The organism is Sphingomonas sp. LR59 (genome assembly GCF_036855945.1).
In the GTDB taxonomy this organism is placed as follows: Bacteria; Pseudomonadota; Alphaproteobacteria; order Sphingomonadales; family Sphingomonadaceae; genus Sphingomonas.
The window spans coordinates 3,328,324-3,385,994 of the sequence record NZ_JASPFL010000001.1 but is presented as its reverse complement, the minus strand read 5'-3'; the positions used below and the strand labels follow the sequence as shown (position 1 = coordinate 3,385,994).

Annotated in this window: 40 protein-coding genes, 3 tRNA genes and 7 pseudogenes (2 of these 50 only partly in view); 19 read left to right on the top strand and 31 right to left on the bottom strand. The window is 65.7% G+C overall.

Annotation, left to right across the window (positions count from 1 at the left end):
* A protein-coding gene (gene gluQRS, locus QP164_RS15820) for a tRNA glutamyl-Q(34) synthetase GluQRS (protein ID WP_333923746.1) crosses the window boundary here: on the bottom strand, nucleotides 1–28 show its 5' portion. 827 nt of this gene lie to the left of the window's left edge; 28 of the gene's 855 nt are visible here — the first part of the coding sequence; it begins with the start codon at nucleotides 26–28; the stop codon falls past the left edge of the window.
* 92 nt (nucleotides 29–120) lie between these two features.
* On the opposite strand from gluQRS, the pseudogene QP164_RS15815 reads away from it, so the two are divergent.
* The 3 genes and pseudogenes from QP164_RS15815 (at nucleotide 121) to ppc (ending at nucleotide 4,069) form a co-directional block, all read left to right on the top strand.
* Nucleotides 121–685, top strand: a pseudogene (locus tag QP164_RS15815) (HNH endonuclease).
* A 174-nt stretch (nucleotides 686–859) separates the two neighbouring features.
* Nucleotides 860–1,084: a hypothetical protein gene (locus tag QP164_RS15810; protein ID WP_333923745.1), complete on the top strand. Its 225-nt coding sequence runs from the start codon at nucleotides 860–862 to the stop codon at nucleotides 1,082–1,084.
* Between the two features lie 310 nt (nucleotides 1,085–1,394).
* Nucleotides 1,395–4,069 (top strand): annotated as a pseudogene (ppc, locus tag QP164_RS19900) (phosphoenolpyruvate carboxylase).
* Between the two features lie 151 nt (nucleotides 4,070–4,220).
* On the opposite strand, the pseudogene QP164_RS15795 reads toward ppc, so the two are convergent.
* Nucleotides 4,221–4,642: pseudogene (locus QP164_RS15795) on the bottom strand (acyl-CoA thioesterase).
* The gene (locus QP164_RS15790; protein ID WP_333924288.1) at nucleotides 4,639–6,678 is read right to left on the bottom strand and encodes a S9 family peptidase; all 2,040 of its coding nucleotides are present in this window, start codon (nucleotides 6,676–6,678) and stop codon (nucleotides 4,639–4,641) included. The pseudogene QP164_RS15795 and the gene QP164_RS15790 overlap by 4 nt, the downstream one beginning before the upstream one ends.
* A gap of 641 nt (nucleotides 6,679–7,319) precedes the next feature.
* On the opposite strand from QP164_RS15790, the gene QP164_RS15785 reads away from it, so the two are divergent.
* From QP164_RS15785 to clpB, 3 genes are all read left to right on the top strand, one after another.
* The gene (locus QP164_RS15785; RefSeq protein WP_333923744.1) at nucleotides 7,320–9,128 is read left to right on the top strand and encodes an aminopeptidase P family protein; all 1,809 of its coding nucleotides are present in this window, start codon (nucleotides 7,320–7,322) and stop codon (nucleotides 9,126–9,128) included.
* A gap of 219 nt (nucleotides 9,129–9,347) precedes the next feature.
* Nucleotides 9,348–9,422: transfer RNA gene (locus QP164_RS15780), tRNA-Thr, on the top strand.
* Nucleotides 9,423–9,739: 317 nt separating this feature from the next.
* Entirely contained in the window at nucleotides 9,740–12,319 is a 2,580-nt protein-coding gene (clpB, locus tag QP164_RS15775; protein ID WP_333923743.1) for an ATP-dependent chaperone ClpB, read from the top strand.
* A 36-nt stretch (nucleotides 12,320–12,355) separates the two neighbouring features.
* On the opposite strand, the gene QP164_RS15770 is transcribed toward clpB, so the two are convergent.
* Nucleotides 12,356–13,546, bottom strand: coding sequence for an aspartyl/asparaginyl beta-hydroxylase domain-containing protein (locus QP164_RS15770; protein ID WP_333923742.1), 1,191 nt, complete (start codon nucleotides 13,544–13,546; stop codon nucleotides 12,356–12,358).
* 194 nt (nucleotides 13,547–13,740) lie between these two features.
* On the opposite strand from QP164_RS15770, the gene QP164_RS15765 reads away from it, so the two are divergent.
* On the top strand, nucleotides 13,741–14,811 hold the full coding sequence (locus QP164_RS15765; protein ID WP_333923741.1) for a hypothetical protein: 1,071 nt from the start codon (nucleotides 13,741–13,743) through the stop codon (nucleotides 14,809–14,811).
* Between the two features lie 47 nt (nucleotides 14,812–14,858).
* Here the strand turns inward: QP164_RS15765 and QP164_RS15760 are convergent, their stop codons facing one another.
* The gene (locus QP164_RS15760) at nucleotides 14,859–15,125 is read right to left on the bottom strand and encodes a hypothetical protein (protein WP_277984100.1); all 267 of its coding nucleotides are present in this window, start codon (nucleotides 15,123–15,125) and stop codon (nucleotides 14,859–14,861) included.
* Between the two features lie 78 nt (nucleotides 15,126–15,203).
* Between QP164_RS15760 and QP164_RS15755 the strand changes: the two genes are divergently transcribed.
* A complete protein-coding gene (locus QP164_RS15755; RefSeq protein ID WP_333923740.1) occupies nucleotides 15,204–16,850 on the top strand; it encodes a tetratricopeptide repeat-containing sulfotransferase family protein in 1,647 nt (548 codons plus the stop codon).
* Between the two features lie 87 nt (nucleotides 16,851–16,937).
* Here the strand turns inward: QP164_RS15755 and QP164_RS15750 are convergent, their stop codons facing one another.
* On the bottom strand, nucleotides 16,938–20,144 hold the full coding sequence (locus tag QP164_RS15750; RefSeq protein WP_333923739.1) for a TonB-dependent receptor domain-containing protein: 3,207 nt from the start codon (nucleotides 20,142–20,144) through the stop codon (nucleotides 16,938–16,940).
* A gap of 223 nt (nucleotides 20,145–20,367) precedes the next feature.
* Here QP164_RS15750 and QP164_RS15745 point away from each other — a divergent pair, with 223 nt between their 5' ends.
* A complete protein-coding gene (locus QP164_RS15745) occupies nucleotides 20,368–20,898 on the top strand; it encodes a hypothetical protein (RefSeq protein WP_333923738.1) in 531 nt (176 codons plus the stop codon).
* Here the strand turns inward: QP164_RS15745 and QP164_RS15740 are convergent.
* Together QP164_RS15740 and QP164_RS15735 are read right to left on the bottom strand one after the other, a co-directional pair.
* Nucleotides 20,844–21,446, bottom strand: coding sequence for a hypothetical protein (locus QP164_RS15740; protein ID WP_333923737.1), 603 nt, complete (start codon nucleotides 21,444–21,446; stop codon nucleotides 20,844–20,846). The genes QP164_RS15745 and QP164_RS15740 overlap by 55 nt on opposite strands.
* Nucleotides 21,443–21,907 (bottom strand): hypothetical protein, encoded by a 465-nt coding sequence (locus QP164_RS15735; protein WP_333923736.1) that lies wholly within the window; start codon nucleotides 21,905–21,907, stop codon nucleotides 21,443–21,445. The genes QP164_RS15740 and QP164_RS15735 overlap by 4 nt, the downstream gene beginning before the upstream one ends.
* A 49-nt stretch (nucleotides 21,908–21,956) precedes the next feature.
* Between QP164_RS15735 and QP164_RS15730 the strand changes: the two are divergent.
* Nucleotides 21,957–22,790: pseudogene (locus QP164_RS15730) on the top strand (TauD/TfdA family dioxygenase); the annotation flags it as partial.
* A 127-nt stretch (nucleotides 22,791–22,917) separates the two neighbouring features.
* Here the strand turns inward: QP164_RS15730 and QP164_RS15725 are convergent.
* The 3 genes from QP164_RS15725 to xseA are packed head-to-tail and all read right to left on the bottom strand — an operon-like array spanning nucleotide 22,918 to nucleotide 25,402.
* Nucleotides 22,918–23,766, bottom strand: coding sequence for a M23 family metallopeptidase (locus tag QP164_RS15725; RefSeq protein ID WP_333923735.1), 849 nt, complete (start codon nucleotides 23,764–23,766; stop codon nucleotides 22,918–22,920).
* Nucleotides 23,763–23,963 (bottom strand): DUF2093 domain-containing protein, encoded by a 201-nt coding sequence (locus QP164_RS15720; RefSeq protein WP_277984093.1) that lies wholly within the window; start codon nucleotides 23,961–23,963, stop codon nucleotides 23,763–23,765. Before QP164_RS15720 ends, QP164_RS15725 begins: the two co-directional genes overlap by 4 nt.
* Nucleotides 23,964–23,977: 14 nt before the next feature.
* Complete coding sequence (gene xseA / locus QP164_RS15715) at nucleotides 23,978–25,402, bottom strand: exodeoxyribonuclease VII large subunit (protein ID WP_333923734.1); 1,425 nt, start codon at nucleotides 25,400–25,402, stop codon at nucleotides 23,978–23,980.
* Between xseA and purD the strand changes: the two are divergent.
* From purD to QP164_RS15700, 3 genes and pseudogenes are all read left to right on the top strand, one after another.
* Nucleotides 25,401–26,665 (top strand): annotated as a pseudogene (gene purD / locus QP164_RS15710) (phosphoribosylamine--glycine ligase). The gene xseA and the pseudogene purD overlap by 2 nt on opposite strands.
* 192 nt (nucleotides 26,666–26,857) lie before the next feature.
* Complete coding sequence (locus QP164_RS15705) at nucleotides 26,858–27,652, top strand: hypothetical protein (RefSeq protein ID WP_277984090.1); 795 nt, start codon at nucleotides 26,858–26,860, stop codon at nucleotides 27,650–27,652.
* Between the two features lie 175 nt (nucleotides 27,653–27,827).
* Complete coding sequence (locus QP164_RS15700) at nucleotides 27,828–28,976, top strand: MlaA family lipoprotein (protein WP_333923733.1); 1,149 nt, start codon at nucleotides 27,828–27,830, stop codon at nucleotides 28,974–28,976.
* 500 nt (nucleotides 28,977–29,476) lie between these two features.
* On the opposite strand, the gene QP164_RS15695 is transcribed toward QP164_RS15700, so the two are convergent.
* The gene (locus tag QP164_RS15695) at nucleotides 29,477–30,832 is read right to left on the bottom strand and encodes a hemolysin family protein (RefSeq protein WP_333924287.1); all 1,356 of its coding nucleotides are present in this window, start codon (nucleotides 30,830–30,832) and stop codon (nucleotides 29,477–29,479) included.
* 127 nt (nucleotides 30,833–30,959) lie between these two features.
* Between QP164_RS15695 and QP164_RS15690 the strand changes: the two genes are divergently transcribed.
* A complete protein-coding gene (locus QP164_RS15690; RefSeq protein WP_333923732.1) occupies nucleotides 30,960–31,634 on the top strand; it encodes an OmpA family protein in 675 nt (224 codons plus the stop codon).
* Nucleotides 31,635–31,681: 47 nt separating this feature from the next.
* Here the strand turns inward: QP164_RS15690 and QP164_RS15685 are convergent, their stop codons facing one another.
* The 7 genes from QP164_RS15685 to QP164_RS15655 all read right to left on the bottom strand — a co-directional run bounded on the left by QP164_RS15685 (nucleotide 31,682) and on the right by QP164_RS15655 (nucleotide 41,513).
* Complete coding sequence (locus tag QP164_RS15685) at nucleotides 31,682–32,029, bottom strand: tRNA-binding protein (RefSeq protein ID WP_333923731.1); 348 nt, start codon at nucleotides 32,027–32,029, stop codon at nucleotides 31,682–31,684.
* A complete protein-coding gene (locus QP164_RS15680) occupies nucleotides 32,016–32,690 on the bottom strand; it encodes a glutathione S-transferase family protein (protein WP_056054264.1) in 675 nt (224 codons plus the stop codon). The genes QP164_RS15685 and QP164_RS15680 overlap by 14 nt, the downstream gene beginning before the upstream one ends.
* Nucleotides 32,691–32,973: 283 nt before the next feature.
* Nucleotides 32,974–37,506, bottom strand: coding sequence for a glutamate synthase large subunit (gltB, locus tag QP164_RS15675; protein WP_435368385.1), 4,533 nt, complete (start codon nucleotides 37,504–37,506; stop codon nucleotides 32,974–32,976).
* Nucleotides 37,507–37,517: 11 nt separating this feature from the next.
* Entirely contained in the window at nucleotides 37,518–38,099 is a 582-nt protein-coding gene (locus tag QP164_RS15670) for a DUF2059 domain-containing protein (protein WP_333923730.1), read from the bottom strand.
* Nucleotides 38,096–39,538 (bottom strand): NAD(P)-dependent oxidoreductase, encoded by a 1,443-nt coding sequence (locus QP164_RS15665; RefSeq protein ID WP_333923729.1) that lies wholly within the window; start codon nucleotides 39,536–39,538, stop codon nucleotides 38,096–38,098. The genes QP164_RS15670 and QP164_RS15665 overlap by 4 nt, the downstream gene beginning before the upstream one ends.
* 151 nt (nucleotides 39,539–39,689) lie before the next feature.
* The gene (locus tag QP164_RS15660; RefSeq protein WP_056054252.1) at nucleotides 39,690–40,499 is read right to left on the bottom strand and encodes an undecaprenyl-diphosphate phosphatase; all 810 of its coding nucleotides are present in this window, start codon (nucleotides 40,497–40,499) and stop codon (nucleotides 39,690–39,692) included.
* Nucleotides 40,500–40,559: 60 nt separating this feature from the next.
* Nucleotides 40,560–41,513 carry a complex I NDUFA9 subunit family protein gene (locus tag QP164_RS15655; protein ID WP_333923728.1) on the bottom strand — a complete coding sequence of 318 codons (954 nt, stop codon included), beginning with the start codon at nucleotides 41,511–41,513 and terminating at the stop codon, nucleotides 40,560–40,562.
* Between the two features lie 113 nt (nucleotides 41,514–41,626).
* On the opposite strand from QP164_RS15655, the gene QP164_RS15650 reads away from it, so the two are divergent.
* Nucleotides 41,627–41,713: transfer RNA gene (locus tag QP164_RS15650), tRNA-Leu, on the top strand.
* A gap of 346 nt (nucleotides 41,714–42,059) precedes the next feature.
* Here QP164_RS15650 and QP164_RS15645 read toward each other — a convergent pair.
* Nucleotides 42,060–42,816: pseudogene (locus tag QP164_RS15645) on the bottom strand (DUF1134 domain-containing protein).
* Nucleotides 42,817–43,054: 238 nt separating this feature from the next.
* On the opposite strand from QP164_RS15645, the gene QP164_RS15640 reads away from it, so the two are divergent.
* Nucleotides 43,055–43,147: transfer RNA gene (locus QP164_RS15640), tRNA-Ser, on the top strand.
* A gap of 82 nt (nucleotides 43,148–43,229) precedes the next feature.
* Here QP164_RS15640 and QP164_RS15635 read toward each other — a convergent pair.
* The 5 genes and pseudogenes from QP164_RS15635 to QP164_RS15615 form a co-directional block, all read right to left on the bottom strand.
* A complete protein-coding gene (locus QP164_RS15635; protein WP_443027452.1) occupies nucleotides 43,230–44,237 on the bottom strand; it encodes a 5-(carboxyamino)imidazole ribonucleotide synthase in 1,008 nt (335 codons plus the stop codon).
* 84 nt (nucleotides 44,238–44,321) lie between these two features.
* Nucleotides 44,322–44,798, bottom strand: coding sequence for a 5-(carboxyamino)imidazole ribonucleotide mutase (gene purE / locus QP164_RS15630; protein ID WP_333923727.1), 477 nt, complete (start codon nucleotides 44,796–44,798; stop codon nucleotides 44,322–44,324).
* A 217-nt stretch (nucleotides 44,799–45,015) separates the two neighbouring features.
* The gene (gene gpmA, locus QP164_RS15625) at nucleotides 45,016–45,702 is read right to left on the bottom strand and encodes a 2,3-diphosphoglycerate-dependent phosphoglycerate mutase (RefSeq protein WP_333923726.1); all 687 of its coding nucleotides are present in this window, start codon (nucleotides 45,700–45,702) and stop codon (nucleotides 45,016–45,018) included.
* A gap of 123 nt (nucleotides 45,703–45,825) precedes the next feature.
* Nucleotides 45,826–46,960 (bottom strand): annotated as a pseudogene (locus QP164_RS15620) (M14 family metallopeptidase).
* 11 nt (nucleotides 46,961–46,971) lie between these two features.
* Nucleotides 46,972–47,586, bottom strand: coding sequence for a DUF4136 domain-containing protein (locus QP164_RS15615; protein ID WP_277984080.1), 615 nt, complete (start codon nucleotides 47,584–47,586; stop codon nucleotides 46,972–46,974).
* 157 nt (nucleotides 47,587–47,743) lie between these two features.
* Here QP164_RS15615 and ykgO point away from each other — a divergent pair, with 157 nt between their 5' ends.
* Both ykgO and QP164_RS15605 read left to right on the top strand, forming a co-directional pair.
* Entirely contained in the window at nucleotides 47,744–47,869 is a 126-nt protein-coding gene (ykgO, locus tag QP164_RS15610; protein WP_003046794.1) for a type B 50S ribosomal protein L36, read from the top strand.
* Between the two features lie 4 nt (nucleotides 47,870–47,873).
* Nucleotides 47,874–48,500, top strand: coding sequence for an HAD-IA family hydrolase (locus tag QP164_RS15605; protein WP_333924285.1), 627 nt, complete (start codon nucleotides 47,874–47,876; stop codon nucleotides 48,498–48,500).
* A gap of 83 nt (nucleotides 48,501–48,583) precedes the next feature.
* Here the strand turns inward: QP164_RS15605 and QP164_RS15600 are convergent, their stop codons facing one another.
* Nucleotides 48,584–49,183: a L,D-transpeptidase family protein gene (locus tag QP164_RS15600; RefSeq protein WP_333923725.1), complete on the bottom strand. Its 600-nt coding sequence runs from the start codon at nucleotides 49,181–49,183 to the stop codon at nucleotides 48,584–48,586.
* Nucleotides 49,184–49,388: 205 nt separating this feature from the next.
* On the opposite strand from QP164_RS15600, the gene QP164_RS15595 reads away from it, so the two are divergent.
* Nucleotides 49,389–50,090: a murein L,D-transpeptidase catalytic domain family protein gene (locus QP164_RS15595; RefSeq protein WP_132735072.1), complete on the top strand. Its 702-nt coding sequence runs from the start codon at nucleotides 49,389–49,391 to the stop codon at nucleotides 50,088–50,090.
* Nucleotides 50,091–50,375: 285 nt separating this feature from the next.
* Here the strand turns inward: QP164_RS15595 and QP164_RS15590 are convergent, their stop codons facing one another.
* From QP164_RS15590 to QP164_RS15570, 5 genes are all read right to left on the bottom strand, one after another.
* Nucleotides 50,376–51,512 carry a glycosyltransferase family 2 protein gene (locus QP164_RS15590; RefSeq protein WP_333923724.1) on the bottom strand — a complete coding sequence of 379 codons (1,137 nt, stop codon included), beginning with the start codon at nucleotides 51,510–51,512 and terminating at the stop codon, nucleotides 50,376–50,378.
* Nucleotides 51,509–54,043, bottom strand: a complete 2,535-nt coding sequence (locus tag QP164_RS15585) for a DegT/DnrJ/EryC1/StrS family aminotransferase (RefSeq protein ID WP_333924284.1) — start codon at nucleotides 54,041–54,043, stop codon at nucleotides 51,509–51,511. Before QP164_RS15585 ends, QP164_RS15590 begins: the two co-directional genes overlap by 4 nt.
* 129 nt (nucleotides 54,044–54,172) lie before the next feature.
* Nucleotides 54,173–56,086, bottom strand: a complete 1,914-nt coding sequence (locus QP164_RS15580) for a CocE/NonD family hydrolase (protein WP_333923723.1) — start codon at nucleotides 56,084–56,086, stop codon at nucleotides 54,173–54,175.
* A gap of 361 nt (nucleotides 56,087–56,447) precedes the next feature.
* Nucleotides 56,448–56,747: a hypothetical protein gene (locus QP164_RS15575; protein WP_056052504.1), complete on the bottom strand. Its 300-nt coding sequence runs from the start codon at nucleotides 56,745–56,747 to the stop codon at nucleotides 56,448–56,450.
* Nucleotides 56,748–56,792: 45 nt separating this feature from the next.
* Nucleotides 56,793–57,671 carry the 3' portion of a M16 family metallopeptidase gene (locus tag QP164_RS15570; RefSeq protein ID WP_333924283.1) on the bottom strand. Its footprint extends 1,947 nt past the window's final position, so the window shows 879 of its 2,826 coding nt (coding positions 1,948–2,826); its start codon lies beyond the right edge, outside the window; it ends in the stop codon at nucleotides 56,793–56,795.

Genomic DNA, 57,671 nt, shown 5'->3' with positions numbered 1-57,671 from the left:
TCGGCGCGAACCGCGTCACGACACTCACCGCGCTTGACCGACCGCTACGCGCCGTGCTGTCATGCTGCCGTCATCGCTATCGTCCATAGGGCGCTCTGCGAAGCCTGAGTGGGAGGAGCCGTGTTTCACCCCGATCTGATGCGTCATCCGGATGGTTGTCCGGCGCTCGTGCTCAATGCCGATTATACGCCGCTTTCCTACTATCCGCTCAGCGTCTGGCCGTGGCAAACCGCGGTCAAGGCTGTCTTCCTCGATCGTGTCGACATCGTCGCCACCTATGAACGCGAAGTGCGCAGCGCCAATTTCGCGCTGAAGCTGCCCTCGGTGATCGCGCTCAAGCAGTTCGTCCGACCGTCGCAATTTCCCGCCTTCACCCGCTTCAACCTGTTCCTGCGCGACAAGTTCACCTGCCAGTATTGCGGCAAGCTGCGCGATCTCACCTTCGACCATGTCGTGCCGCGTGCGCAAGGCGGTCGTACCACGTGGGAGAACGTCGTCACCGCCTGCTCGCCCTGCAACCTCAAGAAGGGCGGCCGCACCCCCAAACAGGCAGCGATGCCGCTGCACATCGAGGCGATCCGGCCGACCAACTGGCACTTGCAGGAACATGGCCGCAGCTTCCCCCAACTACCTGCACGACACATGGCACGACTGGCTCTATTGGGACGTTGAACTGGAAGCGTAACGGCTTTCAAGACGACGGGAGATACTATGCAGGTGAAACTGGTGGCGGCGCTTGCCGCGACGGGACTTTTGTGTCCGCGTGCGGCAACAAGGACGAGCAGCGCGCGCAGGCCGATGCCAACGCGGTAGGCTTCGTGCCCCCTCGGTAACGTCGCGCCTAGATTTCGGCGCCAGCATGGAACGCCGTTTCCGCACGCTAGACCGCAACGCCGACGACCGCATAACCAAGGACGAACTCCCCGCACCGAACGCGCGCATCAAGGCGTTCGACCGCAACAAGGACGGCGTCATCACCGCGATCGAGTGGAGCGAAGGCACGCTAGCCTGGTTCGACAGGATGGACCTCAACCGAGACGGCACCGTCACCTCGGAAGAACGCGCGGAGTCGCGGAAGCGCTGAACGCCGGGCGGCATCCCTTGCGCCATCCTCAAATCCGGTCCCGCCCCGCCCGACACACATCCGTCACTCCAGCCCCAAATCCGTCACCCCAGCGAAAGCTGGGGTATCCCTCGTGATGCGCGGAACCCGCCACACGAGGAGATCCCAGCTTTTGCTGGGATGACGGAATAGGGAATGGCAGCATAAGACTCGCGCTCGGGATATCCAGGGACAATAATATTACACCACGCCCTCGCCCCGCATTCGATTTCACCTCTATCATACCCCATTCCCGGTTGACCTGAACCCTGCCGCAGCGCAGCAAGGCGCCATGGCTAGCCTCCCCGCAATCGCGAACAACTCCGACATCCGCTTCCTCGGCAAACTGCTCGGCGACGTCATCCGCGCCTATGGCGGCGAGCGGCTGTTCGCGGCCACCGAGACGATCCGCAAGGCCTCCGTCGAGCGCCACCGCGATGCCTCCGAAGGCAAGCCCGGCGACGATCGCGCGGTCGATCTCAGCCTCGAAAAGCTCAGCCTCGACGAGACGCTCGATTTCGTCCGCGGCTTCATGCTGTTCTCGATGCTCGCCAACCTCGCCGAAGACCGCCAGGGCATCGCCGCGGAAGACGGCGCCGATCTCGCCTCCGCGATCGCCCAGCTCGAATCCGAAGGCATCGACCGAACTCAAATCCGGAGCCTGCTCGATCACGCGCTGATCGCCCCCGTGCTCACCGCGCACCCGACCGAAGTGCGGCGCAAAAGCATGATCGACCACCGCAACCGCATCGCCGAGCTGATGGCGTTGCGCGATCTCGGCCGCGACACCACGCCCGACGGCGACAGCGTCGACGACGCGATCCTCCGCCAGATCGCGCTGCTCTGGCAAACCCGCGTCCTGCGCCGCGACCGCCTCTACGTCACCGACGAGGTCGACACCGCGCTCAGCTATCTGCGCGACGTGTTCCTCCCCGCGCTTCCCGCGCTCTACCAGCGCTGGGACCGCGCGCTCGGCGAACGCACGCCCAGTTTCCTGCGCCCCGGCAGCTGGATCGGCGGTGACCGCGACGGTAACCCCTATGTCACCGCGGACTCGCTCAAGACCGCGCTGTCGAAGGCGAGCGAGGCTGTGCTCGGTTATTATTGCGACGCGGTGCACGCACTCGGCGCCGAGCTCTCGATCTCGACCGAACACGCCCCCGCCGACGCCGCGGTGCAGGCGCTCGCCGACGCCAGCGGCGACGATGCCGCCAGCCGCAGCGACGAGCCCTATCGCCGCGCGCTCTCCGGCATCTACGCCCGCCTGTCCGCGACGCACGACGCGCTCACCGGCAAGCACGCCCCCGCCCCGGCCGTCTCGCTGGCGAGCCCTATGCCAACCCCGCCGACTTCCGCGCCGACCTCGTCACGCTCGCGCACGGCCTCGGCATCGCGCTCAAGACCGGCGGCGCGCTCGGCCGGCTGATCCGCGGCGTCGAGACGTTCGGCTTCCACCTCGCCACCTTGGACCTTCGCCAGAACAGCGCCGTCCACGAACGCGTCGTCGCCGAACTGCTCAAGGTCGCCGGCGTCGAGGACGATTACCTCGCGCTCGACGAAGACGCCCGCGTCGCGCTGCTCCGCCGCGAACTCGCCAACGCCCGCCCCCTCACCTCGCGCTTCGCCGAATATTCCGACGAAACCGCCGGCGAACTCGCGATCGTCCAGGCAGCCGCCGACGCGCACGCCGCCTACGGCCCCGCGTGCATCACCAACTACATCGTCTCGATGGCGCAGTCGGTCAGCGACCTGCTCGAGGTGAACCTCCTGCTCAAGGAAGTCGGCCTCTACCGCCCCGGCGCAACCCCCACGGCAGCGATCATGGCCGTCCCGCTGTTCGAGACGATCGGCGATCTCGAAGCCGCCCCCGCCGTCATGACCGCGTGGTTCGCGCTCCCCGAGATCGCGACGATCTCCAAGGCGCGCGGCCATCAGGAAGTGATGATCGGCTATTCCGACAGCAACAAGGACGGCGGCTACCTCACCTCCACCTGGCAGCTGTCGAAAGCCTCGACCGCACTCAAACCCGTCTTCGCCGCGGCAGGCGTCGGCATGCAGCTGTTCCACGGCCGCGGCGGCGCGGTCGGGCGGGGCGGCGGCTCGGCGTTCCGCGCGATCCGCGCACAGCCCTCGGGCACCGTCCAGGGCCGCATCCGCATCACCGAGCAAGGCGAAGTCATCGCCGCCAAATACGGCACGCGCGACGCCGCGATGACCAATCTCGAGGCGATCGCGTCGGCCACGCTGCTCGCAAGCCTCGAACCCGAACGCCTCTCCAACGCCGACAACGCCAGCTTCTCCGCGGCGATGGACACGCTCAGCGACACCGCGTTCCACAGCTACCGCGACTTGGTTTATGGCACGGAGGGCTTCCGCACCTTCTTCCGCCAGATGACGCCGATCGCCGAGATCGCCGGGCTCAAGATCGGCAGCCGCCCCGCCAGCCGCACCAAGTCCGACCGGATCGAGGATCTCCGCGCGATCCCCTGGGTGTTCAGCTGGGCGCAGGCGCGCGTCATGCTCCCCGGCTGGTACGGGGTCGGCCGTGCGATCGCCGATTTCGAGGACAAGGCGCTGCTGAAGGACATGGCGCAAGGCTGGCCGCTCTTCGCCTCCGCGCTGGCGAACCTCGAGATGGTGCTCGCCAAGTCCGACATCGGCATCGCCGAGCGCTATGCCGGGCTCGTCGAGGACGACAAGCTCCGCGAGATCTTCACCACGATCCGCGACGGCTGGCACCAGACCCACGACGGCCTGCTCGCGGTAACAGGCCAGTCCCGCCTGCTAGAAAAGCACCCCGCCCTAGACGCCTCGATCCGCCTCCGCCTGCCCTATATCGAGCCGCTTAACCTCCTCCAGATCGAACTGATCAAACGCCGCCGCGCCGGCGAGGACGACCCGCGGATAGGCGAAGGCATCCTCCTATCCATCAACGCCATCGCCACCGCCCTGCGCAACAGCGGCTAATCCTCCCCGGAACGGGGAGGGGGACCAGCGAAGCTGGTGGAGGGGGCGTGCGACAAAAGTACCAGCCGTGAGACACGCCTTACCCGATAGCAGCGCCCGGTATCGCTCCGAAACAGCCGTAACGCTTGCGGCGCTCCCCTCCACCACGCCGCTACGCGTCGCGGTCCCCCTCCCCGTTCCGGGGAGGATAAAACGGCGCCGCCACATCCTCGCGCACCCGCATCAACCGCCCGGTCCCCCGATCCAGCAAAGCCCAGGTCGTCACCGCCTGCAGCTTCACCTTCCCATCACCCCCAACAAACCGCACATGCCGGTCAAACCGAGCCCCTTCGGCGCCCCCTCGACCCAAGTCTCGCCCGTCACGGTCTCCCCAGCGACGACACTCCCGCGGTAATCGATCTCATGCCGCGTCACGACCCACACATACGCCAGCTTATGTTCGGCCGGCGCCACAGCCACCCAGTGCGCAGTCGCGATGGCCTGGATCCACTGCACCCAGACCGCATTGTTCACATGCCCAAGCTCGTCGATATCCGCGTCCTGCGCCGTGATCGAGAGCGTGAACCGGCTCACCCCGCCACGCCCAGCTGCCACAGCACGAACGCATGCTCCTCCGCGCCCTCGCGGAGCGATTCGAACCGCCCCGACTTGCCGCCATGCCCCGCGCCCATGTTGGTCTTGAGGAGCAACACATTGTCGTCGGTCTTCATCAACCGCAGCTTCGCCGCCCACTTCGCCGGCTCCCAATAGGTCACGCGCGGATCGTTCAACCCGCCGCTGATGAACATCGGCGGATAAGCCTGCGCCTTCACGTTGTCGTACGGCGAATACGACCGGATCAGCTTGAACGCAGCCTCGTCCTCGATCGGGTTCCCCCACTCCGGCCACTCGCCCGGCGTCAGCGGCAAGCTCTCGTCGAGCATCGTGTTCAGCACGTCTACGAACGGCACGTCCGCGATCACCGCGCCCCAGAGTTCGGGATCGGAGTTGACCACCGCCCCCATCAGTTCGCCACCCGCAGACCGCCCGGCAATCGCGATCTTCCCTGCCGACGTCCACTGCGCGTCGACCAGCGCCTTGGCCACATCGACGAAATCGTTGAACGTGTTCGCGCGCTTCTCCAGCTTGCCATCGAGATACCATTGCTGGCCCAGGTCATCGCCACCACGGATATGCGCGATCGCATAGGCGAACCCGCGATCGAGCAAGCTCATCCGCCCCGTCGAGAAGCCCGGCGGGATCGCATAGCCGTACGCCCCATATGCATAAAGGAACAACGGCGCCGACCCGTCGCGCACGAACCCGGCCGGATAGACGATCGACACCGGAATCTCCGTCCCGTCCCGCGCGACGATCTTGAGCCGCTCGGTCGCATATTTCGCGGCGTCATAGCCGCTCGGGATCTCCTGCACCTTGAGCATCGTCCGCTCACCGGTATCGACGTCATAGTCGTACACCGTCCCCGGCGTGACCATCGACTCATACCCAAGCCGCAATACGGTCATGTCGTATTCGGGATTGTCCCCCAGCCCGGCGACATAGCTCGCCTCGGGAAAATCGATCCGCTTGCCCTCGGTCGGCGTCTCGTATCGATGGATCGCAATCTGATCGAGCCCGTCCTCGCGCCCATCGACCACGAAGAAGTCCTGATAACACTCCACGCCGGTCATATAGAAATGCGGCGAGGCCGGGATCAGCTCGCTCCACGCATCCGGCTCCTCGACCAGCGCGGTACAAAGCCGGAAATTCGGATCGACGTCGTTGGTGTGGATGAACAGCGTCCCATCATGCTCGTCCACGTCATATTCGCGGCCCACCTTCCGCGCCGAAACGAGGATCGGCACCGCCAGAGGCTCATGCGCCGGCAGCAGATACAGTTCGCTCGTCACATGATCGCTGGTCGCAATCACGATCCACTTGCGCGAACTCGTCTCGCCGACCCCGACGCGGAAGCCCTCGTCTTCCTCGTGGAACAGCACGACGTCCTCGGAGATCGGCGTCCCCAACCGGTGGAACCGCGCATTGTCCGTCCGCCACTGCTCGTTCGCCAGCCCGTACAAAAAGCCCGCATCGTCCGCGGTCCAAACGATCTCGCTGAGCATCCCCGGAATCACGTCGGGCAGATGCTCGCCGGTATCCAGGTCCTTGACCCGAACCTCGAACCGCTCGCTGCCGTTGTCGTCGATCGCATAGGCGAGATACCGCCCGTCATTGCTGACCGAGAACGCCCCAAGCCGGAAATACTCGTGCCCCTCCGCCAGCGCCGGCTCGTCGAGCAACAGCTCGTCGTCACCGCCCGCAACAGGCTGCCGCCACCATTTCTTGTACTGCCCGCCGGTCTCGTACGCGGTCCAGTAGAGCCAATCGCCATCCTTCTGCGGCACCGAGGATTCATCCTCCTTGATGCGCGCCTTCATCTCTTCGTAGATCGTGTCGACCAGCGCGGTATGCGGCGCCATCTGCTCTTCGAAATACACATTCTCGGCAGCGAGATACGCGAGCACGTCGGCGTCATCGACTTCCGGATAGTTCGGGTCCTTCAGCCACGCATAGGGATCCTCGATCGTCACGCCATGCGTGGTGAAGCTGTGCGAGCGCTGTTCGGCGATGGGGGCGTGGTCATCCCGGTGTGTTAGCCGTGCCCGGTGTGGAAGCCAAACGCCGTGGCATCGGAGAGAACCGATCCCCACCCCACCCCACCACCCCGGCGAAGGCCGGGGCCCAACTGGAAAGGTCGAAGTAACGGCGCAAAGTCCTCCGTTACCATCGCCCCCCAATTGGGCCCCGGCCTCCGCCGGGGTGGTGCGATTGGTGCGAGCGACCGTGCACCAAACGTGTTTCCCCGCGAAGGCGGGGACCCAGTCTGGGCTCCCGCCTTCGCGGGAGAACAAGAACCGGAAACGTACGATAGCAGCTAAGAACACCACCCCGGCGAAGGCCGGGGCCCAGTTGGAAAGGTCGAAGTAACGACGCGCTGCGCTTAGTTAGCGACATCCCCCAACTGGGCCCCGGCCTCCGCCGGGGAGGTGACGAAAGTTCGCCGTAGACACAGCAACGATGTTGAGCCCCGCCCGCACCCGCTGTCCTACACATCTGCATTCTGTCACAACGCCCGGCATGAACCATGACCGCCAATCCGCGCCCATACCCATACCGTCGCGCCCGTCCCCCACGCCCACCAGGGGCAAGTATTGAAACCTCGCCAGCGTCTGCACTTTCTATACTTCACTTTTGACGAGAGACCGAACCGATGACTTCGACCGCCCGCATAGCCGACCGCCTCGCGGCCCTCCGCGCCCAGCTAACCACCGATAATCTCGACGGTTTCGTCATCCCGCTCACCGATGAACACATGAGCGAATATGTCGGCGGCTATGCGCAGCGCCTCGGCTGGCTCACCGGCTTCGGCGGCTCGGCCGGCACCGCGGTCGTCCTCGCCGACCGCGCGGCGATCTTCACCGACGGCCGCTACACGATCCAGGTCCGCGAACAGGTCGACGGCGCGCAGTGGGACTACGCCGACGTCCCCCAGACCAGCCCCGCCGCCTGGCTCGCTAAGCACGCCCCAGAAGGCGGCCGGATCGGCTACGACCCGTGGCTCCACACCGGAATTTGGGTCGCGGAAGCCTCCACAGCCCTCGCCGACCGCAACGCGACGCTGGTAGCGGTCGACACCAACCCCATCGACGCGATCTGGACCGACCGCCCCGCCCCCTCCCCCGCCAAGCTGACCGTCCAGCCCGACCAGTTCACCGGCGCCTCCTCCGCCGAAAAGCGTGCCAAGATCGCCGACTGGCTCTCCGAACAGAACGCGGACGCGGTCGTCCTCACCGCACTCGACTCCATCGCCTGGGCGCTCAACATCCGCGGCGACGACGTCGACCACACCCCCGTAGCGCTATCCTACGCGATCGTCGGCGCGGACGGCACCACCGACCTGTTCGTCGCCCCAGACAAGCTCGACGACACCGTCCGTCAACATCTCGGCAACGCGGTCCGCCTCCACGACCGCGCCGCCTTCGCCGCGACCCTCGCCACCTATGCCGGCAAGCGCGTCGCCGCCGACCCTGAGCGAGCAGTCGCGGCGATCACGCAGGCACTCCAGGCCGGCGGCGCCAAGATCCTCCCCCTGCGCGACCCAGTCGTCCTCGCAAAAGCCATCAAGAACCCGGTCGAGATCGCCGGCCACCGCGCCGCCTCCGCCCGCGACGGCGCCGCACTCGCGCGCTTCCTCCGCTGGGTCGAGAGCGAATGCGTGAAAGGCGGCCAGACCGAACTCAGCGCCGCCGCCAGGCTGCTCGCCTTCCGCGAACAGACCGGCGTCCTGAAGGACACCTCGTTCGACACGATCTCCGCCACCGGCCCGCACGGTGCGATCCCGCACTACCACGTCACGGAAGAATCGAGCGCCCCGATCGAACCCGGCCAGCTCTATTTGATCGATTCCGGCGGCCAATATGCGGACGGCACCACCGACGTCACCCGCGTCATGCCGATCGGCGAACCGACCGAAGAGATGCGCGACCGTTTCACGCGTGTCCTCAAGGGGCATATCGGCATCGCCACCGCGGTTTTCCCCGACGGCACGATGGGCGGCCAGATCGACGCCTTCGCCCGCCGTCCGCTCTGGGAAGCCGGCCTCGATTTCGGCCACGGCACCGGCCACGGTGTCGGTGCGTATCTCGCGGTCCACGAAGGCCCGCAGCGGATCGCCTCGCCAAACTACCCCGGCGGCGCGGCGATGGAGCCGCTGCGCGCCGGCATGATGCTCTCCAACGAGCCCGGCTATTACAAGGCCGGCGAATACGGCATCCGCATCGAGAACCTCATCCTGATGGAACCGCGCGAGATCCCCGGCGCCGACCGCGCAATGCTCGGTTTCGAAACGCTCACCTTCTGCCCGATCGAGCGCACACTGATCGAGCCAGCGCTGCTGACCGCGGCAGAGCGCCAATGGGTCGACGACTATCACGCGCAGGTGCTGGCGGTCCTGACCCCCGAAATGACCGACGCGGAGGATCGCGCCTGGCTCGCCGGAAAATGCGCAGCCCTTACTTGACCGGCTCGTCACCAGTCGCGGGCGCGGCGCTTACCGCACGCGCCTGCGCCTTCCGCCGTCGCAGGTTTTCCCGCAAGGCGGCGGCCATGCGCTCCGCCTTTTCGGCCGCCTTTCTATCCCGGTCATCCATAAATCCGCCCTACATCGCCGCACGATAGCTTGACAACCGCGCCGCCCTCGTCTCTTAGCCCCACTCCGCCGGCAGCGATGCCGACGAGTGCTGCCGTAGCTCAGTGGTAGAGCGCATCCTTGGTAAGGCTGAGGTCGTGAGTTCAATCCTCACCGGCAGCACCAGTTTTTTGACTTCGCTCCCGCAGCGGGCGCTCGACGAGCACCCTGCGGAGAGAACCGTCACCTTGCCACCTCATGCTCGTAAGCTCGGCATTTGGAGCCCGCCACCGGCAGAAATGCCGCTCGCGCGAGCGTTTTTAGCGTTCCTGGCTTACCCCGACCTTGTCGCCACGTAAGCACGGCACGCCTCCAGGGTAGGCCGCTCCGGTTTTATGTATCGGTTCTGATGGCACGTGCTAGCATCTCCCGAAAGCTCTTGTGTTGCTCAAATGCAACACCATCTTTTGGCCAGATACCGAACCATCCCACAGGAATTCGTCATGAACATCGACAAATTCACCGACCGCGCGAAGGGCTTCCTGCAATCCGCGCAGACCGTCGCGATCCGCATGAACCATCAGCGGATCGCGCCCGAACATCTGTTGAAGGCACTGCTGGAGGACGAGCAGGGCATGGCCGCAGGGCTGATTGCGGCCGCGGGCGGCGACGCCAAGCGCGCGACCTCGGAAACCGATCTCGCGCTGGCCAAAATTCCCGTCGTGTCCGGCTCGGGCGCGCAGACCACGCCGGGGATCGACAACGACGCGGTGCGCGTGCTCGACCAGGCCGAGCAGATCGCGAGCAAGGCGGGCGACAGTTTCGTTACCGTCGAGCGGCTGCTGGTTGCGCTCGCGCTCTCGCTCAACACCGCCGCGGGCAAGGCGTTGAAGGCCGGCGGCGTGACGCCCGAGGGGCTCAACACCGCGATCAACGCCGTCCGCCAGGGCCGTACCGCCGACACCGCGGGCGCCGAGGACCGCTATGATGCGCTTAAGAAATTCGCGCGCGACCTGACGCAGGCGGCGCGCGACGGCAAGCTCGACCCCGTCATCGGTCGCGACGAGGAGATCCGCCGCACCATCCAGATCCTCGCCCGCCGGACTAAGAACAACCCTGCGCTGATCGGCGAACCCGGCGTCGGCAAGACCGCGATCGCGGAAGGGCTGGCCCTTCGCATCGCCAATGGCGACGTGCCCGATACGCTGAAAGATCGCCGGCTGATGTCACTCGACATGGGCTCGCTGATCGCGGGTGCGAAATATCGCGGCGAGTTCGAGGAGCGGCTGAAAGGCGTGCTCGACGAGGTGAAGGCCGCCGAGGGCGACGTCATCCTGTTCATCGACGAGATGCACCAGCTGATCGGCGCGGGTAAATCCGAGGGCGCGATGGACGCGGGCAACCTGCTCAAGCCGGCCCTCGCGCGCGGCGAGTTGCACTGCGTCGGCGCGACCACGCTCGACGAGTACCGCAAATATGTCGAGAAGGACCCGGCGTTGCAGCGGCGGTTCCAGCCCGTCATGGTCGGCGAACCGACCGTCGAGGACACGATCTCGATCCTGCGCGGGCTGAAGGAGAAGTACGAGCTCCACCACGGCGTGCGGATCACCGACGGCGCGATCGTCGCCGCCTCGACGCTGTCGAACCGCTACATCACCGACCGCTTCCTCCCCGACAAGGCGATCGACCTGATGGACGAGGCCGCGTCGCGGATCCGCATGGAAGTCGAATCGAAGCCCGAAGCGCTCGAGAATCTCGACCGGCGGATCATTCAGCTCAAGATCGAACGCGAGGCGTTGAAGCGCGAGACCGATGACGCGTCGGTCGACCGCCTCGACACGCTGGAAGGCGAACTCGTCAATCTGGAGGAGCAATCCGCCGAACTGACGACGCGCTGGAAGGGCGAGAAGGACAAAATTAATGCCGAGGCGCGCCTGAAGGAACAGCTCGATGCCGCGCGGCTCGAGCTGGAACAGGCGCAGCGGTCTGGCGATCTCGCGAAAGCGGGCGAGCTTTCGTACGGCACGATTCCAGGCTTGCAGCGCCAGCTCGACGAGGCGGCGGGGGCGACCAAGGGTGCGATGTTGCGCGAGGAGGTGACCGCGGACGATATCGCCGGCGTCGTCAGCCGCTGGACCGGTATCCCGGTCGAGCGGATGCTGCAGGGAGAGCGCGACAAGCTGCTCGCGATGGAGGCGACGATCGGCAAGCGCGTGATCGGCCAAGCGCATGCGGTGAAAGCCGTGTCGACCGCGGTCCGGCGTGCGCGTGCGGGGTTGCAGGATCCGAACCGGCCGCTCGGCTCGTTCCTGTTTCTCGGACCGACCGGCGTCGGCAAGACCGAGCTGACCAAGGCGCTGGCAGAGTTCCTGTTCGACGATCCCAGCGCGATGGTCCGCATCGACATGAGCGAGTTCATGGAGAAGCACGCGGTCGCGCGGCTGATTGGTGCGCCTCCCGGCTATGTCGGGTATGAGGAGGGCGGCGTGCTGACCGAGGCGGTGCGCAGGCGTCCGTACCAGGTCATTCTGTTCGACGAGGTCGAGAAGGCGCATGGCGACGTGTTCAACGTGCTGTTGCAGGTGCTCGACGACGGGCGGCTGACCGACGGCCAAGGGCGCACGGTGGATTTCAGCAATACGCTGATCATCCTGACGTCGAACCTCGGCAGCCAGTATCTAGCGAACATGGCGGAGGGCGACGACGTGTCGTCGGTCGAGCCGCAGGTGATGGAGATCGTCCGGTCGCATTTCCGGCCGGAATTCCTCAACCGGCTCGACGAGGTGATCCTGTTCCACCGCCTCGGCCAGTCGCACATGGCACCGATCGTCGACATCCAGGTATCCCGCGTCGACAAACTGCTCGCCGACCGCAAGATCGTCCTCGACCTGACGGATGCCGCGAGAGCATGGCTCGGACGCGTCGGCTATGATCCGGTGTACGGCGCACGGCCGTTGAAGCGTGCGGTGCAGCGCTATCTCCAAGACCCGCTCGCCGACATGATCCTGCGCGGCGAGGTGAAGGACGGCTCGACCGTCAAGGTCGACGAAGGCGACGGCAAGCTGGTGCTCCAGATCGCCTAAGCGGGGCGAGAGCGGCGTTACCAACGCCGCTCTCGCTCAGTCGCCGATCTGCGCGCGAAGATCATAGCCGTTCGCGTCTGCTACAGGGAAGAACGCGCGCAGGACGTCGCGCTCCACCTCGGTGAGATACGGGTTCCAGACATCGAAGATTAGGATCGCACGCAGTTGATCGGAACGGTTCCACGCCTCGTGTTCGATCGTGTCGTCAAACGCCCACGCCTCGCCGACCCGCCATTCGCGCGTCTCACCGCCGACCCGGAACCCGCATTTGTCGGGTACGATCAGCGGCAGATGGATGATCGCGCGAACGTTGCTGACGCCGGTATGCGCGGGAAGGCGCGTGCCGGGTCGCAGCAGTGAAAAGAAAACGGAGGGTGCGCGGGCGGGCAAGTCGGCGAGCGGCAGTGCCTCGATCGCAGCGGCGGTCTGCGGACAGCGCGCGCAGGCGGCATCGTCACGAACGCCGTTTTTCCACAGGTGGAACGCACCCCAGTCGAGCCGGTTGTCGAGCGCCGACCATTTGTTCTCGGGCGTGCCTGGCTGCATCACTACATAAGGCTGGATGCCGGGTGAATCCGCCGCCAGTAGCGCCTCCATTTCGGTACGGATGATGTCGGTCTGCGCTTCGATCTGCGCGAGCCACGGAAAATGCGCGCGATCAAAGAACTCATCGGCGGGTAGGAACGGGACGTGCAGGCCGGAACAGATGTTCGTGTATATCCGCCGCCGCCCGATCAACGCGTCGATGCACCTGTCGACACGCCGCCGGTCGCCGGGTGCAATGCCGTCGCGCAACCGGGCAAGGCCAGTGTCGACCGCCTCGGCAAACGCCGCCTGCTGTCGCGCGACGAAGGCATGCGCGTGTGCCAGCATCGTATCGATCGCGGGCGTGCGGTCTTCGAGCAGCACCGACATCGCCAGGACCCCGCTCCAGCGTTCGGTGGCACGATCGTCTTCACCGCGTCGCTCGAACAATTCGGCAAGCCGTACCAACGCCATGAAATGCCGCTGGTCGATCGCCAGCGCGCCTTCCAACGCGGCTTGCTCGCCGTCGTCGTTGCCACTCTCGCGCATCGCCGTAGCCAGATTGATGTGCAGTTCGGGCGCAACCGGATCGGCGGCGATCGCCCGCCGGAACAAGGCGGCAGCTTCGATCGGTGCAGCACGCGCCAAAGCCTGTCGTCCCAGGATATTGAGCGCAAGCGGATGATCGCCGGCCGTCGCCAATACAAGGCGACATAACCGCGCCGCCTCATCGGCATTTCCCGCCCGTTGCGCCTGCCTCGCCGCACCCAGAAGAGTCTCGATCTCCCTATGGCCCCCAATTTGATTCATGCCCGCCCGTGCCCCCAAAATCGCGACCAAGCTTACCGCGATTGCACGGGTGGACAAGCGACCGTTTCGTCGCGCAGTTGGGCTATATGGTCAGTCCAACATCCCCGCAGTTTCCAACGCTTGCAGCAGCGGTAACCGCGACCGCATACGATGCCGAATGGCTGGCGCACCGCTATGACCCCGTCCAGGATGCCGTCCACCTTCTGCCGGTCTCCCGCGCCGTGCATCGCACATCGATTTTCCTGACTGAGGAACATCTGCCCGACGACCTGGACCCGCTGGTTTTACCACGCCGTGCGATCATCGCTGCGGCGCCGCCGACCGCCCCGCTCCATTTCGTGTTCCACTCGGCCTTCTGCTGTTCGACACTGGTCGCGCGGGCGTTCGACCGGCCCGGTTGGGCGATGGGACTGAAGGAGCCGACGATCCTCAACGATCTGATCGGCTGGCGGCGTCGCGGCGATAAGGGCCCCGACATGGCGACCGTACTCGACGATGTACTCACCCTGCTGGCGCGGCCGTTCGCACCGGGCGAGGCGGTGATCGTAAAGCCGTCGAATGCGATCAACGCGCTCGCCGCGCCGATCTTGACGCTGCGTCCGGAGTCGCGTGCGCTACTACTCTACGCGCCGTTGCGGACGTATCTCGGATCGGTCGCCAAGAAAGGTATCGACGGGCGACTTTGGGTGCGCGTGCTGCTGCTCGGATTGCTCGACGACAAGCTGGTCGATCTCGGCTTTGCGCCACGCGACTATCTCGGCCTGACCGACCTCCAGGTCGCCGCGGTTGGCTGGCTCGCGCAACAGATGCTGTTTGCGCGGCTGGTCGAACGGTTCGGGGCGGAGCGGGTAAGAACGCTCGACAGTGAGAGCCTAACGGGCGATCCAGTTGGGACGATGCGCCGATTGGCGACGCTGTTCGGCCTCGATCTGGATGATGCGGGTCTGCACGAGATCGTGACGGGTCCGGCGTTCACGCGCCATTCCAAGCTCCAAGCGGATTTCAGGATCGCGGATCGTGCCGAGGAGCACCGCGACGCCGCCGACACGCATGCCGACGAGATCGAAAAGGTGCTCGTCTGGGCGCAGGCGGTTGCGGCCACCGCCGGCGTAGCGATCACCCCGCCCAGCGCGCTATTCGCCATGGCGGCCGGCTGAAGGTGAACGCGGAGGTCAGACGCTCGGGGACTTGAGCGCGATCGACGTCAACCGCAGGGCTGCCCCATCGACACGTCCTTGCAGGCCGAACCCCCGCTTGATTGCCGCAGCAGATCGCGGTCGCGCTCCCATTCACGTTTGGTCTTGCAGATCCGGTAGCCATCGACCAGCGATCCGGTCCTGATAAATCTCTTGCAGATCGTCTTCGACGCTGGATCGGCGGATTTTTCACCGACGTCCTTCTGCGGCGGTGAAGCTACGGCACTGGCGGCGATCGGCATCAGCAACGCCGCGGCGACGAAGAAACGCATCATGGTCGAGTCCCTTGCATACCTGGGGGCGGTACCCCCAAGACTTGTGGCAGATCAGACGTCATTTCGAAAAGGCTAAAAATGCGACAGACGGGAAGCCGCAAACCGACCACCGCGCGCGATCCGGTATTGCGTGCGAAGATCGACCGCGCACTAGCGGGCAATGCGATCGCGCAGGCTGCAAAATTGGCCGAAACCGCGCTAGCGCGGGGCGATGTCGACCCGATGCTGCTCAATCTCGCCGCGTGGCAGCGCGAAGAGTCGGGCGATTACGCGGGCGCGCATCGCCTGCTCCGGCAGGCGCTTACGCTGGCGCCGGGGGATCCGCTGATCCTCGGCGCGATCGGCGCGGTACTGCGCAAGGAAGGTTTGCTCGACGAGGCTGCAGCGGTGCTCGACCAGGCGCTTGCAGTTGCGCCGTTTCACGCAGCGACGTGGCTCGAGCGCGGCTATGTCTACGATGCATTGCGATCCTGGGCGGACGCGAAGGTCAGTTACGCGCAGGCGCTGGCGCTCGATCCGATGCTGGCACCGGCGTTGGCCAAGCTCGCGGACGGGGCCGCGAAGGACGGCGATGCGGCAACCGGGCGCCAGCTCGCCGATCGAGCCCTGGCGATCGACCCGCGCGAGCCGACCGCGTTGTGCGCACTGGCGACGATCGACATCGAAGCGCGCGACGGGACGGCAGCGGAAGCGCGGATGACCGCCTTGCTCAAGACCGCGGTGAAGGGCGATGATCGCACCCGCGCCTTCACGCTGCTCGGCGATGCGCTCGACCGGCAGGATCGGACGCGGGACGCGTTTGCCGCCTATGGTCGCGCGCAGACGAATTTCCGGTCGATCTACACTGCACAATTGTCACCGACTGCGGACCGCCCCTCGCATCGCAGCTTTATCGAGACGATCGCGGCACAGGTTCGCGATACGCCCCCCGCCCCCCGCGCGATCGTCGAGGGTGCGGTTGCCGGTGCGGCGGCGCGACACGTGTTCCTGCTCGGCTATCCGCGGTCCGGCACGACATTGGTCGAGAACGTGCTGGCGAGCGCACCCGACGTCGTCGCGCTCGAGGAACGCGATACGCTGGTCGACACCGACGAAGTGCTGGTCGCGAACGACGGGACGATGCCGTCGCTCGATACGCTCGACCTCGCGACGATCAACGCGTTGCGCGCGGCCTATTGGCGGCGGGTGACGGCGATGGCGGGCAGCGTCGTCGGCAAGACCTTCGTCGACATGAACCCGTTCAACGGGATCAAGCTGCCGATCATCGCGCGACTATTTCCCGACGCCAAGATCCTGATCATGCGCCGCGATCCACGCGACATCGTGCTCAGCTGCTACCGGATCAACTTCACCCCGAGCACCGCCGCGTGGGCGTTCAGCGATCTGGCGGAAACCGCGCGCCATTACGATGCGCTGATGCAGTTGACCGAATTGTGCCGCGACCGCCTGCCGCTGGCGTTTCACGAGGTCCGGTACGACCGGCTGGTGACCGACTTCGAGGCGACCGTGCGCCATCTCGCCGCGTTCCTCGACCTGCCCTGGACCGAGGACTTCCGCAAATTCGATCGCACCGCGCAGACGCGTGGCGTGCGCACCGCCAGCGCGACGCAGGTGCGCCGCGGTCTGTTCGACGGACGGGGGCAATGGCGGCGTTATGCCGACAACCTCGCACCGGTGCTGCCGATCCTCGCGCCCTGGGTCGAACGCTTTGGGTTCGACGCCTGAACGGAGAGCAGGGCGAAGACCCGGGAAACGCACAAAAAAGGGGCTGGCCGAAGCCCGCCCCTTCTTCAGACGATCGGTGCGATCCGATCAGAACTTCATGCGTGCGCCGAACTGGAAGCGGCGACCGATCGCGTCATAGGTCGACGGGAACGTGTTGCCGCTGTTGAACGACGTCGAACCGATCGTGCCACCGACGATCGGAGGCGCCTTGTCGAGCAGGTTGGTGACGGTGACCGTAAAGTCGAGGTTGTCGCCAACGCCGATGCGGGTCGCCAGATCGAGGTAGTTATACGCCTTGATCTTGCTAAAATCGACGACCTCGCCAGCGAGAGCGCCCGAGCCGATCGTACCGGCGAAGGCGGTGACGCCGTCTTCGACCTTCATGCTGCCAACGTGACGCCACAGGAGCGAGATGTCCGCAGGACCGAAGGTCAGCGTGGTACGCTGGTTCCACGTGAACGCGGGCTGGAGCGAACCTGCTGCGGAGCTTGGACCTGCCGAACCCGGCGAACCGCAGTTGCTGCTGTAGAGCCCGACGCACTCGCGATACTGCGAGATCGGCGTTGCCTTGAACTTCGAGCGGTTCGTCCAGTTGCCCTGGAAGCTGAGGTTCAGCTTCGTGAAGCCGAGATCGCGGCGATAGTTCGCACCGAGATCGATACCGTCGGTCAGGATACGACCCTGGTTCGACGGCGTGAAGTTCAGACCGCCCGTCGTTGCAGGATCGCCATCGAGAGCACCCGTGACCGGGTTGCGACGGATCACCGTGCAGAGCGGGTTCGAAGCGCTGGCTGCGTTGACGTTGACGGCGCCACCGGCTGCGACGCCCTGACCGAAGCATGCATCGATCGCGTCACCAGGCAATGGCTGCGAAATCGCATTGCGGATGCTGATGTTATAGTAATCGACCGTGATCGACAGACCCGGAATGAAGTGCTTCGGCTGGATGACGACGCCGAACGTGTAGGAGTCCGAAGTTTCCGGACGCAGTGCCAGGCTGCCGGAGAACGTTGCCGCCGGCTGTCCTGCAGTCGGGTTCCGGATCAGGCCGATCGAGGCTGCCGGAGCACCCTGCCCAAGGCAGACTGCTGCCAGGTTGGCGTTCGTTGCAGGCCCAGCATACGTTGCCGTCGTGCGGCACGGATCCTGCGCCAGGTTGGTCAACCCGACGCTCGATGGCGAGAACAGCTCGGCGATGTTCGGCGCACGAACCGCACGCTGATAGTTGCCGCGCATCTTCAGGCCATCAAACGGCTCCCAGCTACCGCCGCCCTTGTAGGTGGTCGTGTTGTAGCTCGGGTTGTTATCCGCGAACACCTTGTAGTCCGAATAGCGCACGCCAGCTTCGACCGTCAGGCTGCGGAAGAACGGACGATCCGCGATCAGCGGCGCGATCAACTCGCCATAGCCTTCGACGACTTCATAACCGCCGTTGAAGTTCAGGACTGCACCACCGGCGCCGCCGAGCTCACCCGCGGTCTGCGACAGCGTATCGGCGCTCTGCGAGCCCTTGTACTTGCGATACTCGGTCCCGGCAGCGAAGCCGACCGGCTCACTCGCCAATGGCGACGAGAAACCGAAATCGCCGGTCCGCAGCGCGCGGGCCTGGGCCAGCGACGCGAACTGACGGGTCGTGCTGTCTGCCGTCAGATACCCAATCTGGTTGGGCGTGATCGAACCGTCCGCACCGAAGATGTTGAGCGGAACGCAACCGCTGCCTGCGTTGGTGCCCGCACCGCCGGCGGCGAGGACAACCGTTTGACCGCTCGCATTAACGGTCGTGACCGCAGGTGAAGCCGCGAGGCAGCTCGTCGTGTTGGTCGCGAACAATGCCGTGCGCGCACGCGACGCCAGCACGTAACCCGACTGCGTCTGGCGGTTCTCCGACTCACCATAGCCGCCCGACACATCGAGGTTGATCGAGTTCGTGATCCCGATCTTGGCGCCAGCGTGGTAATCGAAGATCTGCGTGACGAACTGCGAGAGACGCGGACCGACTTCGGTGCTGCGACGACCGATCGTCGTCGTGATCGCGCGGAAGTTCGGGTCAGAGAGGCTCGTCGCCGATGCCGCTGCGGTGCACTCGGCCGCCGTCAGCTGACGGTTGATCAAAACAGGCGTACCACCGCCCGGGAACGAATATGCCGGGTTGGCAGCGCAGAATTGCGCGCGCGCCGTTGCCGGCAGATACGGATTGCTGAGCGGGATGAGTGCGGACGTGCCGAACAGACCCGACGGTGCAATCACCGTGTTGACGGTGTTCTTCGAGAACATACCGCGCGTGTAGACTTGGACGTTGTCGGCGACATCGTAATGCGCGGCAGCGTACAGGTTGTAGCGCTTGAACGGCGTCTGGAACACGTTGTACGGATTGAAGTTGAAGCCGTCGCGCGAGGCCACATACGGACGCAACGTACCGGTCTCCGGCACGAGCGCATTCTGTGCGCTGCCAACCGTGAAGCGGCCTGGAACCGTCGTGCCCGAACCACCACGACCACCCGAGGTCGATGTGTAGTTGTTGAACGAGATGCGACGCGAACCCTGATAGATCGGGTCCGACTTCTGGTAGCCGATCGAGAGCACTGCGTTGCCCTTGTCATCAGCGAAGTTGCCGCCGATGGTCAGGTCCGCACGGGTCGACGCGCCATCGCCCTTTTCGGTGATGCCCTTGGAGAGGTTAAGCTCCATGCCCGAGAAATCGGAGCGGGTGATAAAGTTGACGACACCCGACACCGCGTCGGCGCCATAGGTCGTTGCCGCGCCGCCGGTCAGCGTGTCGACACGCTCGATCAGGGCCAGCGGGATGTTGTTCAGATCGACGCGACCGACCGTGCTCGATGGGACGATACGCGTGCCGTCGAGCAGGACGACGTTGCGGAAGTTGCCGAGACCGCGAAGATCGACGAACGACGCACCGCCGTTGCCGTTGTTGACGTTCTGGCCGATCGACGCGACGACGCCCGGAAGATCGCGGATCAGCGACTCGGCGTTGCCCGACTGACGCAGCGCGATCTCTTCCTGGCCGATCACTGCAACCGGGCTAGACGAAATCAGGTTCGGGTTACGGATCAACGTACCGGTGACGACGACTTCGCCCGTGCTGCTCGCGTCTGCGGGAGGCGCCGATTCCTGGCTCGAAATGCCAGCGGCGGGGGCCGCGGCGTCGGTGCTCTGGATGCCCGTCTTGGGCTGGCTGGCGGGATTGGCGTCCTGCGCGAAGGCGGGATTGGCAGCGATCACGGCGCCGACCAGCAAGGTCGAAGCCAACAAGCGCGAACGATATGGAGCAAGCATGAAAAGTCCCCTTTCATGATCCGTTGTCCGGACCATCTTCCGACGTTTGCCGGTTAGATGTTGCGTTGCGTAATCGAATTGCGACGGTTCGCCAACGGCGCCGTAACACTAGCGACATATTATTGCGGATTGTAGCAAGCGCGCCACACTCCCCTTCGCTCGACTTGTCGACCCAGCAGGATCGGCATAGCGTGAAGGCGAGGAAAATTGCGGGGAAAGCGGGATGACCGGACGGATTCTAATGGCGTCGATCGCCTTGATATGCTGCAGCCGCGAAGGCGCGGCACAGGAGATGTCGAGCGGTAAGGTCATGGAATCGCTGTCGCATTGCCGCGCGATTTCCAGTGCCGAATCAAGGCTTGCCTGTTTCGACTCGGCGGCGGCTGCGATCGAAACCGCGGTCAAGGCGAAGGACGTCACGATCGTAGACCGCCAGGATATCCGCAAGGCGCGGAAATCGCTGTTCGGTTTTTCGGTGCCCCATATTCCGCTGTTCGGTGGCGGCGACCGCGACGACGGCCCCAAGACCGACGACTTCACCGAGCTGAACACTACGATCGCGAGTGCACGACCGATGGAGAATGGCCGGATCGAGCTCCGGCTGGCGGACAGCGAGGCGGTCTGGATGACAACCGATCCGATGTCGTTCCCGCCAAAGGCCGGCGCCAAGGTCCGTATCCGTCAGGGTGCGATGGGCAACTACTTCATCGCGATCAACGGCGAGCGCAGCGTGCGTGGCATTCGGGTGCGCTGAACACCGCCGCGATCACGTACCCGACGGTCAAACGGCGAGCGGAATAGCTCGCAGCGTCGCCAGTGCGGACGAGGCTTCTGTCTCGCGCGCGGCGATCCAGCGTTCGGCTTCGTCGAGATCGACGGAGAGCTCGGCCTCGATATCGTTACGACGCGCCAAGCGATCGGCGTTTCCGAACGATTGTGCCGGGTTCTTCGAATAGGTCGCGAACAGCGCCCCCCGACACGGGCTTCGATCTCGCGCGGTGACAGCGGTACGCCGAAATGCGCCGCCGCCGCGGTCAGGGCGGTGGTCGGATCCGCGAAGAACGTCTCTGCATCCAGGCTGCGCGCGTTCACCATGACCCCCGCCGCGTCGGCGTATAGTTGCATCTGGGCGAGCCACAGCGCAGCCGCGCGCTGGGCATCGGAAGCATTGTGCAGCGCGCCGATTGCCCCGCCGACATGCTTGCCGAGCTGCGTCGTGACATTGCGGAGCCACGTCCGATGATTGTCGCTGCGCAGGATGGCAAACAGATACTCGCGCAACGGCAGATACAGAAAGATCATCGGCGCGCCGGGCGTTGCCGCGCTGATCCGGGGAGCAGGAAGTTGGTCGGGACGTTGCCCTTGACGATCGTTGGCAAGTCCGGGCGGTAGCGTTTCGACAGCATCGCGGTCGTCAGCGCCAGTCGTCCATCGGGTGGGCCGAAGGCGAGTTGGCGCAACGCCTGAGGCTCGCGCAACACGAGGTTCGCGTCGGCGTCATCTAGCGCACGTGCGAGCAGCGTCGATCCGCAATGCGCGACATGCATGATCCAGCCGGTCGGCAAAGACGCCGGAATGCTTTCGATCAATGCCGCAACGGGCACCCGTAGCGCACCGTCCTCGGCCGGCGAGATCCGCGCATCGAGGAAGATCGACCGGTGATAGGCGGCCCGGTCCATCGGCACGAACACGGCGGTGTCGCCGTCGAACGAATGCAGATAATGATCGGGCGAAGCGTAGAGATCGGCCAGCGTCAGGGTCATCGTCGCGGGTATAGCTCCGCTGCCGGATTGCCGCTATCCCTGCCCGGCCATGCCAAAGATCCACGCTCCCGAGCCCGGCCGCCCCTATGTGCTGGTCGAACCCGCAGACGAAGCCGGGATCCTCGATATCGACCCGGCGCAGATCGTCGCGCTCTACAAGACGCACGGCGCGCTGCTGGTGCGCGGGTTCGGCGCCGATGCCGCGCAGTTCCGGCGGTTCGCGGGCAAGTTCTGCTCGACCTCGGTGATGAACGAGAGCCCGGGGCGGCGACCGATCGAGCCTGAATTCAACATCCACACCGTTGATGGCGGGACCGGCGCGTTTTCACTGCACCCCGAATTGTCGCGCGAACCGTGGAAGCCCGACGCGGCGTTCTTCGCCTGCCTGTCGCCGCCGTCGCGTGGTGGAGAAACGCTGGTGTGCGACGGTGTCGCGCTGGTGAACGCGCTGCCCGACGCGCTGCGCCGCCTGCTCGAGGATCGACGGCTGCTGTATATCAAGCCGACCTGGCCCGAATTGCTCGACTTCTGGCTGGGCGATCCCGATCCGAGCGACGCTATGCTGGCCGCGCCGCCGCCGTCCTGCCCTTACTCGTTCCGGCGGATCGAGGGACAGGTGTTGCGGATCTTCACGCGGCCCGCACTGCACCGGCCGATGTTCATCGAAGCGCCGGCGTTCGGCAATTTCCTGCTGTTCGCGCGGTTCAACAACAACCGCCCCGATTTTCCGCTGCTCGACGACGGCTATCCGGTACCCGAGCCGTGGCTGCAGGCGATCAAGGCGGCGGGCGACAGCGTCAGCGCCGCGGTCGCCTGGCAGGCCGGCGATGTGCTGATGCTCGACAATACGCGCTTCATGCATGGGCGCAGGCCGATCCTCGACGCGAGCGAACGGCTGATCGCGACGTTCTTCGGCTATGTGAACTTTGCCGAACGCGATCCGGAGGAACCGGTCGATCCGCCGTGGCGGCGCGGCGATTTCTATCCGCCGATCCCCCCGGCCTGCAACGCTAGCCGCCGGGCATCGGCCCGGCGAGCAGCAGCGGATCGAGCTTGGCGTCGTTCCAGCGCAGGCTCCAGTGGAGATGCGGGCCGGTCGCGCGGCCGGACATGCCGACCGCGCCGATCGGCTGGCCCCTGTTCACGCGATCGCCGACCTTCACGTCGATCCGCGACAGATGCAGGAACGCGCTGTTGAGACCCATGCCGTGGTCGAGCATCAGCAGGTTGCCCTCCAGCGTGAAGGGATGGTCGGCCGCGAAGATCACGACGCCGGCCGCCGGCGCGCGCACCACGGTCCCCGTCTCGCGCGCGATGTCGATCCCCGAATGATAGAATCCCGCCTCGCCGTTGCGGTAGATGCGCTGCGAGCCGAACAGCGTCGAGATCCGCCCTGTCACCGGCCACGCAAATGCCCCTCGCCAGCCATCGGAGGAGGCGGAAATCTTCCGTGCATCGACGATCTGCGCGAGCTCGCCAGGACGGATGCGCGCGAATTCTGCCTCGGGGACGGGATATTTGGGCAGGGTGGACAGCCGCGAGATGTCCCAGCTTCGGGGTGCGATCGTCAGCGATTGCTGGATCGTGCGACCGTCGGCAAGTGTCGCGCTCAGCATCGCTTGCGGGCCGGCGTCGCGGTCGAAGCCGGCGAGGAAGCGGCCGTCGGGGGCCAGCGCGATCGGCGTGCCGTTCAGCATGACGGTGCGCGTTCCGGCGGGGGCGGTCCCGAGGATCAGTCCGCCCTGGCTGAGCGTGCCGGTCCAGCGAAAGGGGCTCGCAGTTGCGGTAGTTGGCGGCGGCGCTTGCTGGGCGGTGGCGCTGGTCGCGGCCAGCAGGACGAGCACCGCCGCCCGGATCATCGCGGCGCCATCGCTTCGCTGGCAGACGCCGCGGTGGCGTAGGCTTCCTGGCGGGCGACGCTCCAATAGCGCAGGTCTTCCAGCGCGATGCGGTGGCCGGTGGTGGCGCAGGCGACGTGGTCACCGGGGCTGAGGACGCGGAATCCGTTTGCCATATAATGCAGGCGCGCGGCGCGGTCGGAGTTGGACATCAGCATTGCGAGGCTCTTCTTTACAGCAGGGTGGGCTGGCGCGGCGTCGCATCGGGCGCGGCCTTCGCCTTGGGAGCAGCATAGGTTTTGGCGGCGGGGCGCTCAAGGCCGGTGTCGGTGACCGCATCGACCACGCCGTCACGGAAGTGGAGCATCAGCGTCCCCGCGTCACGCGCCGACGTGGCGGAGGCAAGTGTCTCGCCGCCGGGTCGGGCGGTGACGCGGGCATAGCCACGGTCGAGGATCGCGTCAGGGTTGAGCGACTGGACGAGGCGCCACGTCGCATCGAGCTGCGCACGTTTCGCTTCGAGTTTGCGTTCGAGGGTCGCGGGACGAAGTGCTGCCCCCGAGCGATCGAGGCTGCCGCGCGCGAGGGTCAGGCGACGCTCCAGCCCGCGGTCGAGCCGCTGGCCGAAATCGTCCGCGCGCTGGCGCTGTGGCCCGAGCAGTTGGTCGCGCTTGGGCAGCAACCGTGCCAGCGCATCGAGCCGTTCGCGGCCGCGCTCGACATGGCGGCGCGCGCAGCGTTCGGTGCGGTTGCGGTGGCTATCGATCGTCAGCCGCAGGTCGGCGAGCACGGGCACCGCGATCTCGGCCGCCGCGGTCGGCGTCGGCGCGCGGAGATCGGCAGCGAAGTCGCACAAGGTCGTGTCGGTCTCGTGGCCGACCGCGGAGATGATCGGGATCGTGCAGGCGGCGACCGCACGCACGACGACCTCCTCGTTGAACGACCACAAATCCTCGACCGAGCCCCCGCCGCGCGCGACGATGACGAGATCGGGGCGCGGCACCGGACCGCCGGGGACAAGCGCGTCGAAACCGCGGACGGCGGCGGCGATCTCGGCGGCGGAACCCTCGCCCTGCACCTTGACCGGCCAGACGATGACGTGGGTCGGGCAGCGATCCTCGAGCCGGTGGAGGATGTCGCGGATCACTGCGCCGGTGCCCGAGGTGACGACGCCGATCACCTTCGGCATGAACGGCAGGCGTTTTTTGCGCGCGCCGTCGAACAGCCCTTCGCCTGCGAGCTTCGCCTTCAGCTTCTCCAGTAGCGCCATCAGCGCGCCGGCGCCCGCCAGCTCCATCCGCTCGATGACGATCTGGTATTTCGAGCGGCCGGGATAGGTGGTGAGCTTGCCGGTCGCGATCACCTCGATACCGTCCTGCGGGACGAAGGCGAGGCTCGACGCATTGCCCTTCCAGATGACGCCGTCGATCACCGCCTGGTCGTCCTTGAGCGACATGTAGCAATGCCCGGACGCGACGCGCTTCCAGCCCGAGATCTCGCCGCGCAGGCGGACATGGCCGAATTCGCCCTCGACCATCCGCTTCAGCTTGAACGCGAGTTCGCCGACCGACATGGCGAGTGCGTTGTCGCCGGCGACCGGCTCGGCTACCAGCCGCCCCATGTCGCTGGACACATCATCGGAAAAGGGATCGGGCATGAACGTCCTGCTGCTGGGCTCGGGGGTCGCGAACATGCGCTCGCGTGGAAGCTGGTGCAATCTCGCGGCCTCGATACGCTGTATGCCGCGCCGGGCAACCCCGGGATCGCACGCGTTGCGACGCTCGTGCCGCTGGATGCGACGGATCACGCGGCGGTTACGGCGTTTGTGCGCGAGCATGACGTCGGGCTGGTCGTGATCGGGCCGGAGGCGCCGCTGGTCGATGGGCTGGCCGATAGCTTGCGTGCCGCGGACATTCCGGTGTTCGGGCCTTCGAAGGCTGCCGCGCAACTGGAAGGGTCGAAGGGCTTCACCAAGGATCTGTGCCTGCGCGCCGGGATTCCGACCGCGGGCTATGTCCGTGTGAAAACGCGCGAAGAAGCGGATGCCGCGCTCGCCCGCACCTTCTCGCTGCCGGTCGTTATCAAGGCGGACGGTCTCGCCGCGGGCAAGGGCGTCGTCATCGCCTTCAGCGCGGCCGAAGCCGATGCCGCGCTCGACGCGCTGTTCGCCGACGGGGAAGCCGAGGCGGTGATCGAGGAGTTCCTCGAAGGCGAGGAGGCGAGCCTGTTCGTGCTGACCGACGGCGTGTCGCTGATGCCGTTCGGCTCCGCGCAGGATCACAAGCGCGTCGGCGAGGGCGATACCGGGCCGAACACCGGCGGGATGGGCGCGTACAGCCCTGCGCTCGTGCTGACGCCGGCGCTTGAGAAGCGCGCGATCGACGAGATCGTCGCGCCGACCGTGGCGGCTATGGCGGCGGAGGGCATGCCGTTCTCGGGCGTGCTGTACGCTGGGCTGATGCTGACGCCGCAGGGACCCAAGCTGATCGAATATAACGCCCGGTTTGGCGATCCCGAGACGCAGGTGCTGATGATGCGGTTCCAGGGCGACCTGCTCGCGACGATGCTGGCGACCGCGGAAGGGCGGCTCCGCGAGATGCCGGCGGCGAAGTTCAGCGACGAGACCGCGCTGACCGTGGTGATGGCAGCGGACGGCTATCCGGGGACGCCCAAGGCGGGCGGGTCGATCGTCGGACTGGATTCGGCACGGGCGGCGGGCGGCACGGTGTTCCATGCGGGCACGCGGCTCGAGGACGGCGGCCTGGTCGCATCTGGCGGGCGCGTGCTCGCGGTGACCGCGACCGGCGACGACGTCGCGACGGCGCAGGCGAGCGCCTACCGCGCGGTCGAGGCGATCGATTTCGCGGAAGGCTTCTACCGCCGCGACATCGGCTGGCGCGAGATCGCGCGCGGCGCGTAATCCAGTCCTTATCCTCCCCCGCCAGGGGGAGGTGGCTGGCGCTTGCCAGACGGAGGGGGAGGCAGGCGAAACCCCTGTTCCGTGACCTCCCCTCCGTCACCTGCGGTGCCCCCCCTGGCGGGGGAGGATCGGACATGACTAGCTAACCAATTACCTCTCGCCGCCTCCCCGCGTGACGCTACGAGTATGAGCATGAACGAAACTTCCGCGACTTCCGCCTCAGGTCTCAGCCTGCTGCCCGACGGCATCGCCACGCTGACCGCGATCCACTTCACGATCATCGCCGTGGTGGCGATCCTCGTCGTGATCGGCCTGATCTGGGGCATCCGGGCCAAGCGCAGCCGCACCAAGGCCACGCACGACGTGATCGCCAACGCCAAGGAAGCCGGCGTTCCCCCCGCGCCGATCGACGCTGAACCCGAAACGCGCACGGCCTCGCAGTCCCAGGTACAGGCGCAGACGGTCGCCCCGGTTACGCCGCCCCAGCCCCCGGTCCAGGCCCAGACCCCGATCCAGCCCCAACCCGAGCGCACGCCCGCGGTTCGTACTGCGCCTGCGCCGATCGCCGACACGCCCGACTCTGACCTAGCGCCAATACCCGATCGTCTGGCGGACGAACCGATCGCCGCCGCCGCGCCGCTGGACGCCAGCCCAGCAACCGAAATAGCGCCGCCGACACCCCTCGAACCCGCCCCGATCGCGCCAGCGCCCACACCCATCGAGTCGACACAGCCAACGCCATCCTATGCAGACGACCCCGTCACGCAATTGAAGGGACTCGGCCCGAAGGTCGCCGCGCAGCTCGGCGCGCTCGGCGTTGCAACGATCGGCCAAATGGCGGCGCTGTCGGAGAGCGAGGCGCAGCGGATCGACGCGCAACTCGGCAACTTCACCGGACGGATGGGACGCGATCGCTGGATCGAGCAGGCGCGGCTACTCGCGGCGGGCGACAAGGCCGGGTTCGAGGCGGTGTTCGGCAAGCTGTGAGCCAAGCGCTGGAACTAATGACAACGCATCGAAGGTGTGCCGCGGGCCTGATCAGCTAACCGCGACCCTCGGCGGAAATGACGATTGGCTCTATGCTCCACGCGCGCCGACGGGCATGTCGGGCGCGCCGCATCTCGATGTAGGAGAGCGGCGGATAACAGGGCGATGAGTGCACATGCTGGTAACGATGAGCGCAATGCTGTTGACGGCTGCCCCCGTTCACGTGACGGCCGCGCCGATATCGTTACCCGGCGATGCTGCGAGTGCGGCGCTACCCGGCGCGATGCTGTCGCCTTTCGCGAGTGACTTCCCGGCGGCCGCGTCGATAGCGGTTTCGCCGCTTGCCCTGACCGCATCGCTTCCTGCGTTCGAGATCCTCCCCCAGGGGCTGCCGACGCAGGACATTCCGCCGGTCGGCCCCGCTCCGTTGGGGACCCCTGCCCAACGGACTAGCAACGACATTCCCAAGGACATCGTCGTCACAGGCCGCAAGGAGACCGCGGGAGATCCGCTGCGCGCGGTCAACGCCGAGTCGTTCGCGGTGACGCAGAAGGTCGACGACGCCGTGATCGGGCCGGTCGCGCGAACCTACAAGAACAACGTGCCGAGCCCGATCCGGCGCGGCATCCACAATTTCCTCTACAATCTGCGCGAGCCGATCGTCTTCCTGAACTTCCTGCTCCAGTTCAAGCCGGGCAAGGCGGCGGAAACGGTCGGGCGGTTCGCGATCAACACGACGATCGGCGTCGCCGGCGTGCTCGACATGGCCAAGCGCAAGCCGTTCCATTTGCCGCGACGCTCGAACGGGTTTGCGAACACGCTCGGCTATTACGGAGTCAAGAACGGCCCGTTCCTGTTCCTGCCGATCGTCGGGCCGACGACGATCCGCGACCTGTTGGGCGGCGCGGTCGATCGCCTGATCCTGCCGGTCGGCGTCGGTCATCCGTTCACCAGCACGTCGTACACGGTGCCGGCGGGTATCCTCGGCGCGCTCGATCACAGGTCCGAGTTCGACCAGACGTTGAAGGATCTGCACGACAATTCGCCCGATCCGTACGCGGCGACGCGGTCGTTCTACCTGAACCGGCGGCAGGCGGAGATCGACCACCTCCACGGCCGCGTCGAGGGTGATCCTGCGGGCATGTCCGGGCCACCGCCAAGTGTCGTGCCGTTCGTACCGAGCGACCTGGAGCCGGGGCTAAGCCGGTTTCGGAAGTACCGGCGGAGAGTTCCAGCGCGCCTGCCGTTGGTGAACCCGGAGTTGACCCCGCGGTTGCGGCTCCAGCCGTCAACGCAAAGACCGAGGCCGAGATTCTGCCCGTAAACGAGAGCAGAGGCTTACCATCCCCTTTCTGTTCGTGCTGAGTAGATATCTGCGCGCGGACCAAGACCACGATATCGGCCGCCCTTCTCCGTTCGTGCTGAGTAGAGACCGAGTAGCTCCGTCAGGAGCGTATCGAGGGCTCGTATCGAAGCATGGGTTCCGAGCGCCCACCCATCCTTCGATACGCCGCTTCGACAAGCTCAGCAGCTACTCAGGACGAACGGAAGGGAATAAGGACGGTCTGCGAACCGAGCAGGCGGCGAGAAAACCATCAATCCGCCCCTCAGGTACCGTACTCCGTCACCACAAAAGCCCGTCACCCCAGCGTACGCTGGGGTTTTCCAATTGGGATCCGTCGCGCGCAAAACGGGGAGATCCCAGCTTTCGCTGGGATGACGGTTGTTAGGAAGTCTCGCCAGCCGGAGCGGAGCGGATCAGAAGTATCTGTACGCCGGTTTTGCATCTGAACTTCGCCCAAGCACCCACGCCCGGCGGAGTCCTCAGACTTCGCTCACCAGCAACTTGTCGATGCGCCGCCCATCCAGATCGACGATCTCGAACTTCCAGCCCTGCTCGACAAAGCTCTCGCCCTCACCCGGCAGATGGCGGAACACCGACAGCGCCAACCCCGCAACGGTGGCGTAATCACGATCTTCAGGCAGGTCGATGCCAAGGCGATCGGCGAGCGAATCCGCCGCCATCGTCCCCGCCACCAGCAACGAGCCATCGTCACGCACGACGACCGAAGGCGCATCGTCCGGATCCGAGTCCGACTTGAACTCGCCGGCGATCGCCGCGAGCAGATCCGCCGGCGTGACGATGCCTTCGAAATGTCCGTATTCGTCGTGGATCAGCGCCATTGGCACTTCGGCTTCGCGCAGCGCGAGCAGCGCGTCCATCGCGTCGATCTGGTCGATCACGACGGGCGCTTTCCGCATCAACGCGCGCAGGTCGATCGGCTCGCCGCGGAACAGCGCCGCGGCGATGTCGCGCGCCTGGACGACGCCCTTGACCGCGTCGATCGAACCTTCGCCCACCGGCAGCCGCGTGTGCTGCGATGCGAGCAGCGTCTCGCGGATCTCGTCGGGGCCCCAGTCGCAGTCGAGCCAGTCGATCTCGGTACGCGGCGTCATCACTTCGCGCACCGGGCGATCCGCGAGGCGGACGACGCCCGAGATGATCGAGCGCTCATGCTCCTCGATGATCCCAGACTTCGACGCCTCGGCGACGATCATGTGGAGCTCTTCGGCGGTGACGTGCTCTTCAGATTCACGGTTGAGGCGGAGCAGCTTGAAGATCAGCGCGCTGGTCGAATCGAGCACCAGCACGATTGGCGCGGTGCCGATCGCGAGCCAGCGCATCACCGGCGCCATGAACGACGCGATTGCCTCGGGCGCCCGCAGCGCGAACTGCTTGGGCACCAGCTCGCCGATGATCAGCGACGCGTAAGTGGTCAGACCGATGACGATCGCGAACCCGGCGGTCTCCGCGGTCGAGGCGGACAGCCCCCAGGCCTGCAACCGCGCCGCGGTCGGCATGCCCAGGCTGGAGCCGGAATAGGCACCCGCGAGGATGCCGATCAGCGTGATGCCGATCTGGACGGTCGAGAGGAACTTGCCCGGGTCGGCGGCGAGCACGAGTGCGGCGCGCGCGCCCTTCTTGCCTTGGCGCGCCATCGCCTCGAGCCGCGCTTTGCGTGCGGAGACGATCGCGAGTTCGCTCATCGCGAACACGCCGTTCAACGCGACGAGCGCGAGGATGATCGCGACGTCGATCCAGGGGAAGGGGGAAGCGGTGCCATTGGCTCGCCGCCTCTTTGCAGGACAACGGCCCGTCGCACAACCGTCCTTGCACATGCTCGACATTACGCCGCCAAGATGGTCAGGCTCGGTTCAGTGCGCAGGCGGAACAATCGTCGCGACACTGGGTTATCGGCCGTAACGGGCATAACGCCGTCCTCATCATGTCCCAGGGAGATTATCTATGAAAACCAAGATGTTCGCAGGCGCCGCACTGGCCGCACTGATCGCCACCAGCGGCTGCACCACCGATCCGGAGACCGGTCGCCAAACCATCTCGAAGACCGCCCTGGGCGGCATCGGCGGCGCACTCGGCGGCTATCTGCTCGGCGACGTCGTCGGTGGACGGCACGACCGGACCGAGAAGCTGCTCGGCGCCGGCATTGGCGGTCTCGCGGGTGCGGGCATCGGCGCATACATGGACAAGCAGGAGCGCGACCTGCGCGCGCGCACTGCCGGGACCGACGTGCAGGTGATCCGCCAGGGCGACGATCTGGTGCTCAACATCCCGTCGGGCATCACCTTCGCGTATGACAGCGCCAACGTGCAGCCGCAGTTCCAGCGGACGCTCGACCAGGTTGCGGACACGCTGTCGCAGTACAACCAGACGTACATCGACGTGTACGGCCATACCGATTCGACCGGCAGCGACGCGTATAACCAGACGCTGTCCGAGCGCCGCGCGCGGTCGGTCGCGGACTATCTGGCGGGCCACGGCGTGCAGACTGCGCGCATCGGTACGCGCGGCTACGGCGAAACGCAGCCGATCGCGTCGAACGACACCGATGCCGGGCGGGCCGCGAACCGTCGCGTCGAGGTGAAGATCGTGCCGATCACGCAGAACGACCTGCGTCAGTAAGCGCTGGGGTTCTGCGGATCCTCCCCCGCAAGGGGGAGGATTATTGTTTAGAATAGCCGGCCGCCGTTCGGGACTGGTCCGGTCGGCGTAATCAGCACTACCTTGCCGTCCGCATCGGGGAATCCGAGCGTCAGGACTTCGGACATCATCGGGCCGATCTGGCGCGGCGGGAAGTTGACCACCGCGGCGACCTGACGGCCGACCAGAGTCTCCGGCGTATAATGCTCGGTGATCTGGGCGGACGAGCGCTTCACCCCGATCTCGTCGCCGAAATCGATGCGAAGTTTGATCGCGGGTTTACGCGCTTCGGGGAAGGGTTCGGCCTCGACGATCGTGCCGACGCGGATGTCGACCTTCTCGAAGTCAGCGAACGCGATCTGCTCAGAAATCGACATTGTCGTAGTGCGCCGGGGGTGAGATCAGCTCCATCCGTTCGGACAGCAGCGGGCGAAAGCTCGGGCGGCTCTTGAAGCCGCGATACCAGCGTGCGGTCTGGTCGTGGCCCTTCCAGTCGATCCCGCCGAGATAATCGGTCACCGAAATTTGCGCGGCAGCCGCTAGATCAGCGAGGCTCATCGTCGCGCCGCCGAGCCAGTTCCGGTGATCGAGCAGGTAATCCATATAGTCGAGATGCCCGACAGCTGCCTTCATCGCCTCGCGCAGGCCCTTCGCGTCGGGCGCGGTGCGGTGCGCGAGGCGCTTGACCATGCGTTCGTGGAGCAGGGGGCCGGTGACGTCGCGGTAGAAATGCGTGTCGAACCACGTGACCAGCCGGCGGATCTCGGCGCGGTTGGTCGCGGTGCCGTTGATCATCGCCGCCTTCTCGACGGTTTCCTCGAAGAATTCGCAGATCGCCATCGAATCGATCAGCGGCGCGACGCCGCGCGACGCGTCGACCATCACCGGGGTCTGGCCGGCGGGGTTCATGTCCATGAACTCGTCGCGGCGATCCCAGGGCGATTCGCGCACCAGTTCGTAGCCGACCCCCTTCTCGCCCAGCAGCAGGCGCACCTTTCGCGAGAAGGGACACAGGGGGAATTGATAAAGCTGCCACATGCTCATCGTTTAGGCGGGGCGGGGCGTGTGTGTCACTAGCGCGGGTTGGGATTAACGCACGCGGTGCCCAAAGACTGTTTCCCCGCGAAGGCGGGGATCCAGACTGGGCTCCCGCCTTCGCGGGAGAACAAGAGGGCAGTCGGTAACTTCATCAGGAGGTACCACCCCGGCGGAGGCCGGGGCCCAATTGGAAAGGCCGCAGTAACGAAGCGCCGTTCTTCGTTAGTTACGTTCCCCAACTGGTCCCCGGCCTTCGCCGGGGTGGTGTTTGTGTGGCGCCGCTCTACTCCGCCGCCACCAGTTCTGCGCTGTCATCCAGCGGGTGCGACAAGCGCGTCAGCATTTCTTTCGGGATGATCTGCCAGAAATGGGGAGCCACGCGGTCCCAATCTTCCAGCAGGCCTTTCGACCATTTGCTGTCGGTGTGGTCGGCATGATCGCGGACCAGGTCGAGCAAGACGTCGGCCCAGTGGAGTGACTTCACGCGATCCCAGGTGATGTTCTCCGGGTTGGCGCGCTTCGCGAACACGCCGTCGGGATCGTAGACGAACGCCATCCCGCCGGTCATGCCCGCGCCGAAGTTCGCGCCGACCGCGCCCAGCACCACGGCGATGCCGTTGGTCATGTACTCGCACCCGTTCGCACCGCAGCCCTCGACTACGACGCTCGCGCCCGAATTACGGACCGCGAAGCGCTCGCCCGCCTGCCCTGCCGCGAACAGCCGGCCCGATGTCGCACCATAGAGCACGGTGTTGCCGATGATCGTGTTGTCCTGCGACGCCAAAGGCGAACTCACCGCCGGGCGAACGATGATCGTGCCGCCGGACAACCCCTTGCCGACGTAATCGTTCGAATCGCCGAACACTTCCAAAGTGATGCCCTTGCACAGGAACGCGCCGAGCGACTGCCCCGCCGACCCGCGCAATCGGATCGTCACGTGGTTGTCCGCCAGCGTCGACATGCCGAACTTCCGCGTGATCTCGCTCGACAGTCGCGTGCCGACCGCGCGGTGCGTGTTGCGCACCGAATAGGTCAGCTGCATCTTCTCGCCGCGCGAGAACACTGCCGCCGCATCCTTGATGATCTGCGCGTCGAGGCTGTCGGGGACTTCATTGCGGAAGGTCGACAGGCTGAACCGGCGCTGTGAATCGTCCGCATCGACCTTGGCCAGGATCGGGTTGAGATCGAGATCGTCGAGATGCTCCGCGCCGCGGCTGACCTGCCGCAGCAGCTCGGTGCGGCCGATCACGTCGTCGAGGCTCTTCACGCCGAGCCGCGCGAGGATGTCACGCACCTCCTCGGCGATGAAGGTCATCAGGTTGATGACCTTCTCGGGCGTGCCAACGAACTTCTGGCGGAGCGCTTCGTTCTGCGTGCAGATGCCGACCGGGCACGTGTTCGAATGGCATTGCCGCACCATGATGCAGCCCATCGCGACCAGCGACAGCGTGCCGATCCCGAACTCTTCCGCGCCAAGGATCGCGGCGATGACGATGTCGCGCCCGGTCTTCAGCCCGCCATCGGTGCGCAGCCGCACGCGACCACGCAGGCCGTTGAGCGTCAGCACCTGATTGACCTCCGACAGGCCCATTTCCCACGGCGTGCCGGCATATTTGATCGACGTCTGCGGCGACGCGCCGGTGCCGCCGACGTGGCCGGCGATCAGGATCACGTCGGCATGCGCCTTCGCCACACCTGCCGCGACCGTGCCGATACCCGCCGACGAGACGAGCTTCACGCAGACGCGGGCGCGCGGGTTGATCTGCTTCAGGTCGTAGATGAGCTGCGCGAGATCCTCGATCGAGTAGATGTCGTGGTGCGGCGGTGGCGAGATCAGCGTCACGCCGGGCGTCGCATGGCGCAGCTTGGCGATGAACTCGGTGACCTTGAAGCCGGGCAACTGGCCGCCCTCGCCGGGCTTGGCGCCCTGCGCGACCTTGACCTCGATCTCCTCGCACGCGTTCAGATATTCCGCCGTCACGCCGAACCGGCCGGACGCGACCTGCTTGATCGACGAGTTGGCGTTGTCGCCGTTCGCGTAGGGCACGAAGCGCGACTTGTCCTCGCCGCCCTCGCCCGACACGGCCTTGGCGCCGATCCGGTTCATCGCGATCGCCAGCGTCTCGTGCGCCTCCGGTGACAGCGCGCCGAGCGACATGCCCGGCGTCACGAAGCGCTTGCGGATCTCGGTGATCGCCTCGACCTGGTCGACCGGCACGCCCTCCGCAGGGAAGTTGAACTGGAGCAGATCGCGCAGGTACACGGGCGGCAGGTCGGACACGCCGCGCGAGAATTGCAGGTAGCTCGTATAGCTGTCGGTCGCGACCGCGGTCTGGAGCAGATGCATCAGCTGCGCGGAATAGGCGTGTGTCTCGCCGGTATGGCGCTGGCGATAGAAGCCGCCGATCGGCAGCGTCGCGACCGCCGGGTCGAATGCGGCTTCGTGGCGGTCGGTCGCGTTGACGTGCAACGACGCATAACCCTCGCCGCTGATCTTCGCGGGCATGCCGGGGAACAGGTCGTTGACCAGGCTGCGTGACAGGCCGACCGCCTCGAAATTATAGCCGCCGCGGTACGACGAGATGACCGCGATGCCCATCTTCGACATGATCTTGAGCAGCCCCTCCTCGACCGCGACGCGGTGGCGGCGGAGGCATTCGGCGAGGTCGAGATCACCGAACAGCCCGCGCGACTGGCGATCGACGATCGCGGCTTCGGCGAGATAGGCGTTCACGGTGGTCGCGCCGACGCCGATCAGCACGGCGTAATAATGCGTGTCGAGGCACTCGGCCGAGCGGACGTTGATCGACGCATAGGAGCGCAGGCCGCGGCGAACGAGGTGCGTGTGGACGGCGGCGACCGCGAGCACGCCGGCGATACCGACGCGGTCCTCGCTGATCGCCTCGTCGGTGAGGAAGATCTCGCTCTTGCCCTGGCGAACGGCCTGCTCCGCCTCGTTGCGGATCCGCTGGATCGCCGCGCGGAGCTTCTCGGGGGCGCCGCCGACGTCGAACGTGCAGTCGATCTCGGCGACGGCATTACCGAAATGCGCCTTCAGCCGCGACCAATGCTCGCCCGTCAGCACCGGCGAATCGAGCACCAACACGCGCTCGCGCTGGTCGCGGACGTCGAGGATGTTGGCGAGATTGCCGAACCGCGTCTTGAGCGACATCACGTGGCGCTCGCGCAACGGGTCGATCGGCGGGTTGGTGACCTGTGAGAAGTTCTGGCGGAAGAACTGGCTGATCAGCCGCGGCTTGTCCGAGATGACCGCGAGCGGCGTGTCGTCGCCCATCGACCCGATCGCTTCCTTGGCGGATTCGACCATCGGCGACAGGATCAGTTCCATGTCCTCCATCGTCTGGCCCGCCGCGACCTGGCGGCGCGCGAGTTCGGCGCGATCATAGCGGACGATCGCGTCCTCGACCGAGGGCAGGTCGGCGAGCGTGTGGAATTCGCCGATCATCGCGGCATAATCCGCCTCGCCCGAGATACGATCCTTCACTTCGCGATCCTGGAGCAGGCGACCTTCGTCGAGGTCGACCGCGATCATCTCGCCCGGCCCGAGCCGACCCTTGGCGACGATCGTCGATTCGGGAACGACGACCATGCCGCTCTCGGAACCGACGATCAGCAAGCCGTCCGACGTTAGCGTGTAGCGGAGTGGACGTAGCGCGTTGCGGTCCATGCCCGCGACCGCCCAGCGACCATCGGTCATCGCCAGCGCGGCGGGGCCGTCCCACGGCTCCATCACGCTCGCGAGATACTGGTACATCGCGGTATGTTCAGGCGGCATGTCCGGGCTGGCGGCTTCGGGCACGAGCATCAGCTTGGCGGTCGGCGCATCGCGGCCCGAGCGGCAGATCGCCTCGAACACGGCGTCCAATGCGGCGGTGTCGGACGCGCCGGCGGGGATCACCGGCTTGATGTCCTCCGAATTGTCGCCGAACGCGAGGCTCGCCATCCGGATTTCGTGGCTGAGCATCCAGTTCTTGTTGCCGCGGATCGTGTTGATCTCGCCGTTGTGCGCGAGGCAGCGGAACGGTTGCGCCAGCCACCATTGCGGAAAGGTGTTGGTCGAATAACGCTGATGGAAGATCGCGACGCGGCTCTCGAAGCGCTGGTCGCACAGGTCCGGGTAGAAGACCGACAGCGATTCGGCGAGGAACAGCCCCTTGTAGATGATCGAGCGGCACGACAGCGAGCAGATGTAGAAACCCTGGATCTGCGCCGCGATCACGCGCTTCTCGATCCGGCGGCGGACGAGGTACAGCGTCTTCTCGAACTCGGCGGCGTCCTGCTCCTCGGGCAAGGGCCCGGCGATCATGATCTGCTCGATCTCGGGGCGCGTCGCCTGCGCCTTCTGGCCGATTACCGACACATCGACGGGCACCTGCCGCCAGCCATAGATGGTGTAGCCCGCCTCGATGATCGCGCTCTCGACGATCGTCCGGCAATCCTCCTGCGCGCCAAGATCGGTGCGCGGCAAGAAGATCATGCCGACGGCCAACCGGTTCGGGCGTACCTTGTGGCCAGAGGCAGCGACCGCATCGTCGAAGAAGCGCAGCGGCAGGTCGATATGCAGCCCCGCGCCATCGCCGGTCTTGCCATCCGCATCGACCGCGCCGCGGTGCCACACGGCCTTCAACGCATCGACCGCCGACTGCACGACACGCCGCGACGCACGGCCATCGGTGGCGGCGACGAGACCTACGCCGCACGCGTCGCCCTCGAATTCGGGGCGGTACATGCCGTGCTCGGCGAGACGGGCGCGTTCCGCGTCCATGTGGGCGGTGTCCATATGAGCGGTGTCCATCTTGGTCATCGTCACTTCTTCTTCGGTTCGAGCGCGGCGATCTGTTTGGCGAAGTCGGCCACGTTCGTCTGCACGCCGGTCATCGAGTTCGCCATCATCGCTCGCTGCCAAGCGCCGACATCGGGGTCGGCCATGATCGTGTAGGATTGCTGCATGTAGAGCCGGCCGGTCGGCGACTGGAAGAACGTCTTGATCTCGCGCATCTGGGCGACATCGAAGCGTCGCGCATAGGCACGCGCCATCGCGTCGGACATGCGAGGCAACCCGTCGCGCATCATCGTCATGGTTTGCGTCTGTTGGCGCGCCATGAACGTGTCGAACAGCGCCTTCACCCGTGGATCGCCGTTCATCGCCTTGGCGAAATCCGGGTTCTGCATCATGCCCTGTCGCAGATTGGCGAGCATCGGTGTCATCATGCTCTCGACCATCTGCGCGCGGGTCGCGGGCGGCATGAGAATGTCGAGCAGGTCGTGTGCCGCCGCGAGACGCGTCGGTTCGACCGCCGTCGTGGCCGCGGGAGCAGCCTGCGCGTGCGCTACCGACGAGAGAACCGCCGATGTCAGCAGCATCGCGCCAAGATACCGGCGCATCATGCTGCGACCTTCGCGTTGGCAGCCTTGGCCTTCAGCCATTTGTACATTGTCGCGGCGACGTCGCGGCCGTCGCGGATCGCCCAGACGACGAGGCTCGCGCCGCGGACGATGTCACCTGCTGCGAACACGCCGTCGAGCGAGGTCATCAGCGTCTTGCCATCGACCAGCACGGTGCCCCAGCGGCTCACGCCGAGTTCGGGAGTCGCGAACAGCGTCGGCAGGTCCTCGGCATCAAAGCCGAGCGCCTTGATCACCAGATCCGCATCGACCGAATAGTCGCCGGCGGGATCGGGTTCGGGTGCACGCCGGCCGCTTGCATCGGGCGCACCGAGACGCATCTTACGCACCTTGACGCTCGACACGGTGTCACCGCCATCGAAGCTCTGCGGGCCCGACAGCCAGACGAACTCGACGCCCTCCTCTTCGGCATTGGCGACTTCGCGCTGCGAACCGGGCATGTTGGCGCGGTCACGACGGTAGAGGCACTTCACCGACTTGGCGCCCTGGCGGATCGCGGTACGGACGCAGTCCATCGCGGTGTCGCCGCCGCCGATCACGACGACGTCCTTGCCCTCCGCGTTGAGGCTGCCGTCGTCGAATGCGGGGACGGCGTCGCCGAAGCCCTTGCGGTTCGAGGCGACGAGGAAGTCGAGCGCGGCGACCACGCCGTTCGATCCGCCGCCGGGCAGGTCCATCGCGCGTGCCTTGTACACGCCGGTCGCGATCAGGATCGCATCGTGACGCTGGCGGAGATCGTCGAGGCTCGCATCGTGACCGACCGCAAAGCCTTCGTGGAAGACGATACCGGCGGCCTTCAGTCGTTCGACGCGGCGCATGACGATCGGCTTTTCGAGCTTGAAGCCGGGGATGCCGTAGGTGAGCAATCCGCCCGCGCGGTCGTAGCGGTCATAGACGTGCACATCATAGCCATGCCCGCGCAGATATTCCGCCGCGGTCAGACCTGCCGGCCCCGCACCGATCACGCCGACCGACTGGCCGCGCGACTTGCCGGGGATCAGCGGTTCGACCCAGCCATTTTCCCAAGCGGTGTCGGTGATGAACTTCTCGACCGAGCCGATCGTGACCGCGCCGTGCCCGGTGAATTCGATGACGCAATTGCCTTCGCATAGCCGGTCCTGCGGGCATATGCGTCCGCAGATCTCGGGCATCGTCGAGGTCGCGTTGCTGAGCTCGTACGCCTCGCGCAGTCGCCCTTCCGCGGTCAGCCGGAGCCAGTCGGGGATGTGATTGTGCAGCGGGCAATGGACCGAACAATAGGGCACGCCGCACTGCGAACAGCGTCCGGCCTGCTCCTCGGCGGGCTCGACCGCGTATCGCTGCGCGATCTCGCGGAAATCTTCCTGTCGCTCGTCCGCGGTACGCTTGTCCGGGTAGGATTGCTCCCGCGCGACAAACTTTAGCATCGAATCGTTCGCCATACATGCCTCCGACAGCCGCGTTATTGCGCTGCGGAAGGCTTGTCACGGCTAAAACTGCATTTATGTAAGCATGTATGCCCTATAAAAGCTCAAACACCAGCTGATTTTCTGATAATCAATCGCATCAAACCTTATTAGGCCCGTTACGGTCTTACTTGCTCAGCAGCCAGATCAGCGCGGCGGAGCCGGCGACCACGCGGTACAATGCGAATGGCACGAACCCGTGCTTGGTGACGATCCCGACGAACCACTTCACCACCAGCAGCGCGACGACGAACGACACCGCAGCGCCGATCGCGATCGCACCCAGCCCGACACCGCCGCCGCTCGCGATCGCATCGCGGTTCTTCAACAGTTCGAGCGCGCTCGCCCCCAGCATCGTCGGGATCGCGAGGAAGAAGCTGAACTCCGCGGCGGTGCGCCGCTCGACACCCAGCGCCAGCGCGCCGAGGATGGTCGCGCCCGACCGGCTCACGCCCGGGATCATCGCCAGGCACTGCAAGAAGCCGATGCCGATCACCGTCTTCAACGGGATGTCCGCAACACCGCTGATGTCGCTGCGTGGCGCGAACCGCTCGACCGCGAGGATCGCGAAGCCGCCGACGATCAGCGCGATCGCGACGACCTCGGCGTTGCCGAGCAGCGCCTCGATATATTTATGCAACGCCAACCCGATCACCGCCGCCGGGATGAACGCGACCACAAGGTTGCGCAGGAACAGCCAGGATTTGGGCTCGCGGCGGATGAGCCCCATGCCAACCGCCCAGAACGTCCGCCAGTACAGCACGACGATCGCGAGGATCGCGCCGAGCTGGATGACGACGTTGAACACCTCCCAGCGCCCCGCGTCATAACCGAGCAACCGCGTCGCGAGGATCAGATGCCCGGTCGAGGAGACGGGCAGGAATTCGGTGATCCCCTCGACGATGCCGAGCAGGATGACGGTGAGAAGTTCGGTCAAGCGGAAGCTCCGGCGCGGTAGGTCAGGGTCGGTCGGTCAGCACGCTCTTAGCGCGAAAGATCAGGCCGTCCTCGTATCCGCACGCGTTTCGGCGCGACGACCGAACCGCCCGGCCTTGCGAAAACGCACCAGCCAGCCCGGCGCGACGGTCGACAGCGGCGTCGCCTCGATCCCGAACGCCGCCAGACCGTCGATTCCGGTGACGATGTTGTCGCTCTGCAACATCGTCCACTGGTCCTTGGTGATCGGCGCGCCCGGCAGGAAGCCAGCCTTGGCGATCAGCGCACCCGCAAAGTCGGGCAACTCGACGATCGAGGGATCGCGGCCGATCGTCTTTGCGATCCAGCGGATCAGATTGCCCATCGTGATGATGTCGGGGCCGCCGAGCTCGAAGGTCTTGCCGCCGAACGTCTCGGGATCGGACGCGGCTGCAACCACTGCATCAGCGACATTGCCGACGAACACGGGCTGGAACTTCGCACCCGCGCGCAGCACGGGAACGACCGGCGCCTTGGCGATCATCCCGGCGAAGCGGTTCACGAACTGGTCTTCCTGGCCGAACACGATCGACGGCCGCAGGATCGTCGCGTTGGGGAATGCCTCAAGCACCGCCGCCTCGCCCTGCCCCTTCGACTTGCCGTACGCCGACGCAGACTCCGGATCCGCGCCGATCGCCGACACATGCACCAGCGCGCCAACGCCAGCCTTCGCCGCAGCCTGCGCGACCGCCTGCGCACCAAGCGCCTGGATCCGCTGAAAATCGCCCGCCAGCACGCCGACCAGGTTCACCACCACGTCCGAGCCGTGCACCGCATGCGCGATCGTCTCGGGCTTGGTGACATCGGCACCGACGAACTGCGTCTGGCCGAGCCCACCGAGCGGTTTCAGGAAGAACGCTTGCCGCGGATCGCGCTGCGCGATGCGGACGCGTGCGCCCGTCGCTAGCAGCGCCTGTGCGACATAGCGGCCGACGAAACCGCCACCTCCGATCAGCGTCACCAGTTTGTCGTTCATCGCCCGTCCGTCCACTTTGTTTTGCCTGCTCATTCGCGAATAACCCCTTGCCCCAGCAAGAGGCGTGTTGACAAGCATCGCGACCCTCCCCTAGAGGCGCCCTCCTACCCCGTGCCCGGATGGCGGAATTGGTAGACGCACCAGCTTCAGGTGCTGGCGATCGCAAGGTCGTGGAGGTTCGAGTCCTCTTCCGGGCACCATTTTCCAAATGCGTTTGGAAAATTCAGATTTCGCGCTTAGCGCACCGTTTTTGATTGGCCTAAGTCTGCGACCAGATGGAATCCGAGCGGTTCACGTGACACTTACTGAACTCTTGGCGCTATCAGGTCGACGCGGCCGCATGAGATCGCCGCGCACCAGCCCTAATCTGTCCGATCTGCACCTCGCGAACTACTGACACGGCGCGCCGGGACCTGTTCAATACGGATATGCCTATTCGGTAACTCCCGAAAAAGGCGCCACCGTTAATCTGCAGATGCTCGATTCCGCCGGCGCCAACCACACTCTTTACGTTGCGGGTTTACGTTGCCGGCGATACCGACCGCATCAGAACGGCAGCCAACGGCTCTTGTGCGTGAGATTCATATACCCGACGTTCACGCCTGCGCGCCAGCCAACGCCTAGCCGGATCGGAATCAAGACGACGTTGCCACGGCGAAGGTAGGTCGCAGCGAACCCCCCACGAGATAGAGGCGTCCTTCGACCGCGGGAAACCGCTTGTAGAGCTCTTCCGTGTCATAAAGATTGTAGACGAGCACGAAGACCTTGTTGGCGTCGCCGCCGACATCGAAGCCCACCGAGGGCCCGGTCCAATAGACCGGCTGCTGGCCCTCGACCTTGTGGCTCATGATACCCGAGCCGTACCGCACGCCGAGAATGAACGCTCCCGAGGCCTCGCGCCCGGCGATATAAGCGTTGGGCTGACCTTGGTCCTTCAGTATCTTTTCAAGCAGCCCACCAAGTCCGGCCGCCCCTTTGCCGAACACGCCTTCACCGGCCGCCAGCAGATCATCGCGCTCGTAGGTGTCGGCGGCCTGCATCGTCGCTTCGGCGCGCGTTTCCGGGGCCTGCTGGCTAGCAGGCGGGGGAGGCGTAGGAGTAGGACCTGCCTGAACAGGGGCTCCACATAGGTCGGGCGCGACGGCTGCGTCGCCGCCTGGCCGCGTGATGGCGTGGAATATGCCTGCGCGGAAAGGTCGCCATCGATCGCCTGGTTTGGATCGATCGTGCGGACCTGCGCCGACACGGTGCCCCCACAGAGGGCCGCCGCTAAGGCGCCAAGGCCAAGCCAGAAGCTACGCATGTCGATCGATCCCCACACTATCAAGGCACCCTGCCAACGGTAGGTTAACCGACGCGTGCCTTGCCGTGCAATGAACGAGCGCCAAGTACGTGTCGAAATCGGGCGAAGTCGGGCCAATACGGGATGAGCGACGCGTTTGTCGCCCGCACCCACCAAACCGGCGGAATTCGCGCAAACCGCCATTACAGCCGTTGCTCAGTACGCCGACCCTCGCTATAGCCCCGCATCTGCTGCAGCCGGAGACGTGGGTGAGTGGCTGAAACCAGCGGTTTGCTAAACCGCCGTACCGGGTTTACTGGTACCGAGGGTTCGAATCCCTCCGTCTCCGCCACTTCTGTAATAAATTCTGCTTTTCCTTCGATAAGTCGCGCGGTGCGCCAAGGTGCCTATTGCTCCGCGGGCAGCATCAACCGTCAGCGAGTGATCCGCGTGACGTGGCCCATCTTACGCCCTGGCCGCGCGGTGCCCTTGCCATACAGATGCAGGTGGGCGCCGGACTCAGCCAGCAACGCTGCCCAGCGGTCCGCATCGTCGCCGATCAGGTTTTCCATCGTCGCCTCACGCCCCGTCAAGGTCGTCGCACCCAGCGGCAAGCCGCAGATCGCGCGAATGTGGTTTTCGAATTGCGAGCATTCGGCGCCTTCGATCGTCCAGTGGCCGGAATTGTGTACGCGGGGCGCCATCTCGTTGAACACCGGGCCGTCCGCACCGACGAAGAACTCGCACGCCAATATGCCGACATAGTCGAGTTCGGCCGCGATCCGCTGTGCCAGCGCTGCAGCTTCGTCGGCTTGGGCCAGCACGGCGGCGGGCGCGGGGACGGACGAGTGGCGGAGTATCGCGTCGCGGTGGACGTTGAGTGGCGAATCGTAGCGCGCGATGCTGCCGTCGAGGCCGCGGGCGATCAGGATCGAGAACTCGTGTTCGAACGGCACGAAAGCTTCCAGCACTGCCGGCCCGCCGATCGCGTCCCACGCGGCTTGCGCCGCGGCGGGCGTGTCGATCTTGACCTGACCCTTGCCGTCATAGCCGAAGCGCGCGGTCTTGAGGATGGCGGGGGTACCGATCGCCTTCAGGCCTGCCTGCAGGCTTTCGAGGCTGTCGACCGCAGCCCAAGGTGCCGGGCGGCCGCCGACGCTCTCCACGAAGCGTTTTTCGCCGATCCGCTCCTGAGCGACGCGGAGCGCGCGGGGGCTCGGGTGAACGGGGACGCGGTCTGCGAGCCATTCCACGGGCTCGACTGCGATATTCTCGAACTCGTAGGTGATGACGTCGCAGGCGTCGGCGAAGTCGGCGAGCACGATGCGGTTGTGATAGTCGGCGCGCGTCATGGTCGAGGCGGACTGTGCGGCGACGCTCTCCTGGTCGGGCGCGAGGACGTGCGTGTGATAGCCGAGTTGCGCCGCGGCGGTCGCGAGCATCCGGCCGAGCTGGCCTCCGCCAAGGATGCCGATGGTCGATCCGGGGGAAGCGGCGTCATTTTAGCGTCTTTCAGGCTATCGTCTTCAAACGGGGTCGGTGGCGACGGCGTCGGTCTGTGCTGCGCGCCATGCTTTGAGGCGCTCGGCGAGCGCGTCGTCGGAGGTGGCGAGGATCGCGGCGGCGAGCAGGCCTGCGTTGATCGCGCCGGGCTTGCCGATCGCGAGCGTGCCGACCGGGATTCCGCCGGGCATCTGGACGATCGAGAGCAGGCTATCCATGCCTTTCAGCGCCTTCGATTCGACCGGCACGCCGAGCACCGGAAGGTGCGTCATCGAGGCGGCCATGCCGGGGAGGTGCGCCGCGCCGCCGGCGCCGGCAATCACGACTTTCAGGCCGCGATCGGCGGCGGTGGTCGCATAGTCATAGAGGCGCTGCGGCGTGCGGTGCGCGGAGACGACCTTGGTCTCGTAGGCGACGTCGAGCGCGTCGAGCGTCTCGGCGGCGTGGCGCATCGTCTCCCAATCGGAGGTGCTGCCCATGATGATGCCGACTAGAGCCATTTCCGTCCCCAGATCAAAGGAGCGCCGTGCCTAGCGATGGGCGGGCGCTAGGGCAACGGTATTGGTAGGCGGAGGTAGGCCGCGCAAAACCGCACCTCCCCGGCGGAGGCCGGGGCCCAATTGGGAAACAGAGCTAACCGATGGCGGCGCTCCGGTACTGCCACCTTTCCAATTGAGCCCCGGCCTTCGCCGGGGTGGTGTCACTTTCGGACGGAGCTCAGCGCTCGCTTAGGTAGTAGCGGTCCGTCGCGTTCAGGTCGGCGTCGAGTTCGTAGACGATCGGCTGGCCGGTCGGGATCTCAAGGCTGGTGATCTCGTCGTCGGGGATGTTCGACAGGTGCTTGACCAGCGCGCGGAGCGAATTGCCGTGCGCGGAGATCAGGATGCGCTGGCCGTCCTTGAGCGCGGGGGCGATCCGCTCGTCCCAATAGGGGAGGACGCGGGCGATGGTGTCCTTGAGGCTTTCCGTCTTGGGGATGGCGATGCCGGCGTAGCGGCGGTCACTGGACAGGTCGAACTTGCTGTCCTCCTCCAAGACCGGGGGCGGGACGTCGAAGCTGCGGCGCCAGATGTGGACCTGCGCGTCGCCGTGCTTGGCCGCGGTCTCCGCCTTGTCGAGGCCGGTGAGTCCGCCGTAGTGCCGCTCGTTCAGGCGCCAGTCCTTCTCGACCGGGAGCCAGAGCCGGCCCATCGCCTCCAGTGCGATGTTGAGCGTCTTGATCGCCCGCGTTTGGAGGCTGACGAAGGTCTGGTCGAAGTCGAGGCCCTTGGTGGCCATCAGCTCGCCTGCCGCCTTGGCCTCGGCCTCGCCCTTGGCGGTCATGTCGACGTCCCACCAGCCGGTGAAGCGGTTCTCGAGGTTCCAGGTGGACTGGCCGTGGCGGATTAGGACTAGGGTCGGCATTCGGGCTCCTGCGATGACGGGACTGAACGGAAGCGTTCAAAGGTTAGGATAAGGTTAGGCCCACGCACGGTTCGCAGCGGTTGAACCCAAGCCTCCGGACCGTGCCAAGCCGTTGTTATCGGGTCAGATTTCGTCGATCATGGCGGCAAGTGTCTCTAGCATCGCATGCGCGAGCTGTTTCGACCGCTCGGGCGACCAGCCGAACTCGGGATCGGCATTGGCATCGTGATCCTTGAACGGCATTTCCAGCGTCATCGACACGGCACCGAAGCGCTCGGCGAGCTGGTTGGTCGACATCGACAGGTTCGCGGTGCCGGGCGCGGACTTGGGATAGCCCTTTTCGGTCTGGAAATCGGGCGTGTGCGCCGCGAGCCGCCGGCCGTATTCGTAGAATTTCTCGCCGTGCGCGTCGGTCCAGGACGGGATGCCTTCGAAACCTGCGATGAAATTCGCTGGGATTGCCTCGTCGCCGTGGATATCCATTGCGACGTCCACGCCGGTCTGGTCCATCGCGTTACGTACGCACAGGACTTCGGGGCTCTTCTCAGGGCTGGGCGTGTGCCATTCGCGGTTGAGGTTCACCCCGACCGCGTTGGTACGAAGGTGACCCCGGCGCGTCCCATCGGGGTTCATGTTGGGGACGACGTTGAAGGTCGCCTTAGCCAGTAGCGCGGCAGTGATCGGATCGGCCGGATCGGTCAGCCGCTCCAGCGCGCCTTCCATCCACCATTCGGTCATCGATTCGCCGGGATGCTGGCGTCCGTAGATCCAGACCAGCTTGGGCCCCGACCCGATCGTGAAGCAATCGATCGCCTGACCGTCGAGCGACTGGCCGAGTTCACGGTGCGTGACGCCCGGCAGCAACGCGGTGCGGGCCACTAGCGCCTCGTGCATCTCCATCGTGTACGGCGCGAAATAGGCGAACCAGGCGAGATCGGTGTCCGCGGTAAAGTCGAACTCCAGTACGCCATTTTCATAGCGCGTCTCGATCATCCGCCACGCTTGGCGATCGGTGCTGGCGCGCGTCTTGTAGCCCGGCCAGCCGAACGGATAGGCCGACTTGCCCGCATTGAGAATGCGGTAGGTCAGTATCCGCCCGGCCGTGCCCGCCACCCGAAAATAGAACCATTGGAAAAAGTCGGACTGGAAATCGGTGACGATCTCCAGGTCGATCTCGATCCTCGTCGATGGCGACAACACGGATGTTGCCGCCATCGAAGGCTGCGTTGATGGTAACGGGAGTAGCGGCGGGACTCATGGGCTTGTCGTTCATTTCACCTGAATAGTGCGGCCGGACTCGCCGGGGAACCCCATGAACAAGGCCTGCGCCAGCTTGGTGGCCTGGATATCGGTCCGTGCGTCCTCCTTGCGGGCGTCGGCGAACGACTGTGCGCGACCTTCCCAGACAGGCGACTGGTCCGCGGTGCGCTTGATAGTCACCGATAGCTCTGAGACGAGGATCGCGGTGCTCCCGCCGCCGCCGATCGGGAAGCCGACCCCGCCGCCGAGACCGACGCCGCCACCGCCACGACCGCCGCTAAAGCCGCCGCCGCCGAGGCCGATGCTGATCGGCGACCGCTTTGGTGGGCCAGCCTGGGTGGTGCGCGTGAAGCCGACGGTCGCGACCAGTAGCGGCTTAGCGCCCGGCGTCGGCACGCTGTAACCCGCCTTGAGCAACTCGCCCTGTACGGCGGCGGCGTAGGTCTTGAACTCGAGGCTGGCGGGGCCGCCGCCGGTGAGCGGCTGCACGGCGATCGTCCCGCGGTCGATCGGCTCGCCGAGATGATAGCGCAGCACCTCGGTCGGGGGCAGCGACGGGCCAGTCGCGCACGCGGTGAGGGATGCGCTTGCCAGCGCCAGGACCAGGATCGAACGAACCGCCATCGGGACTTCCTTAGAATGTTGCGCTATAGTAACGCTCCGACCAGCCGAGTGGGTTCCCGGATGGTAGGAGCGTGTCCGTTGCTTGACTTGGACACACCCCGCCATTAGGCGATCCCGTCTTTCCGCACACCTAGATTTGAAAAGAAGCGAATCGATCATGAAGATCCGCAATTCCCTGAAGTCGCTCAAGGATCGTCACCGCGATAACCGCGTGATCCGTCGTCGTGGCCGTACCTACGTCATCAACAAGACCAACCGTCGCTTCAAGGCACGCCAGGGCTAAACTCCTGGTTACCGCCGTCATTTTTGACGTCGGTCGTGTTCTTTACGACTGGGATCCGCGGATCCTGTACGAGCGCCTGATCGATGACGATCGGGCGCTCGACGCGTTCCTGCGTGATGTCGTGACGGTCGACTGGCATTTCCAGCACGATGCTGGCCGCGACTTCGCCGATACCTCGGCGGAGCTGGCTGCGTTGTATCCGCAGCATGCCGCGCTGATTGCCGCCTGGGGGCCGCGATTCAACGAGAGCATCGGTGCGCGAATCGCTGGGATGCACGAGATCGTCGAGGAGCTGGACGCGGCCGGCGTACCGCTGTTCGCGATCACGAACTTCAGCCACGAGTTCTGGCCACCCTTCCGCGCGCGTGAAGCCCATCTGTTCGACAGGTTCCGCGACGTGGTCGTGTCGGGCGAAGAGAAGATGGTGAAGCCGGATGCGGCGATCTATCGGCTGGCGTTGGCGCGGTTCGGGTTGGCGGCGGCAGACGCGGTGTTTGTCGACGACAACGCGGCGAATGTGGCGGCGGCGCGAGCGCTCGGGATTGAATCGGTGCTGTTTACGAACGCAGCGGATTTCCGTGCGCGATTGGTCGAGCTGGGGCTCCCGATCGCCCAGCATCCGTCATCCTGACGAAAGTCAGGATCCAGAGTCACTAGCGTCGAGGCCTATTACTCTGGATCCTGACTTTCGTCAGGATGACGGCGTGGGGTCGTTTACTGACTCAGCGAAACCGACTGGCGCAAATTGGCGATCGCGGTCTCCTGATCCGCAACCGGCGGCTCAGGGGCCACGCCACCCTCGAAATCATCCGTTACCGTCACTGTCGTCCCTAGCGTCGTGACCCCGAACAATTGCTTCGCAAAGCCGAGTGGTACGCGGATGCACCCGTGCGACGCGGGGAAGCCCGGATTCCGGCCCGCGTGGATTGCAATCCCGTCCCAGGTCAGGCGCTGCATGAACGGCATCGATGCGTCATCGTACAGGCTCGACTTATGAACCGCGTTCTTCTGCAGGATCGGATACGTGCCGAGCGGGGTATCCTTGCCATCCTTGCCGCTGGAGATCGTAGTCGCCGCAATCATCGTCGCGCCTCGATAGACGAACGCACGCTGCTCCAGCAGACTAATGACGATGCTGACCGGCTCGCTAGAGCCGTTGTCCTTCCAGACGAATTGGTTCGGCGAGAGCTCGGTCGCGGCCTGCTCAATCGGCATCGCCGCGATCGCGGCGGCCGATGCGGCCCACACGGGTTGACCCGCGAACAGCGCGAACATCAACCCCATTGCCGTAGCAGACTGCACGATCCTGCTCATCTCTTCGTAGCTCTCCGAGTCTCGATATTGCGTCCAACGCACGATTCTCCAGAACGTGCCGTCGCGCCGCTGAGTCGACGAAGCGACCCCAAGCCGGGGTAGTTCGAGGGAACGGACCCACAACCAGTGGAAATGGTTGCAGAATATTCACCGAAAATCGGCTATACGTTCGGTCACGGGAACTGGGGCAATTACGGGAAAATCGATGCACGACGAAGGTCTTGTGCGCGAACGACGCGCGCTTCTGAAGAACGGTTTGGTTTTGGCGGGGGCACTTGCGGTACCGGGGGCGGTATCCGCTACGCCACATCTTTCGCGGGCGCTGACTGCGCGCGATCTGAAGCCTATGACGCAGCCACCGCTGCCGCGGACCACGGTCGCGGTCACCTCGCCGCGGGTGGTCCGGCCCGATCTGCTGCGCCAGGCGATGGCATCGCTGAGCCGTCACGGTAGCCGCATCCAGCATCACGACCGGATCGCGATCGCCGATTTCGCGGCACCGTCGGGCAAGCCGCGGTTCCACTTCATCGATCTCGCCAGCGGACGCAGTACCTCGTTGCTGGTCGCGCACGGCAGCGGCTCGGATCCGGCGCATACCGGATATCTGGAGCGCTTCTCGAACCGCTTCGGCTCGAACGCCTCGTCCGAGGGCGCGTTCGTCACCGACGATTATTATGTCGGCAAGCATGGCCGCTCGCAGCGTCTGATCGGCCTCGATCCGACCAACGACAACGCGCTCGATCGCGCCATCGTCGTGCATTCGGCATGGTACGCGAACAAGGACATGATCGAGAGCCACGGCATGCTCGGTCGCAGCCAGGGCTGCTTCGCGGTCGGCGAGCGCGATCTCGACCAGGTGTTCGCGCGGCTTGGTGCCGGCCGGATGATCTACGCGGCGAAGGTCTGAGCCGTTATCCCAGCGAAAGCTGGGATATTCCGATTTGACGGGCGTCATCCGCCTCGTGAAATACCCCAGTTTCCGCTGGAGTGACGGAATTGTGAGGCGACATCGCGCACCCCAGACCCGACATCCAAGCGAAAGCGGAGATATCCCCGTTTTGCGGGCGTCACCCACCTCGTGAAATACTCCCGCCTTCGCTGGGGTGACGGTGATGGGTGAAGTGGCAATTTCTCTGGCGGATATGCTCGTCGTTACCCCATCGCGCGGCGCGGCGCGGCCCTGCCCCGCCACCTACCCAGCGGTCTGTGCCATCCGACTCTGCTCCATTCGCCGACGCGCGCGGCGTACGCCGCCGATAAATCCCGACCACAGCAGCGCCTCGAGCCCGGCATAGCCAAGCCCGAGATGATCGGGTCGTACCGCCAGCACGTCGCCCAGCCGCACCGTCCCCGCGCGCAACCCCGCGCGGCCAATGTCGCCCCAGCGTCGCGCCGTCTCCCAGCGGATCAGGCGGATATCGTGGGCCGAGCAGGCGTGCGTCGCGAGAAAATCCGCCTGGATTACGCTCAGCGCGCTCCCCAACGTCGCCAGCGCGGCGCGATCGGGGACGGGGCGCTTGGCCATGCTGTGCTGGACGATCAGACCTGCGACCCGCGCGGCGCGTTCGTCGAACAACCGCGCATAGCGTTCGGTCAGCACGCGCACGGACGCCGCCTCCATGATGTCGACGAACCGCTTCGACACGCCGCCGGGATGGACGCGGTACAGCACCAGAGCCTCGTCCAGCCGCGCGATCGCGCCGAAGTGCTGGATCCGCTGATACAGGTCGAAATCCTCGGCATAGAGGAGTTCCGGTCGGGTCACAGGATCGAGCCGCCGGGCCACCTCGGTCCGCATCATCGTCGACGACCAGACCAGCGGATTCTCGATGCAGGTCAGCCACGCGACCAGCGCGGGCGTGGTGGTCGGTGCATAGCTGGACGGACCGACCACGCCTTCGGTCAACAACTCGGCGGCGGTGCCCAGCAATACCGTGTCCGGATGCGAGTCGAGATACGCCACCTGGCGCGCGAAGCGATCGGGGCGGCAGATATCGTCATGGTCGAGCGCGGCGATATAGCGCCCACGCGCCTCCGCAAACCCACGATTGCGCGCCTTCACCGGGCCGCCGTTCTTCGCCATCACGACCAGTCGCACGCGCGGATCGGGCCAGGCTCGTATCACCTCGCGCGTGTCGTCGGTCGAGCAGTCGTCGACCACGATCACTTCGAAATCCCCGAACGTTTGCGCCGTGAGACTGGCGAGCGTCTCCTCGATCAACCCTGCACCGTTGTACGCCGCCATGACGACGCTGATCACCGGTACGCTCGCGCGCGCATCGACGGTCGGATCCTGCCGAATGTCGCTCTGCATTCCCGTCGAACTCACGCTGCTGCCATTACCTTCGATGTCATCACCTGATCGACGATCATGAGGCCCACATCGTTCTGCCATAACCACAAGCCATTCGCCTGCCCCGAAAAACTACGTTCCCCACCAAGCGGCCCCCACGGCACGAACCCGGCAGCAAGCCCAAGCCCGTACAGTCCCGAAATCGGCGCTTCGTCGGCATCGACGATCCGGCAATGGCGATCGACCATTGGTTTGCCGTCATGCGCCGCCAACGATATCGGCAGGCCGTCGCGGTCGACGATCGGCAGTGCGATCGGTCGATAACCGAGCGCCGCGATCACCAGATCCGCCTGTTCGACGACTGCGCGCGCGTCTTCGTCGCCGTCGCCGCCGCCATCGCCATCGCCGGCTATGCGGTGCAACGTCACGCGGGGATCGGGCGCACGACCGTCGATGCGGAGCATCCTAAGCACCAGGTCGCGCGCCTCGAGGCGAAATCCTGCAAGACGGTAGACGAACCCCGAGACCGGGCAGACGTCGTCGGGGCCGAAATCGGTGAACCCTTCGGCGTGCGCCGCTTCGACCGAATGATAGAAGGGGCGGAGCGGACGGCGGTGCAGCAGCGTGATGGCCCCCGCCCCCAGCGGCAGCGTCGGCTGACTCTTCAGCAGTAGCGCGATCGTCGTCAGCGCGCTGGTCGACCCGCCGATCACCGCGATCTTCGGGTTGCGCTTGCCGGTCAGGATATCGGCGACCTTCTCGAACCCGCCGACGGTCAGCACGTCGTCCGACTGGAGCAGCCGTCCGCTCGCAAGATCGACCAGGCTGGCCCCTGCGACGCGTTGCGTGGCAAGCCGGTCGAGCGGCTGGTGACCGCCGGTCGCGACGACGACGTTGCGCGCGAGTTGATCGAAGACATGCCCGTCGGCCAGCCGGCGGACCTGTACGCTCCATAAGCCGTCGCCGACCCGTTTCGCGCCCAGTGCCTCGTGCCCGGTCAGCACGGTGCCACCATTCTCGCGGACGATATCCGTCAAGCGATCGCCGGTCGCACGCAACAGCGGCCCGACCTCGGTCAGCGGTACGCCTAGCGCACCCTCATGCGCCGCGACCGCACGCCCGGCGGGGTGATCGACCAGCCGCGCGAGTTCGGGATGCACATTGTCGCGCACCGCGGTCAGGAAAGTCTGCGCGGTCGAATCGGAGGTGATCGCGTAGCGCCCAAGCCGCCCGCCACCGATCGCATTGCTGCGCTCGATCACCATCAGCCCCGACGCGGCCAGATCGGGTAGCAGGCCGCGCTTCGTCGCCGAGGTCAGCATCGCCGTCCCCGCAGGGCCACCGCCGACGACGATGACCGACGCGATCGCACCGCCGGGGCCGCGTACCGACGCCCGTCGGTCGAGCGGCTGGATGATCGCCGCGCACGCCGATGCCAGCGCGGTTGCCGCCCGCCGCGCATCGTCGACAGTCATCGCATCGGTAATCGGCAACGACAGCATCCGCCCCGCGATCCTGTCCGCAACCGGCGTCGGCTCGATCATCGCGGTCGCCTGAAACCACGGCTGTTCGCCGAGATGCGGGCTGAAATATCGACCGCAGCCAACGCCGTCCGCCTCGATGCTCTCGACGATCGCGTCGCGGTGGTGCGCGATATGCTCGGGGAGCAGGACAGGCATGAACTGCATCGCGCGGCGGCGGCCCGATACCGCCTGGAACTGGAAATCGGGCAGCGTCGCGCGGTAGGTATCGTCCAGTTCCGCACGATGCCCGGCAATCGCATCGATCTCGGCCAGCTTGGCCTGCGCGATGATCGCGGTGACCTCGGGCAGCTTGGCGTTGATCCCGGGCAGCGTCGCATTGCGGCTACCCTCGAAGCCGAAATTGCCCATCGACCGCAATGTCGCGATCAGGTCGACGTCGCCGCTGTGGATCAACCCGCCCTCCCCCACCGCGAACGTCTTGGTTGCATGCATCGAGTGCACGACGGCGAACGGCGCACGGGCGCCAAAGCCAACTCCCGCATCGTCGAGCGTGCCGAGCGACGAGGCCGCATCGACCACCACACCGACGCCGTAGCGCCGCTGGAAATGCACGTAGCGGTCGAGGTCGATCGCGTTGCCGAAGGTCGCATAGGGCACGACCACGCCGATCCGCTCACCGTGTCGCTGGAGAAGCCGCTCCTCTTCCAGCGCGCAGGCACCCCAATCGTCAGGATCGATATCGCAGACCAGCGGCGTCAGCCCGGCCCACGCCGCCGCCTGCGCGGTCGCGGCGAAGGTGAGCGCGGGCATCAGTGCCAGCGTGCCCTGTTTCGGGTTCAGACCGCCCGTCCGCATCCCCGACGCGTGGCGGATTGCGAGCATCAGCCCGAGCGTGGCGTTGCCGACCGCGAGGCATGCACCGTGGCCGCCGAACAGCTTTTCGGTCACCCCGGCCTCGAACGCGCGAACCTCCGGACCGTTGTTGCTGAACACCCCCGATGCCTCGACCCGACGCAGCGCATCAAGGTGCTCGCTCAGCCGCGGCGGGTTCGGCGCGATCAGGGGAGGCGTTTCATCGGCGATCCGGTCTGTTGTGCGACAGATCTATGACCCACCGCCTCCTAAGAACCAGTTACGCGAGCAAACGCCAATATATGCAAGATAGTCATTTCTTACATCACCCCGGATCGCGTCCGGGGTGATGCAGGACTTTCAGCGTACCAGTGGCAAGCTGATATAGCTTTCGTCGGGGCCCGCGACGGTGATCTTCTGCGTCGCCTTCACGTAATCCTTGGGTTGCGCAAAGAAGATGTTCGGGACGAAGGTCTGCGGGTTACGATCGTAGAGTGGGAACCAGCTCGACTGCACCTGCACCATGATCTTGTGCCCCGGCAGGAACACATGGTTGGTGGTCGGCAACGCGAACTTGTACTTGAGCGGTACGTTCGCCGCGATCGGCTTGGCGACGGCCAGATCCTCGCGATACCGGCCGCGGAAGATGTCCATCGCGACCGACAATTGATACCCCGCCATCGCCTTGTCACCGGGATAGACGTCTGGATACACGTCGATCAGCTTCACCACCCAGTCGCTGTCGGTGCCGCTGGTCGCCGCGGTCAGGTTCACTTCCGGAACACCGGCGATCGTCGTCGGTGTGGTCAGCGCGTCGGTGGTGAAGGTAAGCACGTCGGGACGGCCGGAGACCGCGCGCTGGTCATCGACCAGCCACTGTTTCCAGGTCGATCCGCTCGCATAGGTCGGCAGCGTCGGACGCACGCGGTAGCTGACGGGCGCGGCCGGGTCGGAGATATAGTCCGCCGTCGTCGCCGCGCCGCCGGTGGCCTGGAAGCCGAGCGCGCCGCCGGGCTTGAGGTAGAGCGGGGTGCCCGCAGTCGCGGCGGTTGGCCAGCTCTGGAGCTTCTGCCACTCGTTGCGGCCAGACTGGAACATCGTCACGGGCGCGACGTCCATCGCCGGCTGGTCGCTCTTCAGATAATGCGCGAGGAACGGCGCGAGCACGTGCCAGCGCCACCATTTGGCGGTGTCGGCATCCCATTTGATCGCGCCCAGCGCACTGCCGTCGCGCACCTCCTGGCCGTGATACCAGGGCCCCATCGATAGATAGACCATTTCGTTGGCGGTATCCTTGGGCTCGAGTGCGCGATAGACCGCGGGCGCGCCGTAGATGTCCTCCTGATCCCACAGCCCCCCGACGATCAGCGTCGGGACCTTCAGCGGCTGGCCGGCGAGCACGGTGTCCATCGCCTGCGTGGACCAGAACGAGTCATAGGCAGGATGCTGCGTGATCTTGCGCCAGAAGCCGAGCTGTTCGAGCCCCTGCGCCTTACCGATCGCACCCGCCGAGCCGCCCTTGAGGTAATAGTCGTAGTCGTCGGCGGTGTCGGTGATCCACGGCGTGCCGGCGTCCTTGGTCGCCTCCTGGCCGAGCACGTAGGGCATCATGCCCTCGCGGAACGCGCCGTTGTGGAACCAGTCGTCGCCGCGCCAGCCGTCGACCATCGGGTTCATCGGCACCGAGACCTTCAGCGCCGGATGCGGGTTGATCAGCGCCATCAGCGGCAGGAAGCCGTCATAGCTTATCCCGCTGATACCGACGCGCCCGTTCGATTCGGGGACGTGCTTCACCAGCCAGTCGATCGTGTCGTAGGTGTCGGTCGAATCGTCGGTCTTGGTCGGGTTTTGCGGCGTTCCGGCGCGCGCGGGGTTCATCATGTAGATGCCCTGTGATCCGTGCATCCCGCGGACGTCCTGGATCACGCGGATATAGCCCGCCGCGGCGATCACGTCGGCCGCGCCGTCGCCGTTCTGCAGAATTCCCGCATAAGTGCCGCTGTCGACCTTGGTTTGGCCGTCGGCGTCATAGGGCGTGCGCGTCATCAGGATGCCCGCGTCCTTCGCGCCCTTGGGCACGATGATGACGGTGTGCAGCTTCACCCCATCGCGCATCGGGATCTCGACGACTTTGCGAACGTAATCGTAGCCGACGTCGCGCGGTGCCATCTTGGCGGGGCGCTCGTCGTAATTCTGTGCGGTCGCGGGGGTGGTTGTAGCGACGGCAAGCGTAGCAAGCGCGCAGGCTGTGAGCAGACGGGTCATCGATTTCATGTTCTTCTTCCTTCCCTCCCGGACCGAAAAGAAAAAGGCTCGCCTTTCCGTGCGGAAATACGAGCCCCTCCCATGGTAGCTAGCGAATCGATCGCGTGATCACCCTCCGCCAAATATCGTTACTCCAGCGAACGCTGGGGTCTTCCGCTTGGCGGGTGCCAGTGGCCGCTCGGTGAGATCCTAGCTTTCGCTGGGATGACGATGTCGCGGTGGATAACGATACTCGCCCAAGACCGTCACCCCAGCGGACGCTGGGGTCTCCCGCTTGGCGGGTGCCGGTGGCCGCTCGGTGAGATCCTAGCTTTCGCTGGGATGACGGGGCCTCGGGAGGGTCTGGTGCCACGCTCTTTCGACTACTCCGTTACGCGGTCCGCGTACCGGTCAGCGGGAAGCTGCCGAACGCGCCGGCTGCGACGCTGCCCTTGAGGACGTCATCCTCAACGGTCGCCTTGCAGTCGAGCGTCATTGGCATCGGCACGGTCATGCTCTGCTTCCAGGTGATCGTGTCGCCATCGACCTCGCCGGTGACATCCATGCCGCCCATCGCGCCCGACACCGCACCGGTGAAGGTGCTGCCGGCGCTGTTGACGGTCAGCGTCATCTTCTGGTCGCCCAACGGCGATTTGACCACGCAATCCCAGCTGCCATCGACGTTTGCCATTATTCTCTCTCCTGAAGCACCGCCCGGAACGCCCGGGCTCTGCAATTATTTGGCGCCGGCAACCGACGCCGCGGGGATGACCTCGACCGGCAAACCGATGCTGTCAAGCTGCGGTCGCACCGTCTTCGCATCGCCGACCACGACCCAGATCGTCTTCTTCGGATCGAGCGCCTGCTGGATCGCAGTGTTGAGTTGCGGCAGGTTAAGTCCCTGGTATCGCTGCGTGATCGTCGCGTAGTAATCGTCGGGCCGCTTCAGCAGGTCGTTCTGCTGCATTGCGCTGAGCACCGCGTCGGACGTCTCGAAATTGCCCGACAGCGAACGGATCGCGCCGTTGATCGCACGGTCGAACTCGACCTGCGTCATCGGCTCCTTGCCGAGGAACGCGCCGATGTCGCCGCGCAGTGCCGCGATCGAGGGGCCGGTCTGGTCCGCCTGCACCGGCGCCGACAGGACATAGGGCGCGGCCTGCTCGTTCTGCTGGAAGCGCCCCGACACGCCGTACGACCAATGCCTGGTCTCGCGCAGGTCCATGTTGACGCGACCAAGGAAGCTGCCGCCGAGCGCATCGTTTGCGGTCGCGATCGGCAGCAGGTCCTGCGTGCCCTTGAGCCCGGTCGGCACGCCGGCGACGATCAGCGACTGCGGGCTGTCGGGCCGGTCGATCAACACAATCTTCGGCGCGGACGGCGTCACGCTCGCCGGGAACTGCTTCACGCCCGCCGCACCTGTCGGCCGCCACGTCCCGAACCGCGCATCGAGCGCCGCCTTCACCTCGCCGAGCGGACGATCGCTGACGACGAAGATCTTCGCCTTGTCCGGCCGCAGCCACGCCTGCTGGAACGCGACCAGATCGGCACGCGTCAGCGCCGCCACCGCCTTCGGATCGCCACTGCCCTGCGCCTTGGCATAGGGCGATGTCGG

What these genes read in the sequence shown, in the direction of transcription:
- gpmA (WP_333923726.1), bottom strand. Translation starts at nt 45,702, where the DNA reads ATGCCGACCCTAGTCCTAATCCGCCACGGCCAGTCCACCTGGAACCTC.
- QP164_RS15635 (WP_443027452.1), bottom strand. Translation starts at nt 44,237, where the DNA reads ATGCTCGCGACCGCCGCGGCGCAACTCGGCTATCACACGCACGTCCTC.
- QP164_RS15750 (WP_333923739.1), bottom strand. Translation starts at nt 20,144, where the DNA reads ATGCTTGCTCCATATCGTTCGCGCTTGTTGGCTTCGACCTTGCTGGTC.
- QP164_RS15595 (WP_132735072.1), top strand. Translation starts at nt 49,389, where the DNA reads ATGCACGACGAAGGTCTTGTGCGCGAACGACGCGCGCTTCTGAAGAAC.
- QP164_RS15575 (WP_056052504.1), bottom strand. Translation starts at nt 56,747, where the DNA reads ATGGCAAACGTCGATGGCAGCTGGGATTGCGTGGTCAAATCGCCGTTG.
- QP164_RS15740 (WP_333923737.1), bottom strand. Translation starts at nt 21,446, where the DNA reads ATGATCTTTCTGTATCTGCCGTTGCGCGAGTATCTGTTTGCCATCCTG.
- QP164_RS15760 (WP_277984100.1), bottom strand. Translation starts at nt 15,125, where the DNA reads ATGATGCGTTTCTTCGTCGCCGCGGCGTTGCTGATGCCGATCGCCGCC.
- QP164_RS15690 (WP_333923732.1), top strand. Translation starts at nt 30,960, where the DNA reads ATGAAAACCAAGATGTTCGCAGGCGCCGCACTGGCCGCACTGATCGCC.
- QP164_RS15600 (WP_333923725.1), bottom strand. Translation starts at nt 49,183, where the DNA reads ATGAGCAGGATCGTGCAGTCTGCTACGGCAATGGGGTTGATGTTCGCG.
- QP164_RS15720 (WP_277984093.1), bottom strand. Translation starts at nt 23,963, where the DNA reads ATGCTGATGTCCAACTCCGACCGCGCCGCGCGCCTGCATTATATGGCA.
- QP164_RS15655 (WP_333923728.1), bottom strand. Translation starts at nt 41,513, where the DNA reads ATGAACGACAAACTGGTGACGCTGATCGGAGGTGGCGGTTTCGTCGGC.
- QP164_RS15705 (WP_277984090.1), top strand. Translation starts at nt 26,858, where the DNA reads ATGAACGAAACTTCCGCGACTTCCGCCTCAGGTCTCAGCCTGCTGCCC.
- QP164_RS15665 (WP_333923729.1), bottom strand. Translation starts at nt 39,538, where the DNA reads ATGGCGAACGATTCGATGCTAAAGTTTGTCGCGCGGGAGCAATCCTAC.
- purE (WP_333923727.1), bottom strand. Translation starts at nt 44,798, where the DNA reads ATGGCTCTAGTCGGCATCATCATGGGCAGCACCTCCGATTGGGAGACG.
- xseA (WP_333923734.1), bottom strand. Translation starts at nt 25,402, where the DNA reads ATGCCCGATCCCTTTTCCGATGATGTGTCCAGCGACATGGGGCGGCTG.
- gltB (WP_435368385.1), bottom strand. Translation starts at nt 37,506, where the DNA reads ATGGACACCGCTCATATGGACACCGCCCACATGGACGCGGAACGCGCC.
- QP164_RS15735 (WP_333923736.1), bottom strand. Translation starts at nt 21,907, where the DNA reads ATGACCCTGACGCTGGCCGATCTCTACGCTTCGCCCGATCATTATCTG.
- QP164_RS15680 (WP_056054264.1), bottom strand. Translation starts at nt 32,690, where the DNA reads ATGTGGCAGCTTTATCAATTCCCCCTGTGTCCCTTCTCGCGAAAGGTG.
- QP164_RS15695 (WP_333924287.1), bottom strand. Translation starts at nt 30,832, where the DNA reads ATGTGCAAGGACGGTTGTGCGACGGGCCGTTGTCCTGCAAAGAGGCGG.
- QP164_RS15810 (WP_333923745.1), top strand. Translation starts at nt 860, where the DNA reads ATGGAACGCCGTTTCCGCACGCTAGACCGCAACGCCGACGACCGCATA.
- QP164_RS15580 (WP_333923723.1), bottom strand. Translation starts at nt 56,086, where the DNA reads ATGAAATCGATGACCCGTCTGCTCACAGCCTGCGCGCTTGCTACGCTT.
- QP164_RS15785 (WP_333923744.1), top strand. Translation starts at nt 7,320, where the DNA reads ATGACTTCGACCGCCCGCATAGCCGACCGCCTCGCGGCCCTCCGCGCC.
- ykgO (WP_003046794.1), top strand. Translation starts at nt 47,744, where the DNA reads ATGAAGATCCGCAATTCCCTGAAGTCGCTCAAGGATCGTCACCGCGAT.
- QP164_RS15755 (WP_333923740.1), top strand. Translation starts at nt 15,204, where the DNA reads ATGCGACAGACGGGAAGCCGCAAACCGACCACCGCGCGCGATCCGGTA.
- QP164_RS15685 (WP_333923731.1), bottom strand. Translation starts at nt 32,029, where the DNA reads ATGTCGATTTCTGAGCAGATCGCGTTCGCTGACTTCGAGAAGGTCGAC.
- clpB (WP_333923743.1), top strand. Translation starts at nt 9,740, where the DNA reads ATGAACATCGACAAATTCACCGACCGCGCGAAGGGCTTCCTGCAATCC.
- QP164_RS15745 (WP_333923738.1), top strand. Translation starts at nt 20,368, where the DNA reads ATGACCGGACGGATTCTAATGGCGTCGATCGCCTTGATATGCTGCAGC.
- QP164_RS15615 (WP_277984080.1), bottom strand. Translation starts at nt 47,586, where the DNA reads ATGGCGGTTCGTTCGATCCTGGTCCTGGCGCTGGCAAGCGCATCCCTC.
- QP164_RS15670 (WP_333923730.1), bottom strand. Translation starts at nt 38,099, where the DNA reads ATGATGCGCCGGTATCTTGGCGCGATGCTGCTGACATCGGCGGTTCTC.
- QP164_RS15700 (WP_333923733.1), top strand. Translation starts at nt 27,828, where the DNA reads ATGCTGGTAACGATGAGCGCAATGCTGTTGACGGCTGCCCCCGTTCAC.
- QP164_RS15725 (WP_333923735.1), bottom strand. Translation starts at nt 23,766, where the DNA reads ATGATCCGGGCGGCGGTGCTCGTCCTGCTGGCCGCGACCAGCGCCACC.
- QP164_RS15765 (WP_333923741.1), top strand. Translation starts at nt 13,741, where the DNA reads ATGGTCAGTCCAACATCCCCGCAGTTTCCAACGCTTGCAGCAGCGGTA.